This window comes from Embleya sp. NPDC005575 (assembly GCF_040605455.1).
GTDB lineage: Bacteria > Actinomycetota > Actinomycetes > Streptomycetales > Streptomycetaceae > Embleya.
In genome coordinates, this window is record NZ_JBEXCV010000009.1 from 1 (window position 1) to 57232 (window position 57232).

Genomic DNA, 57232 nt, shown 5'->3' on the forward strand with positions numbered 1-57232 from the left:
CTTCCGATCTGAAACCTCGGCCCGACCGGCGTTCGGGCTTCCCGAGATCTCGGGTCGTAGGCTCGGGGCGGAGAACCCGCAACGATCTGCGCGGCCGATCGGCCGTGAACCTTGGAGTATGTATGAGTTCGCCTCGCTTCGACCGGAGTCACACCGACGACCTGATCGAGTTCGTCGGCGCCAGTCCCTCCCCCTACCACGCGGCCGCGAATGTGGCCGGGCGACTGGAGGCGGCGGGCTTTCGGCGACTCGTGGAGACGGCCGCGTGGGACGGCGAGGCGGGCGGCCGGTACGTGCTGCGTGGGGGCGCGATCGTGGCCTGGTACGTGCCGGAGGGCGCCGAGAGCACGCGCGGCTTCCGGATCATGGGAGCGCACACCGACTCGCCGACGCTGCGGGTCAAGCCGCTTCCGGACACCGGGGCCGCGGGGTGGCGCCAGGTCGCCGTCGAGGTCTACGGCGGCCCGCTGTTGAACTCCTGGCTCGACCGCGACCTCGGCCTGTCCGGCCGGATCGTGCTGCGCGACGGGAGCGAGCACCTGGTGTTCGTGGACCGGCCGGTGCTGCGTGTGCCGCAGTTGGCGATCCACCTCGACCGCTCGGTCAACGAGGCGGGACTGCAGTTGGACAAGCAGCAGCACATGACCCCGATCTGGGGACTGGGCGCGGTGGACGAGGGCGCGCTGATCCGGTTCGTGGCCGAGGAGGCCGGCGTGGCCGCCGGCGACGTCACCGGGTGGGACCTGATGGTGCACGACGTGCAGAAGCCCAGCTACCTGGGCCGCGATCGCGAACTGGTGGCCTCGCCGCGCCTGGACAACCTGCTGTCCGTACACGCGGGCCTGGCCGCGCTGCTCGCGGCCGCGCACGACAAGGTGGCGCACATCCCGGTGTTCGGCGCGTTCGATCACGAGGAGACCGGCAGCGAGTCCACCACGGGCGCGGCCGGTCCGCTCCTGGAGACGGTGCTGACCCGGATCGTCAGCGCCCGCGGCGGATCGCTGGAGGACCGCGCCCGCGCGTTCGCCGACTCCTTCCACCTCTCCAGCGACGTGGGCCACGCGGTGCACCCGAACTACGTCGGCCGGCACGAGCCGGGCCACCACCCGGTGCCCAACGGCGGCCCGATCCTGAAGGTCAACACCAACCAGCGCTACGCGACGGACGCACGCGGCCGGGCCGTGTGGAACGCGGCGTGCGAACGCGCGGGGGTGCCGGCGCAGATCTTCGTCGGGAACAACTCCATCCCCTGCGGCTCCACCATCGGCCCGATCACCGCGACGCGCCTGGGCATCGAGACGGTGGACGTCGGCACCGCCTGCCTGTCCATGCACTCCTCCCGCGAACTGTGCGGCGCCGACGACCCGTTCCTGCTCGCCTCGGCCGCCGCCGCGTTCCTGGAGGGCTGAAGGGCCGCCGCGAATCCGCGGGCATGGGTTCGAGGACTCCGGGTAGGCGCGAGCCGACAGTCAATCGGCGCAGCGTAATCCCGCCGCACGTCAGCGGATCGGAGTGAACGGACTCATGGGCATCGGAGCGGGCATCCTGTTGATCGCGGTGGGCGCGATTCTGACCTTCGCCACCGACTGGAGCGTGTCCGGCATCAACGTCGACGTGGTCGGCGTCGTGCTGATGATTGCCGGAGTCGTGGGCATCGCGCTGTTCCTGATGGTGTGGGGGCCGCGACGCCGCGACGCGTCGCTGAACCCGCCGCCGGCCGGCTATGTGCAACCGCCGGTCACGGGAGGCTACGTCGAGCAGCCCGTCGAACGGATCGTCGAGGAGCGGCCGACGCGCCGCTACTACCGACGCTGAAGACCATCTCGGCACCACCCCCTGACGACCGCGGCTCCGGAGTTCCTCCCCCTCCCGCTCCGGAGCCCCGGTCGTCTCCGTTGCGGGGTGGTCGCGGGCCATGCCCGGGCGGCGGGGTCCGCGTGGGCGAAGCAGGACACGAGCCCGGCCTCATCGCCACCTTCGCGGCCTCACGTGTGCGGCATGCGGAGCTTGCGGACCCGATGGGCCGCGGACTCGACCACGGTCAGGTAGACGTCCTCGTCCAGGTCGGCGGCCACCGCCACGGCGGCCGGTTCGGCGAGGTCGCCCAGGAGGGTGGACACGAAGCCGTCCGTGGGGTCGTAGCGGCGCAGCGCGCCGTTGTAGGTGTCCGCGACCACCACCGAGCCGTCCGGCAACGTGTCCACGCCCAAGGGGTGCTGGAACAGCGCGTGTTCGGCCGGTCCGTCCCGCAGCCCGAAGTCGAACAGCCCGCGGCCGACCACCGTTTCGATCCGGCCGTCCACCAGGCGACGCAGCGCCGAACTCTCCGCGTCCACCACCCACAACGTGTGCCGATCCGGTGACACGGCCAGGCCGGACGGCTGGGCGAAGTTGGCGGTGTCGACCGGCCCGTCCTCCATCCCCTCGTCGGTGGTGCCGGCCAGCACCCCCATGCCCTCGCCGACCGGGTCGAACTCCCACAGCTGGTGTACGCCCGCCATCGCCACGATGATCCGGCCGCCGAACCACGCGACGTCCCACGGGCTGGAAAGGTCGATCGTGCGGGCCGCGCCGTGCTCGTCCGCGCCGCGCCGGCGCTGTCGTCCGGTGCCCGCGACCGTACGGATCGATCCGGTGGCCAGCGAAACGCCGCGCAACGCGTGATTGGCGGTGTCCGCGACCACGACGTCGTACCGCACGTGCGCGGCCACCTCAGGCGGCAGCAGAGCCATCCCGTGCGGCTCGGCCAGCATCGCGTGCCGGGGCCCGCCGTCGAGCAGCCCGCGCCGCCCGGTACCGATCCGGCGCAGCACCGTACGGCCGTCGTCGGAGAGTTCGGCCAGGGAATGGTGCCCGGTGTCCGCGACCAGCAGCGCGCCGGAGGGCAACCGCAGCAGTTGGCCCGGGAAGCGCAGGTCGGTGCGCGGCGCGTCGGGTCGCTCGAAGTCCTCCGCGGCCCGGCGCAGCGTGCCCTTGCCCTCGTGCTCGACCACCAGATCGGCGATCATCGCCTCGATCTCGCTCGCGTGGCCCTCGCCGGACAGTTGCGCGACCACGTAGCCCTCGGGGTCGACGACGACCAGGGTCGGCCACGCGTGCACCGCGTACTGCTTCCACGTGCTCAGCTCGGGGTCGTCCAGGACCGGGTGCCGCAACTCGTGCCGCTGCACCGCGCAGACCACCGTGCCGTGTTCCGCCTCGTGCTCGAACTTGGGCGAGTGCACGCCGATCACGGTCAGCACGTCGCGGTGGCGCTCCTCGATCGGGCGCAGTTCGGCCAGCACGTGGTGGCAGTTCACGCACGCCGAGGTCCAGAAGTCCAGCAGCACGATCCGCCCGCGCAGCCCGGCCAGCGTCGGTCCGGGTCCGTCGGTGTTGATCCAGCCGCCGGAACCGGACAACTCGGGGGCCCGGATCCGGGCTCGGCGCGCGGTGCTGCTCATGATCCGAAGTGAACCATCCGGGTCGGCCGGCGACCCCCGGCCGGCGCGTGTACCGACCGCGCCCCACCCAACCGGGCGTATCCGGGTGCCGCACACGCGCGCGTCCGCACGACTGAACGCCGGCATTTCGGGCAGTCTGCCCGACAAAGGCGTAGTCATCGTGGAGGCAGCAGTGTTCGGGGACGAGTACGACGGAGCCCAGCTCTATCCGGGAGTCGCTCCCGGCCGCTACCTCGTGCGCGAGAAGATGTTCGCGATCGGCGACGACTTCTGGGTCACGACGGAATCCGGCGAGAAGGTCTATCTGGTCGACGGCAAGGCGCTGACGCTGCACGACCGGCTGGAGCTAAAGGACGCGGCCGGCACGGTGCTGGCCACCGTGAAGAAGAAGATCATGAGCATCCACCACTCGATGAAGATCGAGGACGCGACCGGCGAAACGGTCGCCACGGTGCGCAAGAAGATGTTCACGCCGCTGCACGAGGCATTCGAGGTCGATCTCGCGGTCGGCATCGAACTCTCGGTGCGGGGCGACATGTTCAACCACGAGTACGGCATCACCGGGCCGAACGGACCGGTCGCGCAGATCACCCGCAAGTGGCTGCGGGTGCGCGACACCTACGGCGTCGACATCGCGCCCGGGTGGGATCATGCGCTGATCATCGCGATCGCGGTGTGCGTGGACCGGTTGAGTTCCGAGGGCGACGACTGAGTCGGCCGAGCCCAGGACGATCCGTCGACGATCGCGGCCGACAGGCATAGAACGGCTGCCTTCCACACGTCTGTTCGGGTGGAAGGGGGCACGGTTGAGATCCCATGGGGAAGACGAGTTCCGGGCCTTCGTCGAGGAGCGTCGCACAGCGCTGGTACGCACCGCGTACCTGCTGTGCGGCGATCGCGACGAGGCCGAGGACCTGGCTCAGGTCACGCTGACCAAGACGTATACGTCGTGGGCACGCGTATCCGGGGTGGAGAATCCGGACGCCTACGTGCGCCGGATTCTGGTGAACACCAATCTGTCCCGGGTTCGCCGACGGCGGGTGACGCACTTTCTCACCGACCGGCTGCCGGACCGAGCCGGACCCGACTCGACCGGCGGGGTGGCCCAACGCAGCGTGTTGTTGGCCGCGTTGGCCCGGTTGCCGGCGGGCCGGCGGGCGGCGGTGGTGTTGCGCCACTGGGAGGACCGTGCGGAGTCCGAGGTCGCGCAGATCCTCGGTTGCACGGTGGGTACGGTGCGCAGTCAGACTTTCCGGGGGCTCGCCCAACTCCGCAAGGATCCCCAACTGGCCGATCTGATCCCACATCAGACGGACACCCCCTCTACTTCGGATACGGAGGTGCGGCCATGGCCGACGACGGCACCGCACTGAGGGAGGCCTTCATGGCGGAAATCGAGGCGGCCGGTCTGACCGCGCCGACGGCGGACGCGGCGATCGAGCGAGCGCGCAAACGCCGGTGGCGCGGGGCGACCGTGGCATCCGTCCTGGCGGGCGCGCTGGCGCTCGGCGGGGGCGGTGCGGTGATCGCCGACTCGCTACTGGACGAGGAGGGCAACTCCACGGACATCGTTCAGGTGACCGCAGGTACCCGACCGCCCGGGGCGAGCCCGGACATCATCGGCGAGGGCATGGTGAACGGCAGGCCCTGGAAGTACCGGGCGTGGAGCGACGGCCCGGAGCGGACGTGCTTCCGCAACGTCGAGAAGGGCGATAGTCCCCCGACCGAGCCCGGCGAGTGCAGCCTCGTCCCGGGGCGCACCGCTGCGGCCAAGGCCGCGGAGAAGGACCGCTTCCGCGGTGGTGGATCGCTGGGCAAGGTGGAGGGAAGCAAGGATTTGTACGCCGCGTTCTTCACCGCCGAGGTGTCTCCCAACATCGATCATTTGGAGGTCACCTGGAAGGGCGCGGCGAAGCCGGTGATCATCAATCCGGTGCAGATCGACCCCACCACGCGTGTCTACGCACTGGTGGTGGTGGCCCGCTCGGCCGTACCCGCCTACACCTTGAAGGCGTACGACGCCGAGGGCCGGGTGCGCAAGCAGTTCCGGCAGTAGCCCGGCTCGGCGAGCACGCTCACAGGATCCGGTTCTGCAGGACCGGGAAGTCCTCGCGGGTCTTGGCCACCAGCGCCGGGTCGATCTCGGCGGTGAGTACGGTCTGTTCGGTGCCGGCCTCGGCGACGATCTCGCCCCACGGGTCGATCACCATGCTGTGTCCGCCCATCGCCTCGCCACCCTGGGTGCCGGTCGTATTGCACGCGAGCACGAACATCTGATTCTCGATCGCGCGGGCGCGGGACAACACGCGCCAGTGCTCGACCCGTCGCGCAGGCCACGCGGCGGGCAGCACCAGCACCTCCGCGCCCGCGTCCAGGATCCGCCGGAACAGTTCCGGGAAGCGCAGGTCGTAGCAGGTCGCCAGGCCCACCTCGGCCCATGGCATGCGCACCTGCGCAAGCTCGGTGCCGCGTGAGATCAGCGCGGCCTCGCCGCCGGTGAAGCCGAAGCGGTGGATCTTGCGGTAGGTGCCGCGCAGCGCGCCGTCCGGGTCGAAGACCAGCGACGTGTTGTAGAGGTTTTGATCGGCACCGCGCTCGATGATGCTGCCGGCGTGCAGCCAGACCCCGGCGTCGCGAGCCGCGCGGGCCATTGCCTGGGCGACCGGTCCGCGCACGCCTTCGGCGTCCGACTCCCAGGCGTCGTAGACCCAGCCGGTGTGCAACCACAGCTCGGGCAGGACCACCAGGTGGTCGCCGCGCCGGCTGCGCACCAGCGCGGAGACCTCGGCCAGGCGTTCTTGAGCCGGTACCGCCGGGTCGACGTCGAGTTGTACGAGCGAAACGCGCACTTTCCCCTCACCTACACCGCTTGCTTCCCGCGAACGGGCTGACCGCGGGATCTTTTGCAGCGTAACGTGCCTGCCAGGATCCGGGACCACGTCAAAGCAACGGTCGCCCCCTCCACCCGACCGGTGACGCAGCGACAAGAGGTAGTTCGTGACCAACGACCTGAAAACGCACGCCGACGCCTGGGAGCACTCGATTCGCTCCCTCAAAGATCTGGTCTCCACCCTGACCGAGGGCCGGTGGAGCAGCGCGACCGAATGTCCGGGCTGGTCGGTCCGCGACATCGTGTCGCACGTGATCGGGATCGAGCTGGAACTGCTCGGCGATCCCCGACCGATCCACACGCTGCCGCGTGATCTGCGGCACGTGCACGACGAATTCAGCCGCTACACCGAGATACCCGTGGACGTGCGGCGCTGCCACACCTCACCGGAGATGACCGGCGAGTTGGAGTACGTGATCCTGCGCCGGCGTCGAATGCTCGACGAGTCCGACCGGGCACCGGACGACGAGGTGCGCGGCATCATGGGCCGCAGCGTCCCGTACCGGTTCCTGCTCACCCAGCGGGTGTTCGACGTGTGGGTGCACGAGCAGGACGTGCGGCGCGCGATCGGGGTGCCCGGCAACCTGGACTCGCCCGCCGCGCTGATCACCCGCGACTTCCTGCTGACCGGGTTGGCCCGGGTGGTGGCCAAGGACGCCAAGGCGCCCGCCGGCGCGTCGGTGGTGTTCGACGTGAGCGGGCCGGTGGATTTCATGCGCACGGTCACCGTCGACGAGAACGGTCGGGGCCGGCTGGACGGGCGGGTTCCGCTGGGACCGCTCGTGATGATCTCCACCGACTGGGAGACGTTCGTGCGACTGATGTGCGGCCGGGTCGCCGCAGCCCGGGCCGACGTCAAGGTCGAGGGCGACCCCGATCTGGCGCGACGGATCCTGGGCACCATGGCCGTCACGCCCTGACCCCGAAGGCACCTCGGGCGGGGCGTCAGCCGGCGCCGGGAACGCTCTCCCGCTCCGGCACGCGCCCCGCCGCCACCACGCACACCGGCTCGGCCCGGCGGCTTCCCGCGACCTTGCGGGCGTAGCGCAGCACCTGGACGACGCCGAGCAGCAGCGGTACGGCCTGAACGGCCATCGCGACGCGGTACGCGTTCAGGCCGTGCGCGCCGCCGCCCGGCTCGACCAGGTCCAGGACCAGGCCGATCGCGAACAGGCACAGGGTCGCGGCGGCGAACCCGCCGACGTTGACGATGCCCGAAACCGTGCCCAGGCGTTGCGACGGATTGCCGTCCCGGGCGAACTCCATGCCGACCAGGGACAGCGCACCGCCGGGGCCGATCACCAGCGCGAGCACGACCAACAGCCACAGCGGCGAGGGCTCGGCCGGGATCAGCACGGCCGCCCACAACACCAGGGCCAGGATCGGCTGACCCACGCACAGCGCCAACCTGCTGCCCGGCCGGCGGGTCACCAGCGGGCCGACCACCAGGCACGCGAGCATGTTGATCACGATCGCGACGGTCAGCAGCGCACTCGCGGTGCCCTTGGCCAGCCCCTGTCCCTCGACCAGGAACGGGAAGCCCCACAACATCAGGAAGACCTGCGGCAGGCAGCCGCAGGCCCAGTGCGCCCACAGACCGAGCCGGGTGCCCGGTTCGGCCCACGCCGCGCGCACCTGGGACCACATGCCCGGGCCGCCGACCGGGCGCACCCGGGTCCTCGCACCGGGGTTGTCGCGCAGCACGATCAGCACCGCGACCAGGACCGCCACACCCACCCCGGCGGAGACCGCGAAGGTCCGGCTCCAGCCGAACGCGTGCAGCGCGCCGGCCAGCGGCGTGGCGCCGGCGAGGTTGCCGGCCATCCCGAGCAGCGCGGTCAACTGGGTCAACACGGCGACCCGGTTCGCCGGGAACCACACCGACACCACCCGCAGCACACTGACGAACGTCATCGCGTCGCCCATGCCAACCAGCACCCGGGCGAACGCGGCGCCGGCGAACCCGTGCGCGAACGCGAAGGTGAACTGACCCGCCGTCATCAGCACCAGCCCGCAACTGAGCACCCGCTTGGCGCCGAAACGGTCGGTGAGCGCGCCGACGGGTATCTGTAGGCCCGCGTAGACGAGCAGTTGCAGCATCGGGAACAGCGAGAGCTGCGATGCGGAGACGCCGAATCGCTCCTGCGCGTCGATCCCGGCCACGCCGAGACTGCTGCGGTGGAACACCGCGACGACGTATACCGAAGCCGCGACCGCCCACATCATCCAGGCGATGCTGCCGCCGAGCCGGGAGGGGGCTGTGTCCGCAGATGGTTTCACAGTACATACACATTAGGGGACGCCTTCGGACATACATACGGCCGGGCCCCGAAAAAGGGCCCGGCCGTACTCATGTGGGCGGTCCGCCGTCCGCGGGCGATCCGCGCCGAACGCGTCAGCCGCGGACGAAGAGCAGCTTCGGCCGCTCCAGCATCTGGGCCACGTCGGCCAGCACGCGCGAGCCCAACTCGCCGTCCACCATGCGGTGGTCGAAGGACAGCGAGAGGGTGGTCACCTGCCGGGGCTTGATCTTGCCCTTGTGCACCCACGGTTGCTCACGGATCGCGCCCACCGCCAGGATCGCGGCCTCGCCCGGGTTGAGGATCGGCGTACCGCCGTCCACCCCGAACACGCCCACGTTGGTGATGGTCACCGTGCCGCCGGCCATGTCGGCGGGCGAGGTGCGCCCGTCCCGAGCGGTGGCCACCAACTCGGTGAGCGCGCCGGCCAGCGCGGTCAGGCTCTTGCCCCCCGCGTCCTTGATGTTCGGCACGATCAACCCGCGCGGCGTCGCCGCGGCGATGCCCAGGTTGATGCGATCGCGGACGACGATCTCCTGGTTCGGCTCGTCCCAGGACGCGTTGATCTCCGGGTGCCGGGCGATCGCCACGAGCAGCGCCCGGGCGACCAGGAGCAGCGGACTCACCTTGGTGTCCGCGAAGTCGGGCAGCTCGCGCAGCTTGCGCACGAGCTTGACCGTGCGGGTCACGTCCACCGTCACCCACTCGGTGACGTGCGGCGCGGAGAACGCGCTCGCCACCATGGCCTGCGCGGTCGCCTTGCGCACCCCCTTGACCGGGATGCGCCGCTCGCCCGCGACGCTCTCACCGGGCCCGGTCGCCGAGAAGGCGGCCGGGGCGGCGGCCGGCGCGGGACGCGCGGCGGCGTGTACGTCCTCGCGTGTGACCGTGCCGCCGGGGCCCGAGGGGAGCACCGACGCGAGGTCCACGCCCAGATCCCGGGCCAGCTTGCGGACCGGCGGCTTGGCGAGCGCGATCGAACCGTTGGCGGACGAGCCCGACGTCGGCGCTCCGGCGTGCCCCGAGCCGTTGGCCGCGCGAAGCACCGGCGCGGGGGTGTCCGTCTTGCGGGCCCGCCGCCGGCCGGACGTGGTGCGCACGCCGTAGCCGACCAGCACCGCCGTACGGGTGTCCTTCTTCTCCGGCTCGGCGGCCGCGACGGGCTCGGGCGCCGGGGGTTCGGGCACGAGATCCGCCGCGAGGGCCTCGCCCCGGCTGTCGGCCGGTTCGGCCGCGGCGGTGCCGGTGGGCATCTGCGTACCGCTCGGCGCCACAGCGATGATCGGGGCGCCGACCGCGACCGTGTCGCCCTCGGCGGCCAGGAGTTCGGTCACCACCCCGTCGAACGGACACGGCAGCTCGACCAGGGCCTTGGCCGTCTCCACCTCGACCATGACCTGGCCATCGCTCACCTCGTCGCCGACCTTGACGTGCCATACGACGATGTCGGCCTCTTCGAGCCCCTCGCCGACATCGGGCATCAGGAACTTCTTCACCTCGGACACGGGATCCTCACCAGGCCAGGGAGCGGTCGACGGCATCGAGAACACGGTCGAGGTCGGGGAGGTAGTCCTCCTCGACCCGGGACGGCGGATACGGCGTGTGATAGCCGCCGACCCGGAGCACCGGCGCCTCCAGGTGATAAAAGCAGCGCTCGGTAATCGTCGCCGCGACCTCCGCGCCGATGCCCAGGAACGACGGGGCCTCGTGCACGACGACTAGGTGCCCGGTGCGCTTGACCGACTCCTCGACCGCGTCGAAGTCCAGCGGGGACAACGAGCGCAGGTCGATCACCTCCAACTCGCGCCCCTCCTCGGCGGCCGCCGCGGCGGCCTCCAGACAGGTCGCCACCATCGGCCCGTAGGCGACCACCGTGCAGGCGCCGCCCGGGCGCACCACACGGGAGCCGTACAGCGGTTCCGGCGTCGCGGCGGTGTCCACCTCGGCCTTGGTCCAGTAGCGCCGCTTGGGCTCCAGGAAGATCACCGGGTCGTCGGAGGCGATCGCCTGCTGGATCATCCAGTAGGCGTCCACCGGGTTCGAGCACGACACCACGCGCAGGCCCGCGGTGTGCGCGAAGTACGCCTCGGGCGACTCGCTGTGGTGCTCGACCGCGCCGATCCCGCCGCCGAACGGGATGCGGATGACGATCGGCAGCTTGACGTAGCCGAGCGAACGGGCGTGCATCTTGGCCAGTTGGGTGACGATCTGGTCGTACGCGGGGAAGACGAAGCCGTCGAACTGGATCTCCACGACCGGCCGGTAGCCCGCCAGTGCCAGACCGATCGCGGTCCCGACGATGCCGGACTCGGCCAGCGGGGTGTCCACGACCCGGTCCTCGCCGAAGTCCTTCTGCAAACCGTCGGTGACCCGGAAGACACCGCCGAGCTTGCCGATGTCCTCGCCCATGATCAAAACCTTGGGGTCGCTCTCCAGGGACTTGCGCAGCCCCGTGTTGAGCGCCTGCACCATCGACATCTGACGGGACGTGCCCGTCGACTGTGCGGGAGCCATCAGTGCCCGTCCTCCCCGGCGTCGACGAAGGACGCGTGGTAAGCCTCGAACTCGGCCCGTTCCCGGTCCACGAGGGTGTGCGGGTCGGCGTACACGTGCGCGAACATCGACGCCGGATCCGGGTCCGGCATCGTGCGCACGCCGTTGCGTACCCGCTTGCCCAATTCCTCGCTCTCGGCCTCCAGGTCCGCGAAGAACTCGGGAGTCCCGATGCCCTGCTTGTGCAGGTAGGCCTTGAGCCGCTCGATCGGGTCCTTGAGCCGCCATTCCTCCAGTTCCGCGTTCAACCGATAGCGGGTCGGGTCGTCGGACGTGGTGTGCGCGCCCATTCGGTAGGTGAACGCCTCGATCAGCATCGGGCCCTCGCCGCGCCGGGCCCGGGCCAACGCCGCCCTGGTCACCGCGAGACACGCGAGCACGTCGTTTCCGTCCACTCGAACTCCGGGAAAGCCGAATCCGGCGGCGCGCCGATACAGCGGCACCTTCATCTGCCGTTCGGTGGGTTCGGAGATGGCCCACTGATTGTTCTGGCAGAAGAACACCACGGGCGCGTTGAACACCGCCGCGAAGGTGAATGCCTCGTTGACATCGCCCTGGCTGGAGGCCCCGTCACCGAAATACGTGACGACCGCGCCATCGCTTCCGTCGCGTTGCACACCCATCGCGTATCCGACGCCGTGCAGGGTCTGCGCGCCGATGACGATCGTGTAGAGATGGAAATTGTTCTCGCGCGGATCCCAACCGCCGTGGTTGACGCCGCGGAACATACCGAGCAGATTCAACGGGTCCACGCCGCGACACCACGCGACACCGTGTTCACGGTAGGTGGGAAACACATAGTCGTCCGGACTCAGCGCCCGTCCGGACCCGATCTGCGCGGCTTCCTGGCCGAGCAGCGAGGCCCACAAGCCCAGTTCGCCCTGCCGTTGCAGCGCGGTGGCCTCGGCGTCGAAGCGACGCACCAGCACCAGGTCGCGATACAGACTCAGGTATTCGTCATCGGACAGGTCGATCGCGTAATCGGGATGCTCGACCCGCTCGCCCTCGGGGGTGAGCAACTGAATCAGTTCTGGACCGGCTCCGGAATCGGGCGGAAACAATGTTCCGTCCGTACTGTCCACTGCCACGTTCTCTCCTCCGTCTGTCCGGTCCGCGGGGTCGCCGTGGACCGGGTCCGGATCGCCGGGCCCGGTTCCGCGCGGGGTGTGCGCGGCTACCTTGATGTGCAGACACGGCGATTGGTGGCTGTACTTCCTAGGATTTCCTAGGAATTCCCGGGTGAATCCGGGAGGCACCTGCGCACAGGCATGCGGTTCGGAAACCGCACACCGCCACGTTACCCACCAGTCCCGCCGGCACGTAGTGGCGACCGGCCCGAACGTGGCGGCACTGTTTGTCGCTCCTCGACGAATGGCCGCGTGGCGGGCCCGTCCCGACCCTTCCGGAGGCATCAACCGGGCACCCGGACGGTGTACATGCGAACCTGTACAAGTGAGCGATCAGGGAAGTATCCGGGTATTCCTCCTCGATGATCACGAAGTGGTCCGCCGTGGCGTGCACGAGTTGTTGTCGATCGAGGACGACATCGACGTGGTCGGCGAGGCCGGCACCGCCGAGGAGGCGCTGGTACGGATCCCGGCGACTCGGCCGCAGGTCGCGGTGCTCGACGTGCGGCTCCCGGACGGCAGCGGGGTCGAGGTGTGTCGCGAGATCCGGGCCCGACTGCCCGACGTGCGCTGCCTGATGCTCACCTCCTTCTCCGACGACGAGGCGCTGTTCGACGCGATCATGGCGGGCGCCTCCGGCTACGTGCTCAAGGACATCCGCGGCTCCGACCTGGTCGGCGCGGTCCGCGACGTCGCCGCCGGCAAATCCCTGCTCGACCCGGCGGCCACCGCCCGCGTCCTGGAACGCCTGCGCGGCGGCACCCGCGGCGACGAACGCCTGGCGGCCCTGAGCGACCAGGAGCGCCGCATCCTCGACCTGATCGGCGAGGGCATGACCAACCGCCGGATCGGCACCGAGATGCACCTGGCCGAGAAGACCATCAAGAACTACGTCTCCAGCCTGCTCGCAAAGCTGGGCATGGAACGCCGCACCCAGGCTGCGGCATATGTGGCCCGCCAGAAGGCGGAGAAGAGGCGGTAGTCGGCAGTGCGCGACTCGGCCGCGGAGCGCGCGGCGAGCGTGCGTCGGGCAGTGGCCCGGGACGCCGAGCGGACCTACGCGCAGGCCTCCCCGCGTTCGGGAGCTCCGGCCGCCCCCGAAGGGATGTCCCGGACCTTCGTCCACTGCGCCGCGGGTGAGGGGGTTGTCCCGGTGATCACGGGCGAGTTCGGGGCCGCGTCGATGGCATGAGGCCGGCTCGGGGCGGGTGCGGAGGTGTCGGCGGCCGGGGCGAGTCGAGGCGCCTTGAGCCCAAGGCAAAGGCCGTCATCAGGGCCGTACTTGCCCAGTGTGATGGGTTGGTGAGGGAGCTGTTCAGGTGCACGGCGGGGTCCCTTGCCTGGTCGAGGTGGCGGCGGTGACGGCGCGTCAGAGTGCGTCGGGGACCAGCACGACCTTTCCGGTGACCGTGCCCGACTCGGCCAGTGCGAGTGCGTCGGCGGCTCGGCTCAGCGGAATGCGGGCCGCGACCTGGGCGGTGATGGCGCCGGTACCGAGCAGCGCGAAGACCTCGGACAGGTCAGTGCGCAGTCGGGCCCGGAAGGTCGCCGGGCGACGCTTGCCCGCCCAGATGTTGTAGAAGTGCGTGCGCCGCCCGTTGGGCAGCAGGTGCCACCACAGGAGGCGGGCCACCAGCTTGAGCACGGGCAGTCGGGACGAGCCGGGCGCGTTCTTGGTGGCCGCCGTCCCGTACGAGACGAGGGTGCCGCCACGGGCGAGCAGCCCGAACGAGTCGACGATCCCCCCGCCGCCGACGTGGTCGAAGACGGCGTCGACGCCGTGCGGGGCGTGCGCGCGCACCAGCGCGGGCAGGTCGGCGGCCCGGTAGTCCAGCGGGATCGCGCCCAGCGCGCGCACCGCGTCGTGGTGGCGCGGCGAGGCGGTGCCGATGACGCGAACGCCGGCCTGCGTGGCCAATTGCACCAGGGTCGATCCCACGCCGCCGTTGGCGCCGTGCACCAGGATGGTCTGCCCGCGGCGGATCCCGGCCCGACGGTGCAACATCTGCCACGCGGTGATCCCGTTGACGACCACGGTCTCCGCCTCGGCCGGGTCGATGCCCTCGGGCACCTCGACCAGGTCGGCGGCCGGGAGCACCGCCAGGCTCGCCCACCCGCCCACCTTGGTCAGCGCCGCGAATCGGCGGCCGACCAGCGCCGCATCGCCGCCGGGCCCGACCCGCAGGACCGTGCCGACCAGGTCGTAGCCGGGGACGAACGGGAAGGCCGGCTGGTCGTAGTACTTGCCGCGGCGCATCTGCTGCTCGGCGAAGGAGACCCCCGACGCCTCGACCGCCAGCAGGACCTCCCCGGCGGCCGGCTCCGGCGTCGGGCGCACCCGAACCTCCAGGCCGGCGGGCTCGACGACGCCCGGCAGCACGATTTCGGTGACCGGGCCGGCAGCGGTCTCGGTTGCGATGGCATTCATTACGACTCCCGGTGATTATCAGTAATTTTTGTTATGCCATCTAACTTAAGTGCAGGCCATTAGCGTGTCAAGCATCGACTCGAGAACTTCCGGTCAGGGCGTACGCCTAGAGCGGCACCGACCAGGTCACCGTGGTGCCGCGGCCCTCCGGCCCCGGTCCGAACTCCGCCCGGCCGCCCAACTCCGTCGCGCGACCGGCCAGATTGGCCAGACCGCTGCGCCGACCACCGGGCGCGATGCCCACGCCGTCGTCGGTGACCGTCAGGTCGACCGTGTCGCCGGCCACCACCAGGCTCACCTCGACCCGGGACGCGTGCGCGTGGCGGGACGTGTTGGAGAGGACCTCGCGCAGTGCGGCGAGGAGTTGCTCGGCGACCTCGTCCGAGACGGTCGAGTCGACCGGGCCCGCGAAGGTGACCGTCGGCTCGAAGCCGAGCGTGGCGGCCGACACGCTCGCCTCGCGCAGCACCCGGCCCCGGACCCCGATCGGCCCCTCTCGCGGCGGGTTCTGCAACGCGAAGATGGTGCTGCGTACCTCGCGGATCGTCGCGTCGAGTTCGTCCACGGCCTGGTTGATCCGCACGGTCACGGCCGGCATCCTCGCCAATCGGGCCGCGCCCTGGAGCATCATCCCGGTCGCGAACAGCCGCTGGATGACCAGGTCGTGCAGGTCCCGGGCGATCCGGTCGCGATCCTCGAACACGGCCAGCCGTTCCCGGTCGCGCTGCGCGCTCGCCAGCATCAGCGCGATCGCCGCCTGACCGCCGAACGCCTGGGCCATCGAGCGCTCGGTCCGATTGAACGGGACCGCGCCGATCCGCTTGTCCAGCTCGAGTGCGCCCAGGATCCGGTCGTTGGCGATCAGCGGCACGAACAGGCCCGGTCCGAAGCAGCGGGACTGGTCCAGCACCACGTTCGGATCGGTGCTCATGTCCGCGATGAAGATGCTGCGACCGGTGTTGATGGTCTCAGCGATCGGGCTGCCCTGTGCGACCACCGTGCCGCCCAGGCCCGCGAGGTCCTCGCCGGAGGTGACCTCGATCTGGTAGGAGCCGTCCGGCTGGGGCAGGTAGATCGCGGCGAAGTCCGCCTCGGCCAGGCTGCGCGCCCGCTCGGCCACCACGGCGAGTGCCTCGTCCGGGTCCTGCGTGGTCAGCAGCGCCGTGGTGACGTCCGCCGAGCCCATGATCCACTTCTCCCGGCGGACCGCGCTCTCGAACAGGCGCGCGTTCTCGATGGCCACCCCGGCCGCCGCCGCGAGCGCCCGGACCACCTGCTTGTCCTCGACGCTGAAGTCCGCCGTGCCGCGCTTCTCGGTCAGGTACAGATTGCCGAACACCTCGTCGCGCACCCGGATCGGCACGCCCAGGAACGAGTGCATCGCGGGGTGGTTCGGCGGGAAGCCGTAGGACGCCGGATGCCGGGTCAGATCGTCCAGGAGCAGCGGCTCGGGGTGGTCGATCAAAAGGCCCAGGATCCCCCGTCCGTGCGGGAGTTCGCCGATCCGCTCGCGGTCCTCCCCGGAGATGCCGACGGTGATGAAATCGGACAGGTTGTGCTCGCTGCCGATCACCCCGAGCGCGGCATAGCGTGCGTCCGCCAGGTCGGCCGCGGCCTCGACGATCCGGCGCAGCGTGGTGTGCAGGTCCAGGTCGGCGCCGACCGCGATCACCGCTTCGAGGAGCCCCTGGAGTCGATCCCCTGCCGCCGCCGCCGAACCGAGCCGCTCGACCACCTCGGCCACCTCGGCCACCTCGGCCACCAGATCGTTCAGGCCGAGCGAGTCCCGCGCCGCCGCGGCCGGTTCGGGCGTGTGGTCGGACCGATCCGTCCCGTCGGGCTCGTCGGCGCCGTCGGCGCCGTTGCCGGTCGCGTTCTCCATGAATGCAGCCTACGTGGGCAAATACGGATGAAAGCAGCTAAACAACCCGGACACGCGTGCGGATCCCACGCCCACGGATCACGAGTACCGGTCCGCATACGCGGATGCACGCGCATCGGACGCCCGCACCCGAAGCACACGCGCCCGAATACGGACACGTACCCGTACACGTACGTAGGATCCGCGCGGCCGACCCGCCTCACGCCTGCGCCGCGACCGCCCCCGCCGCGTACTCCCGGTCGAGCAATGCCCGAAACGCCCCGGGGGTGGTGCTCAACTGCCCCCACGTCCCGCGTTGCCGTACCCGCCCCTCGGCCAGCACCACGATCTCGTCCACCGCGTGCAGTCCGGTGAGCCGATGGGTGACCAGCAGTGTGGTCCGCCCCCGGGTCGCGTCCAACAGGTCGGCCGTCAGGGCGTCGGCCGTGGGCAGGTCGAGGTGTTCGGCGGGTTCGTCCAGCAGCAGGATCTCGAAGTCGGCGAGCAGCGCGCGGGCCAGTGCGAGCCGTTGCCGCTGGCCGCCGGACAGCCGTGCGCCGTGCTCGCCGACCATCGTGTCCAGCCCCTGGGGCAGCGTGTCCACCCAGTCCAGCAGCCGAGCCCGGGCCAGCGCCGCGCGCATCGCGTCCTCGTCGCAATCCGGGCGGGCCAGCCGCAGGTTCTCCCGCAGCGAACTGTCGAAGACGTGCGCGTCCTGCGCGCACAACCCGATCACGCGCCGTACGTCGTCACCGGCGAGGTCGGTGATCGGTACGCCGGCCAGCGTCACCGCCCCGGCCGCCGGGTCCAGGAAGCGCAGCAGCACGTTGGCCAGCGTGGTCTTGCCCGACCCGCTCGCCCCCACCACCGCGAGCCGCTTGCCCGGGGTGAGTTCGAGGTCGACGCCGGCCAGCGCGGGCAGGCCGTCCGGGGTCCAGCGCGCGTGCAGGTCGCGCACCAGCAACGGCAGCGGCGCGGCCGGCAGTGCGCGCGGCGCGGCCGGCTCGTGGACCGGCTCGGGCGCGTCGATCACCTCGAACACCCGTGCCGCGGCCCGGCGCGAGCTCTCCAGGTGCCGGCCGGCGGCGGGCAATACGACGGTGGCCTCGAACGCGGCGAGCGGGGTGAGCACCACCAGCGCGAGCAGCACACCGCTCAACCGGTCGGCGTGCACCGCCGCGACGCCCACCAGGGCGGACGCCCATACGGTCGCGCCGGACACGAGCGCGGCCAGGCCGGCCCCGACGCCCGCACCCCGGGCCTGCCCCGCCTCGGTCGCGCGCAGCCGCGCGTCCACCGCGTCCACCTCGGCCAGCCGGGCGGGCGCGCGGCCCGCCGCGATCAGTTCGGGCGTGCCGCGCAGCAGGTCGACCACGGCGCCGGCGAGTTCGCCGCGGACCGCGGCGACCCGGCGTTCGGCCCGCCGGGCGACCCGGCCGGCCAGCCACGGCACCAGCACGCCGGCGGCCAGCAGACCGAGCAGCAACACCGCGCCGGCCTCGGGCAGCACCAGCGCGACGGCGAGCACCGCACCCGCGCCGACCACAGCCGCCACACACGCGGGCAACAACGCGCGCAGGAAGAAGTCCTGGACCGCGTCCACGTCGGCGACCAGCCGGGAGAGCAAGTCACCGCGACGGAAGGCGGGCAGCCCCGCCGGCGCCAGCCGCTCCAGGCGTTCGTACACCCGCACCCGCAACCGGGCCAGGATCCGAAACGCCGCGTCGTGCCCGATCAGCCGCTCGGCATAGCGAAACACCGCGCGGGAGACGCCGAAGGCCCGCACACCGGTGACCGCGACCATCAGCGTGAGTACCGGCGGATGCTCCGACGCGCGCGAGATCAGCCACGCCGACGTGGCCATCAGGGCGACCGAGCTGCCCAGCGCGAGTGCCCCGCACAACACCGCGAGCGCGAGTCGCCCGCGCAACGGCCGGGCCAGCGCGAGCAGTCGGCGGCCGGGCCCGGCCCCGGCGGCTACCGGCGAGTCCGCGAGGGGAGGCTCGAAGGGCTGCTCGACGGCCGGGACGTCATCCGCCGCCCGTGCGGCCTCGACCTCGGCCGGGAGCACCTGCGCCGCGCCGGCCACGTGTGCACCCTCCGAGGCCTGCGCCAGGTCCGCTTCGTGTGCGCCCTCCGGGCCGTGCGCCGCGGCCCCCCCGCTCACGGCGACCACCCGGTCGGCCAACGGCAGCAGCGCCGGCCGATGTGCGACCAGCACGACCGTGCGGCCGACGGCGAGCCGGTGGACCGCCTCGACGATGTCCGCCTCGCTGTCCCCGTCCAGGTTCGAGGTCGGCTCGTCCAGCAGCAGGATCGGCCGATCGGCCAGGAACGCGCGAGCCAGCGCGAGGCGTTGCCGCTGGCCGGCGGACAGGCCCGCGCCGTCCTCGCCGAGCGGCGCGTCCAGGCCGCCCGAGGCCGCCACGAAGTCCGCCGCGCCGGCCGCGACCAACGCGTCGTGTACCTCGGCGTCGCCGGCATCCGGGCGGGCCAGGCGCACGTTGGCGCCGATCGTGCCCGCGAACAGGTAGGGCCGCTGCGGGACCCACGCGATCCGGGCCCGCCACGCGTCGGGGTCCAGCTCGGCCAGGTCCACGCCACCCACGGTCACCCGGCCCCCCGTCGGCCGGGTGAAGCCGAGCAGCACCGCGAGCACGGTGGACTTGCCGCACCCGCTCGGCCCGATCAGCGCGATCGTCTCGCCCGGTCGTACGGTCAGGTCCAGCTCGGCGGGCGCCGCATCGGCCCGCCCCTCGTGCCGCACGGTCAGGCCGGTCAACACCAACTCGGCCGAGCGCGGGTCGGGCACCGGCGCGGTTGCGGCGGGGGCGTCCGGTGTGGTCTCCAGGACCGCGAACACCCGGTCCGCGGCGCTCACTCCCTCGACGCTGGCGTGGTACTCGGCGCCGACCTGACGCAGCGGCAGGTATGCCTCGGGCGCCAGGATCAGCACCACCAGCGCGGTCTCCAGGCTCAGATCGCCGTCGACCAGGCGCAGGCCGACACCGACCGCGACCAGCGCGACCGAGATGGTGGCGAGCAGTTCGAGCGCGAACGAGGACAGGAACGCGATCCGCAGCGTCTTCAGGGTGGCCCGGCGGTAGTCGTCGGTGATCGTGCGGATCGACGTGGCCTGGGCCTTGGCCCGGCCGAACACCTTGAGGGTGGGCAGTCCGGCGACCACGTCCAGGAAGTGCCCGGCCAGGCGGTTCAGCACCGTCCACTGCCGGTCCATGTACTTCTGTGTGGCCATTCCGATCAATGCCATGAACAGCGGGATCAGCGGGAGCGTGACCACGATCGTCACCGCCGAGATCCAGTCGCCGAACACCACACGCGCGAGCACCGCGACCGGCACGGTGACGGACAGGATCAGCTGCGGCAGGTAGCGGGCGAAGTAGCCGTCGAGCGCGTCCACGCCGCGGGTGGCGAGCGTGGTCAGCTCGCCGGAGCGCTCGTTGTTCAGCCACGCCGGGCCGAGCCGGACCACGTGTGCGAGCAGCCGCGAACGTAGTTGCGACTTCACCGCTGCCGAGGTGCGGTGCGCGATCACCTCGGTGAGCCAGGAGATCGCCGAGCGGGCCGCGATCACGCCGGCGAGCAGGCCCAGCTCCGGCCACAGGTCGCCGACCGCGGCCTCCTCCTCGAAGGCCGCCACGATCACCCGGGCGAGCAGGCCCGCCTGGACGAGCACGAGACCCGCGCCCGCCGTGCCCAGCACCACGGTCAGGGCCAGAAAGCCCCGGGTGGCACGGGCGTGGGTCAGCAGGCGCGGGTCTACAGGCTTCACGAGCCGCTCTTTCGTCGGTGCGTCTTCGGTGCGGTCCTACGCGGTTCTCCGATCCGCTACTTGCCGACCAGGTCGGCGGCAGCGGCACCGAAGGCCGGCTTGGTCGGGATGCTCTTGGTGCTGATCCGCTTGCGGAACACCCAGTACGTCCAGGCCTGGTAGCACAGCACGATCGGGGTCATGAAGCCGGCGACCCAGGTCATGATTTCGAGCGTGTACGGCGTCGAGGACGCGTTGTGGATGGTCAGGTTCCACGCCGAGTCCAGGCTGGAGGGCATCACGTTCGGGAACAGCGACAGGAACAGCATCGCCACCGCGGCGATCACTGTCACGCCGGAGAGTGCGAACGCCCAGCCCTCGCGGCCGATCCGGTTCATCGCCAGCGCGGCCACCAGGGCGAGCACCGCGACGATCAGCGCGGCCAGGGTGCGGCCGTTGCCGTGCTGTGCCTGGGTCCAGATCAGGAACGCCGCGGCGAGCACGGCGGTGGCGATGCCGACCTTCCCGGCCAGCGCGTTGGCCCGGGCCCGGATGTCGCCGTTGGTCTTGAGCGCGACGAAGACCGCGCCGTGGAAGGTGAACAGCACCGTGGTGACCACGCCGCCGAGCAGTGCGTACGGGTTGAGCAGGTCGAGCAGGTTGCCGACGTACTCCTTGTTCGCGTCGATCTTCACCCCGCGGGTGATGTTCGCGAACGCGACGCCCCACAGGAACGCGGGCACCAAGGAGCCCCAGAAGATCGCCTGTTCCCAGCCGCGCTTCCAGCGCTCCTCGTCACGTTTGGCCCGGTACTCGAACGCGACCCCGCGCAGGATCAGCGCGACCAGGATCAGCAGCAGCGGCAGGTAGAAGCCACTGAACAAGGTGGCGTACCACTCGGGAAAGGCCGCGAAGGTGGCCCCACCCGCGGTGATCAGCCAGACCTCGTTGCCGTCCCACACCGGGCCGATGGTGTTGATCAGCACCCGGCGCTCGGTCTCGTTCCGGGCCAGCACCTTGGTCAGGATGCCGACGCCGAAGTCGAAGCCCTCGAGGAAGAAGTAGCCGATCCACAGGACGGCGATCAGCAGGAACCAGAATTCGTTGAGTCCCATGACACTCTCCCCTTAGTACGCGAAGGCGAGCGGACGGTCGGCGTCCCCGCCGTCGCCCGACGGATCGTCGGGGTCCTTGCTCACGGGCGGTTTGATCGGCTCGGGACCGGCCTTGACGTAGCGCCGGATCAGGCCCAGTTCGACCACCGCGAGCGCGCCGTACAGCAGCGTGAACACGATCAGCGAGGTCAGCACCTCACCGGTGGACACACTCGGCGACACCCCGGCCTCGGTCTTGAGCACGCCGAACACCAGCCACGGCTGGCGGCCCATCTCGGTGAAGATCCAGCCGAACGAGTTGGCCGCGAACGGGAACGCGATGGTCCACAGGCCGATCCGGTACACCCACGGATTGGTCGGCAGCTCGCGCTTGCGCCGGGTCAGCCACAGGCCGACCAGGCCGATGCCCGCGGTGACCATGCCGACGCCGATCATCAGCCGGAACGACCAGTAGGTGACGAAGATGTTGGGCCGGTAGTCGCCGGGGCCGAACTTGACCACCGACTGCTTCTGGAGGTCGTTGATCCCGGGCAGCTCGGCGTCGAAGTCGTTCTTGGCCAGGAAGGACAGCGCGCCCGGGACCTCTATGGCGACCCTGTTGTGGCCCTTGTTGACGTCGCCGTAGGAGAAGATCGAGAACGGCGCCGGCTTCGAGGTCTCCCACAGCGCCTCGGCCGAGGCCATCTTCATCGGCTGCTGCTCGTACATCAGCTTGCCCTGCATGTCACCGGTGAGTGCGAGGCCCACACCCGCCAGCACCGAGACCCACAGGCCCAGCCGCAGCGACGGGCGGAACACCGCGACCTCGTTGCGCTTGCGCAGGTGCCAGCAGCTGATCCCGATCAGGAAGCCGCCGGCGACCAGGAACGCTGCCGGGAGGATGTGCAGGAACGCGGCGATCGCGGTGTTGTTGGTGAGCACCGCGACGAAGTCGGTCAGCTCGGCGCGGCCGGTCTCCGGGTTGATCCGGTATCCGACCGGGTGCTGCATCCACGAGTTCGCGGCCAGGATGAAGTAGGCCGACAGGATCGTGCCGATCGCGGCGGCCCAGATGGTGGCCAGGTGGATCTTCTTCGGCAGCCGCTCCCAGCCGAAGATCCACAACCCCAGGAAGGTCGACTCCAGGAAGAACGCGACCAGTGCCTCGATGGCGAGCGGGGCGCCGAAGATGTCACCGACGAAGCGCGAGTAGTCGGACCAGTTCATCCCGAACTGGAACTCCTGCACGATGCCGGTGACCAGGCCGAGCGCGAAGTTGATCAGGAAGAGCTTGCCCCAGAACTTGGTGGCCCGGAGGTAGTGCTCCTTGCCGGTGCGCACCCACGCGGTCTGCAGACATGCCACCAGGATGGACAAACCCATTGTGAGCGGGACGAAGAGGAAGTGGTAGACGGTCGTGATGCCGAACTGCCACCGGGCTACGTCGAGTGTTTCGACGGCGAGGTCCATGGGCCCCTCATTCCTCCTGATCGCCGGTCGTGTCTCGCTCGCGAGCGCACGTTTGGTTCACGATGCACACGGCGCTTCCGCGCATCCCACCCGACACTCCGTCGAACAAATCCGGAGGAACCGGGAGGGGCCTGCGGCTTCACCTGGCAAAACTTTGTGAATGGGTTCACAAAGTAGAGCTTGTGCATCCGTTCACAAACTCTAGCGAGCCCTCTCGGGCACCCCTTGAGGGGGGTACCCGAGAGGGCTCGAAGTGGTCCGAACGGACCCAAACGCCGATGGGCGACCACACCCGCGCGCCCGCCGACGACCGGCCGCGCGTTCCCGCCCGGCGGCGACCGCCTACGCCTCCATGAACCGCGCGGCCTGCTCCAGGAAGATCGTGTTGGCCTCGGTCTCGCCGATGGTGATCCGGCAGCCCTCGCCCGCGAACGGCCGTACGGTGACCCCGGCCGCCTCGCACAGCTCGGCGAACTCGTTCGTGCGCTCGCCCAGCCGCAGCCAGACGAAGTTGGCCTGCGAGTCGAAGATCGTCCAGCCCTGGCCGATCAGCGTCTCCAGCACCCGCTCCCGCTCGGCGACCAACGCGTCGACCCGCTCCAGGAGTTCGTTCTCGGCGCCGATCGAGGCGATCGCGGCCACCTGGGCCAACCGGTTCACCGCGAACGGCATCCCGGTCTTGCGCAGCTCGTCGGCGACCGGCTCGTGCGCGATCGCGAAGCCCACCCGCAAACCGGCCAGACCGTACGCCTTCGAGAACGTGCGCAGCACCACCACGTTGGGCCGGTCGCGGTATATGTCCACGCCGTCCGGTACCTGCTCGTCACGGATGAACTCGCGGTACGCCTCGTCCAGCACGACCAGCACGTCGCGCGGAACCCGGTCCAGGAAGCGCTCCAGCTCGGCGCGGTGGATCACCGCGCCGGTCGGGTTGTTCGGGTTGCATACGAGGATCAGCCGGGTCCGCTCGGTGACGGCGGCCGCCATCGCGTCCAGGTCGTGGCTCTCGTCGGCGAGCAGCGGGATCGGCACCGGCGTCGCGCCCGCGAGCAGCACCAGGAGCGGGTACGCCTCGAACGAGCGCCACGCGAACACGACCTCGTCGCCCTCGCCGGCCGTCGCGTTCACCAGTTGCTGCGCCACCGTGACCGAGCCCGCGCCCGCCACGACGTGCGACGCGGGCACCGCGAGCCGCTCGGCGAGCGTCTGCGCCAACTCCGTGTACGCCGGGTCCGGGTAGCGGTTCATCTCGCCGACGGCGTCGGCCACCACCTTGTGCACGCTGGGCAGCGGCGGGTACGGGTTCTCGTTCGAGGAGAGCTTGTACGCGGGTACGCCCTCCGCCGCCACCGGCGGCCGGCCCGCCTTGTAGATGGGCACCTCGGCCAGGACCGGCCGGAACCTCGGAATGCCGCTGTCGTCCGTGCCTGGGGCGTTGTGCTGGGTCACGCCCGTCCTCCTCGCATACTGGTCGGGGTGCCTGGGCGCACGTCCCGGTCGTCTCAACTCTATGGTCCGTCGGCTCGGGGGTGGACGGTCGGGCGGATCACGACCTTCGCCGAACGTTCAGGGGCAGGTATGGGGGGATACGTTTCTTCGTAAAGCAATGACATGAACCCGGCCAGGGCGGCGCATTCGGCCTACTGTCGGGACGATGACAGCGCCAGATGTACCGCGTGTGGGGCGGCGGATCCGGGTGGGCATCCGGGATGTCGCAGCGGCCGCCGGGGTGTCGATCACGACCGTCTCCGACGCACTCAACGGCAAGGGCCGACTGCCCGACACGACGCGGTTGCACGTACGCGAGGTGGCGGACCGACTGGGCTACCGGCCCTCGGCCGCGGCACGCACGCTGCGCACCGGTCGGTCCGGGCTGCTCGGGCTGACCACGACCATGCGCTCGACCGAGCCGTTCGCCCTCACCGAGTTCGCCTGGTTCGCCGAGCTGGTCCGCTCCGCCACCGCCACCGCCCTGGACCTGGGCTACGCGTTGGTGGTGTTGCCCGCCTCCTCACCGCACGACGTGTGGGGCAACGTGGCGCTCGACGGCACGATCGTGGTCGACCCGGTGGACGACGATCCGCTCGTGCACGAGCTGCTGCGTCGGGGTGTGCCGGTGGTCAGTGGCGGTCATCCCGGCTCGACCCCGGTCTACGGCTGGGTGGACAACGATCATGTGGCCGCCGTGCGTTGTGTGCTCGACCATCTCGCCCAGGCCGGCGCCGGCCGGATCGGCCTGCTCGCCGCCTCCGACGGGCCGGGCGCGGGCAAGGGCGTCGCGGGCTACCGGGCGTGGTGCGCGGATCGGGGTGTGCCGCCGATCACCGAGGAGTACGAGGCGCGCACCCCCGGTGCCGGTCGGGCCGCCGCGTCCCGGCTGCTGGACCGGGAGCCGGACGCGGTGTTCGGGCTGCACGAGGGTTGTGCGGCCGAATTGCTCGCCGCCGCCCGGGCGCGCGAGCTGCGGGTGCCCGACGACCTGCTCCTGGCCTGTTGCGGCGAAGGGACCGACCCGTCGGTGACCTCGCTGAGCCTGCAACCGGCGCTGGCCGGTGCGTGGGCGGTGGAACTGCTGGTGGGCGTGATCGAGGACGCCGGGGCGGGGCCGCTGCTGCCCGCACAGCGCACCGTGCCCACCCGGTTGTCGGTGCGCGACTCCACCACCCGACGCTGACCCGCGTGCGCCCGCCCGGCCCGGCCGATCGGGGCCGGGGCCGCCGGGTGGGACCGGCACGGCTGCACGCACAATTGAGCGTGGTCCGTTCCGCCGTGCCCGCACGAGAGATACGGTCCAGGAATCATCCGAATCGGACCGGGTGAGCCGCAGCCGAACCCGGCTGTTGTGCGTCCTGGTTCACAACGGGTGTCGGCATCGCCGCCGTACGGTGGTGCGGATCGTGAAGAAAGGACCCTTCTGGTGAGCAACGTCTCGGCTACACCGGCCCCGATGGGCGCCGCAGCGGAGCAGGACGCCCCGCTGTACGTGGTCGGCGACGTCCACGGTCATCTGGAGGAACTCAAGGCCGCCCTGCGTGCCCGGGGCCTGATCGACGCGGACGCGCACTGGTGCGGCGGCCGGGCCCGGCTGTGGTTCCTGGGCGACTTCACCGATCGTGGTCCGGACGGCATCGGCGTGGTCGAGCTGGCGATGGCGCTGGCCCGCGAGTCGGCCGAGGTCGGCGGCAGCACCCGGATGCTGCTGGGCAACCACGAGATCCTGCTGCTCGGCGTGTTCCGCTTCGGCGACCACCCCGTGCCGGTGGCCGGCGGTTCGACCACCTTCCGGGAGATCTGGCTGCGCAACGGCGGCATGCAGTCCGACCTGGACCGCTTCACCGACGAACAGGCCGGCTGGCTGGCCGCACAGCCGGTCGCGGCCGTGGTCGACGGACACCTGCTGATCCACTCCGACAGCAACGCCTACCTCGAATACGGCGACACCATCGAGGAGGTGGACGGCGCGGTCGCGGACATACTGCGCGAGCCGGAGCCGCTCGCGTGGTGGGACCTGTTCCGCAACCTGACCCGACGCGGCGCCTTCATGGGCGAGGTCGGCCCGTACGCGGCGGCCGACCTGCTCAGCGAGTTGGGCGGCCGACGGATCGTGCACGGCCACACCCCCATCCCGTACCAGACGGGCGAGGACCCCTCGACGATCGTCGAGCCGCGCGTGTACGCGGACGGGCAGGTGGTCAACCTGGATGGTGGGATCTACCTGGGCGGCCCGTGCCTGGTCGCGCGCCTGCCGCTGAGCACCGCCCAACCGAGCGCGCTGCCCAGCGCGTTGGAGGAGACGCAGGGTCGCGAATACGACCTGGGCGATCTCGGCGAAGAGTCGCAGTCGTAGGGAACTCCCTGCCCAAAAGCCGGGGACGCACCTTATCATCATTGGTATCCGCCTCGACACCGTCAGGTGCTTTTGCGGGTCGTTGATCCACCGACAGCTTGCACGGGTCCCCTGACGGGCCCGGCGGACGCGGGATACGCCCGCGCGGCCTCATTCGGGGGATCCGATGCAACACTGGTTTGGAAGTGACGAGCACCGCCGTCAGTACGAGCAGTTCGTCGATGACGCGCTGCACCTGGAGGAGACCCTCTCCGGTCTTGCGGCGGTACCCAACCTGAACGTCGAGCAGTTGCGGACGGCCACGTTGGACGCGACCCCGTCGATCGCGGACGCGGCACGCGACGAGTACGACCGCTACGAACGTACAGAGCAGCGTTTCGAGTCGGGGATCCGTCAGGACTTCGGCGCATCGATGATCGAGGCCGGCGAGAGCTTCGGCTGGTTCGCGCTCGCCACCGCGATGGCGGTGATCGTGGCCGGCATCTCGGCGGTCGTCTTCCTGATCGTGGGCTACGTGCTGTTGCCGCTCACGGTGGACGACTCGTCCATGCAGCACACGATGCAGCTCGCCTCGCTCGCGGCCGTGGGCATCTCGCTCGGGGCCGCGGCGATCGGGGGACTCGCGATGTTGGCGGTGGCCGCGCGCAATCGGGCCCGGCCGACCGGTGAGGTCGAGGTGTACCTGGCACGCGAGGAATGGCGCCGGGCGATCCTGCACCGGGGCATCCTGCCGTTCATGCGCTCGCGCCTGCGTGAGGCATCCGACGAGGGCACCCCCCTCCTCGGCTGACCGACGATCGGCGCCGGCTCTCCCACCCACCGGGGGCGGGAGGGCCGGATCACGCCGTCGGGATCCGGTTGGGCCACACAATGGGCGACATGATCGGCAAACGCGGGAAGGTCACCGGGGGAATCGGACCCGGGCTGGTGGGCGAGGTCATGATCGAGGTGCGCGGTGGGGTGGAGGCGTTCCTCGCGTACTCGGCCTTGCCGGGTGAGGAGCATGCGGTGGGGTCGTTGGTGGTGGTCGTGGAGTACCTGCCGCCGCGCACGGTGTACGTGGCGGGGGCCTTCGGCTGAGGTCGAGCGGGGCGGGCGACGGTGGACGGGGGCCGGCGCGGGACGGGCGGGCCGGTCGACGCGGTCCCGATGCGGGGGCAACCACCCCTGGGGAGCTCCCTCTTGGCGTCCACACCGGTGGCGAGGACACTCCGCAACAGGCCAAAGGGGGAATGCTCCGTGCTCTACACCGTGCTCGCCGTGCTCGGTCTGCTCGTAATCCTGATCGTGGTCTTCAAACTCATGTGGCGCGTCGCCGAGCCCAACGAGGCGCTCGTCATCTCCGGCTCCCGGCACCACACCGAGGGCCTGGGCGAGGGCATGGGATTTCGCATCGTCACCGGGCGCGGCACACTCGTCCTGCCGTTCGTCCAGGCGGTGCGCAAGCTCTCGCTCGATCTGAACGAAGCGGAACTCTCGGTCGAATGTGTCACGACCCAGGGCATCCCGCTGCGGGTGCAGAGCGTGGTGATCTTCAAGATCGGCGACGACTACGTCTCGATCGCCAACGCGGCCCGCCGCTTCCTGGACCAGCAGAAGCAGATGGAGTCCCGGGTCCGCAAGGTGCTGGCCGGTCATCTGCGCTCGATCGTCGGCGGGTTGACCGTCGAGGACATGATCCGCGACCGGGAGAAGCTCACCGCGCATGTGCGCGCGGCGTCCGGGTCGGACATGGAGAAGCTCGGGCTGATCGTGGACAGCCTGCAGATCCAGGAGATCGACGACCCGACCGGCTACATCAAGAACATGGCCGCGCCGCACACCGCGGCGGTGATCCGGGACGCGCGGATCGCCGAGGCACTGGCCACCCGCAAGGCCACCGAGGCCGAGCAGGACGCCAAGGCCCGGATGGCCCAGGCCACCCGGGACAGCGAGATCCAGCAGGCCGGTTACCAGGCCGAGCGGGACGAGGCCACCGCGCGCTCGCGCCAGGCGGGTCCGCTGGCGGATGCCGCCGCCAAGCAGGAGGTGGTGGTCCAGGAGACCAGGGTCGCCGAACTGGAGGCCATGCGGCGCGAGCAGCAGCTCCAGGCGGACGTCCGCAAGCCGGCCGACGCGAAGGCGTACGAGACCCGGACCCGGGCCCAGGCCGAGCGCGACGCGCGGATCTCGGCGGCCGAGGCGAGTGCCCGGGAGACCGAACTGGCCGCGATCGCCGATGCGGAGGCGACCAAGGTGCGCGGGCTGGCCGCCGCCGAGGCCACGCTGGCGACCGGCAAGGCACAGGCCGAGGCGGCCAAGGCCAAGGGCCTCGCCGAGGCGGCCGCGATCGCCGCCCGGGCGGCGGCCCTGGCGGAGAACCAAGAAGCGGTCGTCGCCCAGCAACTCGCGGAGAACTGGCCGGAGATCGTTCGGGCCGGCGCCGAGGCGTTCGGCAACGTGGACCACATGGTCCTGCTCAACGGCGGCGACGGCATGGGCGACCTGTTCGCCAAGGCTCTGACGATGGGCGGTACTGGCCTGGGCATCGCCCGCCAACTGCTCGCGGGCGGCAACGGCAGCGGCGCCAAGCCCACGACGGACGCCGTACCCAAGGAGTCCGTGCGCATCGAGGTGGAGGTCGAGCCGACCCCGGAACCTGAGCTGCTGCTCGTGAAGGACCCGGAGAACTGACCGCGACACCACCTCCGCAGCCGGACCCGCGGACACGGGTCCGGCTGCGGCTTCGGGTGCGGTCGGGACGCGACGCTTTCGGTCAGCCCGCCCGGGGGACGGGCCACGACGGGCCGCCCGGCGCTCCGCACCGCACCGTCCGAGTGCCGTCCGGATCGATGTCGAGGCCGAACGTGTCGAAGGCCGGGCATCCGACGCAGTTCCACCAGGGCGCCTCGTCCGTCAGCTCCAGCAGATTCCAATCCGCCATGGCCGCCCACGTCAATGCCCGCACTTCCCGCACAGCCCCCGGATGCGAAACCCGCTGCCGAACCCACACCGGCTCCCACCCCGGCCCCCGAAGCACCGCCCCCAACCACCGCTCACCCGGGCTGACCCGCCCATCCGCCTCCGACCACGCCTCCGAGACGACGTCTCGTTCTTCTTTCTGCGGCGGCTCCCGCCTGATCACATGCCGCAGACCCGTCCTCTTTGCCTGATGTTGTTCCCATGAGACAAGCCTTGGGCGGACGCTTGTTCTCGGGCGCTACGCCCTGACGCACACTCGCGAGATGGCTCTCTACCTGTCCTGGCTCGCCGAGGCATACACCCACGCCAATGAGCCCGAGCAGGCTGTCGCCGCGGCGGAACGAATGATCGACATCTCCCGAGACATCGCAAGTCAGCGCACGTCGAGCCGAGTTCGAGTGGTCCTGAACCTCCTCCGACCACTCGGGAATGTCCCGGAGGTCAACCGACTGCTGGACACACACGGACACCTGCTCGCGACCTGAAGGCCGAAGAGCACCTTTGCTCCCAGCCGCCCGAAACCGGAGTGTCGGCCCTGACAGCCGACCAACCTTGCGACCGGCTACGCCGGAATGTCGCGGACGTTGCGATGCAGGACATCGGGCAGGATGGCGGCCGCAGTGACGAAGTCGTTGTCGTCGTGCAGCACGATCAGGCCATGATGAGCCGCAGTCGCGCAAACCATCAGGTCAACCGTGGACAGTGCACGAATGGCGCCTCCAGCCTGTGCGAGTTGGAACTGCGCGGACTCGATCCAGCCCCACATGTTCTTCGACAGCGGCACGTCCGGGTATAGGTCGGCGAACATCTCAGCCATCTGCCCGTAGTGCACGAGATTGCGGGCGGAGCGGCGAAACTCGGTGCGCTGAGGGGCACACGACCCGATGACACGCAGATCGACATCCTCGCCCCACGCGTCGTTCAGGGTCGGCTCCCGCAACAGTTGCCACACGGCGGTGGAGTCCACGAGGTACCGGATCACTCCTCGCCCCGCTTCTCGGCATCGTGGAGTTGCTGCCATCCCTCGTAGTCCCACTCCTGGGCGGCCTGTATGTGACGGGCACGCCGGGCGGCCCGCTCGTGGCGGTCGGCGTACTCGCGGAGGGCGGTGTTCACCACTTCCTTTTTGGTCGCGCCACCGGAGACCCGCAGTGCCTTCGCGAGGGCGTCGTCGTCCAGGTCGATTGTCGTAACGCCACACCTGTTTTCGGAGCCAGACCTGCTCGGCGCGGCGCTGGGGTCTGCCGTTCGCTCCTCGGCTCACGGCTCCCCCGGAAGTGGCAACTCGGGTTTGGTCCTTTGGTTGAAGACCGGGAGATCGGGGGCGTCGATGCTGTCCGCATGACATCGGCGCCATCACACACCGCAGCGATAGCGGTCCACGAGCTGACCAAGCGTTACGGGCGGACGACCGTGGTCGACGACCTCTCCTTCACCGTGCGGGCGGGCGTGGTGACCGGGTTCTTCGGCCCCAACGGCGCGGGCAAGACAACCGTGTTGAAGATGATCGTCGGGTTGGCCCGGCCGACCGCCGGTCACGTGTCCTTCCAGGGCGGGCCGGTCCCCTCCGACGCCCGGGCGCTGGGTGTGCACATCGAGCCGTGTGGGGCCCATCCCGGCCGGACCGCCCGCGCCCACCTCCGGGCGTTGGCGCTCCTGGCCGGGCTGCCGGCCACCCGGGTCGACGAGGTGCTGGAGATCGTCGGACTGGAGCAGGCCGCCGGACGGCGGGTCGGCAAGTACTCGTTGGGCATGCGACAACGACTCGGGCTGGCCACCGCGCTGCTCGGTGATCCGGAGATCCTGGTCCTGGACGAACCGGTGAACGGCCTGGACCCCCAGGCCATCCGCCGCCTGCGCACGCTCCTGCGCGAGCGTGCCGCGCACGGCCGCACCACCCTGCTGTCCAGCCACATGCTCGGCGAGGCCGCACAAACGGTCGACGACGTCGTCGTCATCGACCAGGGGCGGCTGGTCCACACCGGCCCGATCGGCGATCTCGAACAGGACGCCCTCTCGGTACGGACCCCCGAACCCGATCGGCTCTCGGCACTGGTGGCCGAAGCCGGCGGACACGTTCGACCCGCAGCCGACGGCGGACTGTGGATCGAGGGACTCCCGGCCGCCGAGATCGCTCGCCTGGCCCTGCGCGAACACATCCCGCTGGAGGAGATCACCTCGCGAACCGCGTCCCTGGAGGACGTGTTCCTCGACCTGACGAAAGGCCGAAGCGCATGAACCGGCTACTGCGAGGCGAGTTGCTCAAGACCCGCACCACCCGCTCGATCCACGCCTTCGTCGCCGGCGGAGTCGCATACACCGTGCTCAATGTGGTGATCGTCGCCGTCGCATCGGGCCGCCTGGACGAGGTGGGCGAGAAGGAGGAGGCCCTGTCCGGGCTACCGGTCCTGCTGATGTTGTGGGGCATCGTCGGCGCGGCCGGCGAGTACCGCCACCGCACCGCCGCACCGGCCGCACTGGTGGCCCGGCGCGACCGCGGCGCACTCCTGCTCGCCAGGATCGGCGCCTACGCGGTAACCGGCCTGCTGATCGGCGCGCTGCTGGTCGCCGTCTCGGTCGGGCTCGGCCTGCCGCTGCTCGCCGACCACCCGGGAGCCGACCTCACCCCCGGCGAGGTCACCTCGGTCGCCGCGAGCAATCTGACGGCCTTCGTGCTCTCTGCGATCATGGGTGCCGCCGTCGGCGCGATGGTGCGCAGTCCGGTCGTGGGGGTGGTCGTGGTGTTGCTGGTGAACTTCGCGGTGCTTCCACTGGTCGCCGGCGTCGCCGAATCCACGGCCAACTACACGCCGTTCGGGGCCGCCGAGGTGCTGGTCCGCTCGACGCACAACACGACGTTGTCGCCGGGTGCCGCCGCGGTGGTGCTGAGCGCCTGGGCGATCGTGCTGGTCGTCGCCGCCGTCGCCGGCGAACGTCGGCGTGACCTGGCGTGAACGCGATAGCCCGATCCGCACGAGCGGCGCGCCAATGGATCCGGGCGCGCCGCTCCGCGGTACTGGACGCCGTCGTCGCGGTGGTGGCCACCATCGTCGAACTCAGTCTGACCTTCAACGACGCGACACCCGTTCGGCCGCACCTCGTCGTACTCGTCGTGTGCACCGGTGCCCTCCTGCTCGCCCGACGGCGCGCGACGCTCACCGTGCTGCCGGCCGTCTGCGCGGTCGAGGCGCTGCTCGTGGCCACCGGCGGCAATCCCGGTGGGGCACCGGCGTTGGTGGCCCTGTTCACCGTCGCCGAACTGCGCGAGCGACGAGTGTCGGTGGCCGCCCTCGTGCCGACGGCGCTGTTCCTGATGGTGGCGGACATCGTCTCGTTCCCCGTCACCATCGGCGCGTGGGCTGTGGGCACCTACGCACAGACCCGGCGCCGCTACACCGCGGCCCTGGAGGAACGCGCGGCCCACCTGGAGCGCGAGCGCGAACAACTCTCGGTGATCGCAGCCCAGCGCGAGCGCGCCGCGATCGCCCGCGAACTGCACGACATCATCGCCCACTCGGTCACCGTGACGCTCGTGGGCGTACGCGGCGCGCGACGTGCTGCGCACCGCGCCCGACGTGGCCGACGACACGCTGGAGCGGGTCGAGACCAACGCCGAGCAGAGCCTGGTCGAGTTGCGCCGGATGTTGCTGCTGCTGCGTGAGCCGGACCAGGGGGTCCGAATGCGCCCGCAGCCCTCGCTGGCCCAACTGCCCACGCTGGTCGCCTCGTACGGCGAGGCCGGGCTGCCGGCGCGCCTTGAGGTCACCGGCGCGTCCCGACCGCTAGCCGGGGGCGTCGAGTTGTCGGTGTACCGCATCGTCGAGGAGGCGCTGACCAACGTGCTCAAGCACGCCCGACCCGCCCACGTCGCGGTGACCCTCGACTTCGGCCGTACACACCTGCACGTCGCGGTCGTCAACGACGGCGAGCAGGTGCCCGAACCCTCCTCGGGTGGACACGGTATCGCCGGCATGCGCGAGCGGATCGGCCTCCTCGGCGGCGAACTGGAGGCCCACCCCGGCCCGGACGGCGGATTCCGGGTCTCGGCCCGGCTTCCCCTGGGAGATGCGACATGAGCGCCCGGAGCATCCGCCTGCTGATCGTCGACGACCAGGAGCTGATCCGAACCGGCCTGCGCCTGTTCCTCCAGACCCAGGACGACCTGGTCGTCGTCGGCGAGGCCGAGGACGGCGACGAGGCGATCGAACTGGCCGCCGCCCTGCGCCCGGACGTGATCCTCATGGACATCCGGATGCCACGCGTGGACGGCGTCGAGGCCACCGCCCGATTGCACGCCGAGGGCATCTCGCCGCCCCCGCGCGTACTCATCCTCACCACCTTCGATCTGGACGAGTACGTCTTCGGCGCGTTGCGGGCGGGCGCTGCGGGATTCCTGCTCAAGGACGCCTCCCGAGCCCGGCTGCTGGAGGCGATCCATGTCATCCACGACGGCGAGGCGTTGCTCTCGCCCTCGATCACCCGGCGCCTCATCGAGAACTTCGCCGCCCGTACCGAACCGCTCCGGTCGCCGCCGCGCTCCTGGCAGCCCTGACCCCGCGCGAACGAGAGGCCCTGCTGCTGGTCGCCCGCGGCCTCTCCAACAGCGAGATCGCCGCCCACCTGGTGGTCACCGAGGCGACCGTGAAGAGCCACGTGGGCAGCATGTTCGCCAAACTGGGCCTGCGCGATCGGGCACAGGCGGTGGTGTTCGCCTACGAGCACGGCGTCATCGTCGCCGGCGAGGGCGGCCCGCCCGGACCGGCCTGACGACGTCCCGGGAACCACCGTGCCCCCGAGACGTCGTCCGGCACGCGAAGGTCAGTCGGCCAGCGGCAGATAAACCCGGTTGCCCGCGGCCGCGAACTCCGCCGACTTGGCCCGCATCCCGGCCTCGGCATCCACCTCGGTCGTCCCGACGGCAGCCCCGGCCCCGTCGCCGTGCTCGGCACGGATGCCGTGCGAAATCCGCATCGAACAAAACTTCGGCCCACACATCGAGCAGAAGTGGGCCGTCTTGGCCGGCTCCGCCGGAAGCGTGGCGTCGTGGTAGGCCCGCGCGGTGTCCGGGTCCATCGCCAGGTCGAACTGATCCTGCCAACGGAACTCGAAGCGGGCATCGGAGAGCGCGTCGTCCCACGCCTGCGCACCCGGGTGGCCCTTGGCGAGGTCCGCCGCGTGGGCCGCGATCCGGTAGGCGATCACGCCCGCCTTGACGTCGTCCCGGTCGGGCAGGCCCAGATGCTCCTTCGGCGTCACGTAGCACAGCATCGCGGTGCCCCACATGCCGATCATCGCCGCGCCGATCGCCGACGTGATGTGGTCGTATCCGGGGGCGACGTCCGTGGTCAACGGGCCGAGCGTATAGAACGGCGCCTCGTCGCAGATGCGTTGCTGGAGGTCGACGTTCTCCTTGATCTTGTGCATGGGCACATGGCCCGGGCCCTCGATCATCACCTGCACGTCCATCGACCGGGAGATCCGGCCCAGTTCGCCCAGCGTCTCCAACTCGGCGAACTGCGCCGCGTCGTTGGCGTCCGCGATGGATCCCGGACGCAGCCCGTCGCCGAGCGAGTAGGTCACGTCGTACGCGCGCAGGATCTCGGTCAGTTCGGCGAAGTGCGTGTAGAGGAAGTTCTCTTGATGGTGGGCCAGGCACCACGCCGCCATGATCGAGCCGCCCCGCGAGACGATCCCGGTCTTGCGCCGCGCGGTCAGCGGCACGTAGCGCAGCAACACGCCGGCATGCACCGTCATGTAGTCCACGCCCTGCTCGCACTGCTCGATCACGGTGTCCCGGTACAGCTCCCAGGTGAGTTCCTCGGGCTTGCCGTTCACCTTCTCCAGCGCCTGGTAGAGCGGCACCGTACCGATCGGGACCGGCGAGTTGCGCACGATCCACTCGCGTGTGGTGTGGATGTCCTTGCCGGTGGACAGGTCCATCACGGTGTCCGCACCCCACCGGATCGCCCACACCAGCTTGTCGGTCTCCTCCTCGATCGAGGAGGTCACCGCCGAGTTGCCGATGTTCGCGTTGACCTTGACCAGGAAGTTCTTGCCGATCACCATCGGCTCGATCTCGGGGTGGTTGATGTTCGCGGGCAACACCGCACGACCGGCGGCAATCTCGTCCCGGACCAGCTCGGGCGCCAAGCCCTCGCGGATCGCCACGAACTCCATCTCCGGGGTGACCAGCCCGCGTCGCGCGTAGGCGAGTTGGGTCACCGCCTCGGAACCGGACGCGCGCCTGGGTCGGGCCCCGGCACCCGGCACCGCGAATCCGGCCGGCGTCAGCGCGCCGATCCGGCCGTCGTAGCGGGCGGTGTCGCCGCGCTCCTCGATCCAGGCCTCCCGCAGCGCGGGCAGGCCGCGCCGCACATCCACCTCGAAGGCGGGGTCGGTGTACGGGCCCGAGGTGTCGTACAGGCGAACCGTCTCGCCGTTGGTCAGATGCACCGTGCGTACCGGAACGCGCAGGTCCTCGCGCGATCCGGCGACATAGCCGCGGTGGTGGGCGGGGGCAATCGGTCCGCTGGTGACCGTCCGTGCGGCGGCCGGGTCGGCCGTCGGGGCAGCGGGCAGCGAAGTGTTTTGCGAGGTCATGGAAAGGCTCCCTACGCCGGCATTACCCGGTCAGGTTCTGCGGTCGGCGCGGCCTCAGCGCCCTCTCAGCCCGGTGCCCCGAGCTCCCGTGTATCTCCGCGTGGTGCGCCCCCCACCCTGGCACACCGACCGCCGCACGACCAGCACCGGTTCAGCCGAGCGGGTCGCGCGGCCCGCGGCCGACCACCGCGGTGCGCGCGAGCACGACCATCCCGATCGTGACGCACAGCCCGACGACGCCTTTGACGATGAGCATCAGGAAGGCCGAGAACAGCCAGATCAGCAACCAGCACAGCAGGACCAGCACGAGCACCGGTCCGCCGATGCGTGCCCAGCGCGGCCATGTCTCCATCGTCCAACCCCCAGTCACGCGAACCCGCGAGACGTGCACACCCGGGAAGCACATTCCCCGGGAGGACACGCCGTACCCGGGTGGACCGGTTCCGGTCCGTCCGGGAACGATCCGGTCCGCCCGGACCCGCTCAGACCGGCCAGCGCTCGCCGCGCCACGCGGCGTCCCAGAACATCCACTCGTAGCGCGCCGTCGTGGTGAAGTGCTCAATCATCCGAGCCCGTTCGGTCGCCGAGAGGTCCTCGCCGATCCGGTCCACCAGGTCGAGCACCGCGCGCACCGTCGCCTGGAACTCCTCGGCGCCGTAGGTGGCGATCCAGCGCCCGTACAGCTCGTCGGGCGAGCCCTTGGCCAGCAGTGCGTCGCCCACTCGGGCGTAGATCCAGTAGCAGGGCAGCACCGCCGCCACACCCTCGGCGAACGAGCCGTTGTGCACCGTGGCGAGCAGATAGCTGACGTACGCCCGAGTGCTCGGCAACACCGGCTCGGTCGCGGTGGCGTCGGCCACCGAGCTGCCGAAGTCGACCATGAAGCCCTCGTGCAGCGAACGCTCGGCGGCGATCGCGCCGGCCGCGTCGCCCGCGAACTGCACGGTCGTTGCCTCGTCCGGCGCCTTGGCCGCACACACCGCCAGCGCCTTCGCGTAGTCGCGTAGGTAGTGCGAGTCCTGCACGACATAGTGCCGGAACGCCTCGCGCGGCAACGTGCCGTCGGTCAGTCCGTGGATGAACGGGTGGTCGAGGATCGCCGCGTAGACGTCCTCGATGGCAGCCCAGAGTTCGTCGCGCAGCGTCATCGGATGTACTCCCCGTCGTCGGATCCCGAGATCCGATCGCTGGATCCCCAGGTGCGATTGTCGTACATGCGTGCGGGCCGCCCACAGGTGTGCCCACCGCCGGCCGCCCCTCGCGCCCGGCCCTCGCCCTCAGCCCTCCGGTGGCGAGAAGAACACCAGGACCCGCAGCGCTTCGGTGATCCGGTGGAAGCGGTGTGGCACCTGCGCCGGTACGTACACGATGCTGCCGCGCGCCACGGCCGTGGACTCGTCGCCGACGGTGAGCGTGGCCCGGCCGCTGATCACCACATACGCCTCGTCCTGGTTGTGCGGCTTCTGGGTGTCGCTCTCGCCCGGCTCAAGCGCGTACAGGCCCATCGAGAAGTTCCGTTCGCTGAGAAATTTCAGGTACGCACCCTGCTCGAACGCGCGCTCCGCGTCCAGATCATCGAGCCGAAAGACCTTCATGTGACCAACTCCTTACCGACACGTGCACACTTTCTGCCGGGGCTCAAGCGGGAGGGTCCCGCCGGATGCCAGCATCAAGACATGAAAAGCCTGATCATCAAACTGGTTGCCAACGCCCTGGCCATCTGGTTCGCCAGCTGGTTCGTGTCCGGAATCGATCTCGCCGACGGTGCCTCGGCCGGCAGCAAGGCCAAGACGATAATTTTCGTGGCCCTCATCTTCGGGGTCGTCAACGCCATCATCAAGCCGGTGGTGAAGCTGTTCTCGCTGCCACTCTTCGTGCTGACCCTGGGCCTGATCACGTTCGTGATCAACGCGCTGATGTTGTGGCTGACCGAGGCCATCTCCAACAAGCTGGATCTGGACTTCCACATCGACGGCTTCTGGCCCGCCCTGCTCGGCGCCCTGGTCATCGGTCTGGTCAGCTGGTTCCTGAGCATGATCCTGGACCGCGACTGACGGCCGGGCATGGCGATGGGCCCGGACGAGGTTTCACGTGAAACAGGCAGTGAAGGAGTCGAGATTTGTCCACCGCATGGAGCGACGGGACTCGGGCGGTCCGGGCCGGCAGTCCGGGCCGCGCGCCGGGTGACCCCTTCCTGCCCGGACCGGTGTTCGCCGGCACGTACCACATGCCGGGCGAGGTGAACGGGCCCTACCAATACGGGCGCTACGCGAACCCGACCTGGGTCGGCCTGGAGGAGGCGGTCGGCGCGCTGGAGGGGGCCGCCGACACCGTCACGTTCGCGTCCGGGATGGCCGCCGTCTCGGCCGTCCTGCTCGCACTCACCGAGCCGGGCGATGTGGTCGTACTGCCGTCCGACGGCTACCCGGCCACCCGCGCGGTCGGTGAGCACCTCGCCGCGCGCGGGATCACCGTACGGCTGGTGCCGACCACCGGCGCCGAGATCGAAGCGGCCCTGGTCGGCGCCCGCCTGGTGTGGTTGGAGACCCCGAGCAACCCGGGCCTGGACGTGTGCGACATCGAGCGGATCGCGGCGCTCGCCCACGCGCAGGGTGCCCTGGTGGCCGTCGACAACACCCTGGCCACTCCGCTGGGCCAGCTCCCGCTCGCGCTCGGCGCCGACATCTCGGCGGCGAGCGGCACCAAGGCGCTGACCGGGCACAGCGACGTGCTGCTCGGCTACGTCGCCTGCGCAAGCGCCGAACTCGCCGCCCGGGTGCGTTCCTGGCGCTCGCTCACCGGTGCCGTGCCCGGGCCGATGGAGGCATGGTTGGCGCATCGTTCGCTGTCCACCCTCCAGTTGCGGGTGGACCGACAGGCGGTCAACGCACTGGCCGTCGCCCGGGCACTGAGCGAACGCTCCGGCGTCGCGGACGTGCGCCACCCCGCACTCGCGGGCGATCCGGCCTACGATGTGGCCACCCGTCGGATGCGGCGGTTCGGCTGCGTCGTGGGCTTCACGCTCGCCGACGCGGACACCGCTCGTCGGTTCCTGAGCGCGCTCGAACTGGTCTTCGACGCCACCAGCTTCGGCGGTGTGCACAGCATGGCCGAACGACGCGCACGCTGGGCCGGCAACGATGTGCCCGAGGGATTCGTCAGGTTCTCGGCCGGATGCGAGGACACCGCGGATCTCGTCGCGGACATCCTGCGCGCCCTGGACCTCGCCTCCCCGGGCTGACCTGGCACTTCGGGCAAGATCACGTGATGTCCCCGACTCTCGGGAGTGGTCGGGGGACACGAGACGGGGGACCCGTGGACCTGACGCTGTTGCGCACTTTCCTGGCCGTACACCGCGCGGGTTCGTTCACCCGGGCCTCTGCATCGCTCGGGCTCTCACAGCCGGCGATAACCGCGCAGATGCGCACCCTGGAGAAGCAGGTCGGCAAGCAGTTGTTCGAGCGGCTGCCGCGCGGTGTGGCACCCACCGGACCCGCCGACGAACTCGCCCGCCGACTCGCACCACACCTGGACGCGATCGAGGAGATCGCGGCCCGCGAGGTGCGCGGCGTGGACTCGCTGCGGCGCACCGTGCACCTGGGCGGCCCGACCGAACTGACCGCGCTGCGCGTGCTGCCGTCGCTGTCCGACCTGGTCCGGCGCGGCCTGCGGTTACGGGTGACGCTGGGCCCCGGCGACGTTCTGCTCGCGGGCCTGGCGGCGGCCCGGCACGACCTGGTGATCTCGGATGTGCGCCCGCGCACCCGCGGGATAGTGGGCACACCGCTCACCGACGAGGAGTACGTCCTGATCGGCGCGCCGCACTGGGCCGCACGGCTGCCGCAGAGCCGGATCCTGGCCCAGGGTCCGGCCGCGCTGGAGGGGGTGCCGCTGGTCGGCGAGGCCGAAGAGCAGCCGCTGATCCGGCGCTACTGGTCGACCGTGTTCGACACCAAGCCCACGGCCCCGGCCGCGGTGACGGTGCCCGACCTGCGTGCCGTGTTGGAGTGCGTACGCTCCGGGCACGGCATCGCGGTGCTGCCGCGCTACCTGTGCGCCGAGGCGCTGGACCGGCGCGCGGTGGTCGCCCTCCTGGAGCCCGAACTGCCGCCGCTGCACACGGTGTTCCTGGCGGTGCGAGAGGGCACTTTGAGCCAACCGCACATCGCGCATCTGCACGGCGAGCTGATCGCGCGCGCCGCGCGCTGGGCGTGATCCCGAACGTGGCGCCGCGCAGGCATAAACCACCCGTCCGGCCGGAAAGGGAGACTTCAGACGGGGGAAACGCCTGGCAAGAAAGCAGAGGGCACCGACGATGCGTTCAGTGGTGAAGCGGACGGCACGCGCGATCCTGCTCGACGACGAGGACCGGATGGTGCTGATCAAACGTACGAAGCCGGGCAGCACCCCGTATTGGATCACCCCCGGCGGCGGCGTCGAACCCGAAGACACCACGGTGACCGAGGCGTTGCGACGCGAGGTGTTCGAGGAACTCGGCGGCAAGATCGGCCGGCCGGTGCCCGCGTTCGTGGACACCGTGCCCGAGCCCGGCGGGGTCAAGATCCAGCACTTCTTCGCGTGCCGGCTCGAATCGATGGATCCGGCGCTGCGGCACGGCCCCGAGGTGGACGAGCCGAACGGCGAGTACGACATCGTGCGGGTGCCCTTCACGCCCGCGGGGCTGGCCTCGGTGGGCCTGGTGCCGGCGAGCCTGGCCGCCTATCTGCGGACCAACGTCGAGGGCATCCACACCCTGCTTGCGAACGACCTCGGCTAGGGCCTGTGCGGCGCGGCAGGGCCCCGGAGCGCTCCGGGGCGCGGAGCGCTCCGGGGCGCGATGCGCAGATCCGGCGCGCCGGACCGCGGCGCGCAAGGGGGCGCGGCGCTCAGCCGCGTCCCGGCCGGACCATCCCCGACTCGTAGGCGATCACCACGAGCTGCGCCCGATCGCGTGCGCCGAGTTTGACCATCGCGCGACTGACGTGGGTCTTCGCGGTCAGCGGCGAGACGAACAGATGCTCGGCGATCTCGTCGTTGCTCATCCCGGCCGCGACCAGCGAGAGCACCTCGCGCTCGCGGTCGGTGAGCGCCTCCAGCCGATCCGGCGCGGCCACCTTGGGCTCGGGCTGGGACAGGAAGCGGGCCACCAGCGCGCGCGTGGCCCCCGGCGAGAGCAGCGCGTCGCCGGTGGCGACGGTCTTGATCGCCTTGAGCAGGTCCTCGGGGTCGGTGTCCTTGACCAGGAAGCCGCTGGCCCCGGCGCGCAGCGCCTCGAAGACGTACTCGTCGACCTCGAACGTGGTCAGCACGAGCACCCGGACGCCCGCGAGGTCGTCGTCGCCGACGATCCGGCGGGTGGCCTCCAGGCCGTCCATGCCGGGCATCCGGATGTCCATCAGGACCACGTCCGGGTGGCTCTCCCTGGCCAGGGCCAGTGCCTCGGCGCCGTTCGCGGCCTCGCCGACCACCTCCAGCTCGGGGTCGCTGCCGACCAGCACCTTGAAGCCCGACCGGACCAGCAGCTGGTCGTCCGCGATCAGCACGCGCACCGTCATGAGGAATCTCCGTCCCGACGCGCGACGAGCGCGCCCTTGTGGTGCGGCAGCACCGCGTGTACCGAAAAACCGCCGTTGGGGCCGGGTCCCACCGCGAGCGAGCCGCCCACGGCGACCGCCCTTTCCCGCATGCCGAGCAACCCGTGTCCGGTGCCGTCGGCGCGCTTGCCCTGTTTCGCCTTGGGATTGCCCCGGCCGTCGTCGAGCACGTCGACCTCCACCGCGTGCTCGCCGTACACGACCCGCACGATCGCCGACGCGCCGTCGCCGCCGTGCTTCATCGCGTTGGTGAGCGACTCCTGGACGATCCGGTACAGCGCGAGGCCGACCGGCGCGGACGGGTTCCGGGCCTCGCCGGACTCCTCCAGGAGCACCGGCAGGCCCGCGTTGCGATAGGACGCCACCAGGGCGTCCACGTCCTCCACCCCCGGGGTCGGCTCGGTGGGCAGGTCGCTGTCGCCGTCCTGGCGCAGCACGCCCAGCGTGGTGCGCAGTTCGGCCAGCGCGTCCCGGCTGGCCACCTTGATGTGCACGAGCGCCTCCTTGGCCTGCGGCACGTCCCGGTCGATCACGTGCGCGGCCACGCCCGCCTGGATGTTGATCATCGCGATGCTGTGCGCGACCACGTCGTGCAGCTCGCGGGCGATCCGCATGCGTTCGGCGGTGACCCGGCGCCGGGCCTCGTCCTCGCGCTCGTGCTCGGCGCGGGCCAGCCGGGCCTGTACCTCCGCCCAGTAGGCCCGCTTGGCGCGAACCGCCTCACCGATCGCCACCGGCAGGTACATCCAGATGCCAGAGAGGTACTTCTCCGGGGACAGGAACCCGTCCGGGGTCAGCCCTATCCGCATCCCGGTGTGCACCACCGCGACCGCCGAGGCGATCAGCACCGAGCGGCGCAGTTGCCCGCTGGCGGCCACGGTGTACAGCGCGACCATGGTCGGAATCAGGATCGGACCGTCCAGACCGTCGGCCGCCAGGTAGAACACCTGGCCCGCCTCGGTCAGCGCCAGCACCGTGAGCGGCCATCGCAGCCGGCCGAGCAGCACCAGGCAGGTGATCCCGGCGATGATCAGGTTGAACGCGTTCGGGTGGCCGGGGTTGTGATCCCTGGTGGACCCGCCGAGCGAGCCGCCGATCACACAGAGCAGCACGAGCGCGACCAGAAGCAGCTCGCCCACCCACGTCCGGCAGGGCAGCCACCGCGCGAGCGGCTTGGGCACCGGCAGCAGCCAGGGCTCGACCGTGTCGCTCGGGCGCGAACCGTTCGCGGACGCGGGAAGGCCCCGCACGGCGACTCGCGCGGGGCCTTCCACGGACATCCGTACTCCTCGGGTACTACCTGATCAGCGGTCCCCGGCCAGTACCGGCTCTCGATCCTGCCCGCCTGGGCCGACCGACCCCGGCGCACGATCGGCATGTCCGGGCCACCACGCGGCATGCCCGATCAGCGCGGTCACGGACGGGACCAGGAACATCGACATCACGAAAGCCGAGATGCAGATGCCGACCGAAACGGCGAAGCCCATCTGGGTCATCATGTCGATGCCCGCCATCATGAGCGACGCGAACGTCCCTGCCAGGATGACACCCGCGGCGGCAATCGAGGGACCCGCATGCTCGACGGCCAGGGCAGCAGCCTTCCGCGGCTCGTTGCCCTCCTTCGCCTCCTCGCGCAATCGGGCAACCATGAGAATGTTGTAGTCGGTCCCGATGGCCACCACGAACATGTAGATCATCACCGGCAGCATGAACATCACGCCGGAGTTGCCCATCAACGTCTGGAAGACGAAGACGGTCGCACCGATGGTCGCGATGAAGCCCAGGACCACCGCCAACATCAGGTACCACGGGGCCACAACGCTGCGCAGCAGCAGGCCCAGCACCAGCGCGATCAGCAGGCCGGCGACCGGGAAGATCACCGACAGGTCGCGGTTGGTGGCCTTGCGGATGTCGGTGAAGGAGGCGGTCTGGCCGCCGACCATCGCCTTGGTGCCGTCGGGCTGGTGCTCGTGTACGAAGTCGCGCAGCGGGTCGATGGTGTCCAGCGCCTTGTTCGCGAACGGGCTCTCCTTGAGCACGATCGCAATCTCCGCGGACATCCGGTCGTCGCTGACCTTGACGTGTGAGTTCTCGTCGGGACCGCCGGCGCCGTTCACGTCGCCGATGCCCTCGACGTCCTTGAGCGAGCGCGCGAACTGCTCGGCCGCGCCCTTGTCGATCGGCTGACCGTTCTTGCTCTCGAGGTAGACCTGCGTCGGGTTGAGCGTGCCCGCCGCGAAGTCCAGCTGCATGTCCTTCATCGACTTGGCGGACTCGGTGTCCCCAGGGAGCTGGCCGAACTGGTCGTAGTCGGCCTTGAAATTCAGCGCACCGGCGGCGAAGGCGAGCATGATCACGCCGGAGACCACGGCCACCGCGAGCGGCTTGCGACCGACCACACCGCCGATCTTGTTGAACGCGGTGCCCTTGGGCTGCTTCTGCCAGGTCTTGGACGGCCAGAACACCTTCGGGCCGACCAGCGAGACCACCGCGGGCACCAGGGTCAGCGCGGCGACCGCCATCACGATCACCGCGATGGCCAGACCCGGACCCATCGACTTGAACGCGCCGAAGGTGGCGAGCAACATCGCGCCGAAGGCGATCACGACGGCGCCGGCGGCCGAGGCGATGGCCTCGCCCACCCGCTCGACCGAGACGATCATCGCCTGCTTCTTGTCGTCGCCCGCACGCAGCCGTTCCCGATAGCGGAAGAGCAGGAAGAGGATGTAGTCGGTACCGATGCCGAACAGCACCACGATCAGGATCGTGTTGAGCGACTGGTCCACCTGCAGGTCGGTGGCCTTGCCGACGATCGCGATCACCGGCGACGCGACCTGGGACACCAGCGCAACCATGATCACCGGCAGCAGGGCCGCGATCGGACTCCGGTAGATCACCAGGAGCAACACGATGATCAGCACGATCGTGACGATGCCGACGATCGCCTCGGCCTTCTTGAAGGCGTCCTCGTTGTCGACGTTGATCGCCACGCCGCCGGTGAAGCCGAGCTTGAGGTCGGTTCCCTCGACCAGGGGCTTGGCCTTGTCGCGCAGTTCCTTGAGCGCCTCGTTGACGAACTTGTCCTGCTGGTCGCCCTTGATGTAGGCGGTGGCCAGGGCGATTTTGTCCTTGGCGTCACCCGCCTCGACCTTGCTCACATGCTCGACGCCCGCCGCACCGAGCTTGCCGCTGATCTCCTTGACCTTGTCCTTGTCGGCCCCGGTGAGGTTCTTGCCGTCACCGCGCTTGAAGACCAGCAGCGCGGTCTGCTCGGTGGACTGCGGGAAGGCCTTTTCCGCGAGTTTTTGAGCCTGCACGGACTCGTACTTGTTGGGCAGGAAGCTCGCCTGGTCCTGGTTGGTCAGATCGCTCAGCTTCGGCGCGAACATGATCAGGGCCACCGCGGCTATCAGCCAGGCCGCGATGACCTTCCAGGGGTTGTGGACGACGAGCCTGCCGAGTCGTCCGAACATCGATGTCTCCTCGGTTGCGTGTGCGATCCCGCGGTGTGACCGACCCCCGAATACCGCTTGTGATCTAATTCACAAGGCATCGATCGCCGCACGCGCCGAGAGAACGTCGGTGGTGTCCGCTTCGAAGGTAGGCAGGGCCGAACAGGCACTTCAATCGAAATCGGGGCTCGGAACGCAAGTTCCGCCCCCGGGACTACGAGGCCGCACCGCCCTCGCAGACGCGGGTATCGCGGCGTACTACAGGGGGAGTATCGAAAGCTCGTGCCCGGGGATGATCGGCGCGAGTCGGGGCCGGGACGAAGAGCGTGACAGCGGGCGCCAAGCGCGCGCCCAACGAATCCCAAGTGGGGCCCACCATGATCGAAGCCATGCGGCGGGCCCGAACAACCCCGTGATCGGGTCCGCCGCACCGGGAGCGGTTCGGAGCCTTCCGAGGGGGGAGGGGCTCCGGACCGGACTCTCCCACCCTCGCCGCCCGCCGGAACCCCGCCACGCGCGCCGCCACCGGGACGGGGCGTCCGGTGGGCGGCGCGGGTGCTCCGGCGGCGGCGCGGGTGCTCCGGCCGAGAAACCGAGGAACCGAGGAACCAGGCCCCGTCCCGCGTCCTGCCACGCGACCCCCTCGGCCCTGCATCGACGAGTCCGCCGGTGCGCCGTACCGGAAACGTCGCGCCGAACCCCCGGCCCGGGGTGGGCCCAGGCCACCCCGAACCCCGCCTCGGCGCACCCTCCACCCACGGCCCGGTCAATATCGTGAGCCCATGGCGCAGATCGCGATGCACCCGAGAAGTCCCGAGCCGGTCCACCGCCTGGTCGCCGCCAAACTGCGCCCACCCCGACCGCTGACCCCGCTGGTGCCCCGGCCCCGCGTGCACGCGCTGCTCGGTGCCGCGGCACATCGCTCGTTCGTGGTCGTCCTCGCCGGCCCCAGCGGCATCGGCAAGACCGTCGCCCTCACCCAGTGGGCCGCCACCCAGGCCCGTCCCGTCGCATGGGTCACCGTCGACGCCCGGGACAACGACCCGCGACGGCTGTGGCCGCACCTGGCCGCCGCCCTCGCGGGGGCGACCGGCGACCCCGACCTGGAGCGGTCCGCAGCCGGCCCCGAGCCCGGCAGCGCCGAGTACGTCGCGGCGCTGGCCAACCGCGTCGTCGCACACCACGCTCGTCCGATCCTGATCCTGGACGAGTACGAACACATCGTCGAACGCGACATCCATGACCGGCTCGAACTGCTCACCCGCGTCTGCGCCGACCGGCTGACCCTCGTGGTCGCCGCACGCAACCGCCCAGCCCTCCCGGTGGAGCGGCTCGAACCGGCCGGCCGACTGGCCCGGGTGTCCTGGACCGAGCTGCGCTTCGACGCCGACGAGGCCCGCGACCTGCTCACCACCGGCTATGGACTGCCCACCGCACTCGCCCCGACCGCGATCGACACCGAGACGATCGTCCGCGAACTGCGCGATCGCGAGGAGATCCTGGACGCGCTGTTGCGCTTCGCCCTCGGCTTCGACCTGAAGGACCGCGAGCTGTTCCGCACCGCGTTCACCCCGGACGCCGAGTTCGACTTCCGCCCGGTCGCCGCCGAACTCGGCCTGGAGGTACCGGTGATGGTCGGTGTGGCGGCGATCGAGGCGGTGCACTTCAACCCGGACGTCCGGCTCGACACCACCCACGCGGTGAGCAACGCGCGGATCGGGTTCATCGGCGACCGAGCCCGGCTCACCGCCCTGGTCGAGGCTCAGCACCTGCCCACCGGCGACCACACCCGGCACCTGCTGCTGAAGAACCGCTACGCCGTGGACCTGGTCCGCACCGGCGCCGGATGGGCGATGAGCCGTCTGTACGTCGAGAACGTCTGGCGCACCGGCGACCCGAAGGTGCTGATCGGCGCCTGACCCGCCGCCCACGGCACGCGGCGGGCAGCACGCGGCGGGTCGGACCCGGGCCCGTTTCCGCATCCGTATCCGTGTCGAAAGTCCCGGGTGGGGTCTATCGAGCGAGCGACGCCACACCCCGCGTCGGACTCCTGGCTTCAGAAATTCATTCACCCGAGCGAGTGGCGGATCTGACCAGCGATGTCCTGTCTCCGCAGCTCAGCTCTGCGCCATGTCCACGAAGCGCGAGTAGTGGCCCTGGAACGCCACGGTGATCGTCGCCGTCGGCCCGTTACGGTGCTTGGCCACGATCAGGTCCGCCTCACCCGCTCGCGGCGACTCCTTCTCGTAGGCATCCTCACGATGCAACAAAATGACCATGTCGGCATCTTGTTCGATAGAACCCGATTCGCGAAGATCGGAAACCATCGGCTTCTTGTCCGTGCGCTGCTCCGGCCCACGGTTCAGCTGGGACATCGCGACGACCGGGACCTCGAGTTCCTTGGCCAGCAGCTTGAGGTTTCGCGACATCTCGGAGACCTCCTGCTGGCGGTTCTCCGCCCGACGCGAGCCGCCCGACTGCATCAGCTGGAGGTAGTCGATGATCACCAGCCGCAGGTCGTGCTTCTGCTTGAGCCGGCGGCACTTGGCCCGGATCTCCATCATCGACAGGTTCGGCGAGTCGTCGATGTACATCGGCGCCGCGGTGACCTCACCCATCTTGCGAGAGAGCCGCGTCCAGTCGTCGTCGGTCATGCTCCCCGACCGCATGTGATGCAGCGCGACCCGAGCCTCCGCCGACAACAGACGCATCATGATCTCGTTGCGGCCCATCTCCAGCGAGAAGATCACACTGGCAAGACCGTTCTTGATCGAACACGCACGCGCGATGTCCAGACCGAGGGTCGAATTGTGGGTGGGGATCCACGAGCGGCCGGCCAGGTACAGATGGTCCTCGTTGTCCACTTCCACACAGCGCACCGGCACCGAGTCGATGCGCCGCACCGCGCTGATGTAGCGCAGCCGGGTGGTCGGGTAGGCCAGGGTGCTCTGCCGGGCGATCTTGCGCGGCAGCCGGAAGACCTTGTCCGCCGGCGTGAAGTTCACCTGGTAGCAGATCGACGACCCGGCGCCGCGGCCCTTGACCGGCTTCGTGCGCATCGTCGCGCGATAGCCCAGGCTCAGCACGAGTTCGAGGGCGCCCTCGGCGAGCCTGCGATTGGTCGCCGCGAACTGCACGGTGCCGCTCGGGCTCACGTATCCGTCGGTGTCGAGCAGTCCGGCGAGCAGATCGCGCCGCTGCCGTTCGGACGCGCGCAGGTACGCCTCGGGAATGTGCTTGTCGTTCAGGACACCGAGCGTGCGCAGAATCGCGGGAACCGTGCCGTGCCGGTCGCGACAGGCCTGGCACTGCACCAACCCGCTCGACGGTCCGCCACAGTCGGGGCACGTCGGCTCGCCGACCGGCGCCGAAACCGCCTTCGCCTTGCCATCACAGGACTTGCCACACGAGCGCACCTGCGAGGTGCGCGGCACGAACGGCTTCCCGCAGACGACACACGCGCGTTCCACGACGGCCGCCGGTTCCGGAAGCCGGAGGTTGTACGACATAGGACTCGAACTCGGGACGGCGCGAATGCCCTCGCGCTCGATGTTGTCGATCATCTCGGGATCGACCGTGGTGAACCGGCTCCCCGCGCTGTGTCCATCGCCCAGCCAGGCCCCCAGCACGTAGGGCGGCAAAAGCAGGTCTCGCTCGGGGAATCGCGCAGGCGCAGCCACGCGGACGGCGTGGTTCAACCGCCGGTCGGCCGTCGCACAAAGCACCGTGGCCGCGATCTCCTCGGTGGTGCGCACCGTGCCGACGACCGGGCTCCCGTCGCGCACCGCTCGGCGCTCGGCGCGGGTCTCGGTCACCCACTGGTGGCCACCGTCCGCGACGATCACCGTGCCGTCCGAGAATTCGACCTCGTAGCAGGGTCGATCGGTCAACACCTCGGTCGCCGCCACCACGCGCGTGGGTGTCCCGTCGGCGCCGACGAGCAGATCGCCGACACGCACCTCGGCCATGGTGGTCCAGCCGGTCGGCGTCGGCAGCGGCGTGTCCAGCGCCAACGCCTTGCCCATCGCCGGGCGGGCCGCGATCACGATCATCTGGCCGGAGTGCAGGCCGTTGGTGAGGGAGTCGAGGTCGGTGAAGCCGGTGGGGATGCCTGACATCTGGCCGCCGCGGGAGCCGATCGCCTCGATCTCGTCGAGAGCGCCCTCCATGATGTCGGCCAGCGGCGCGTAGTCCTCGGTGGTGCGCTGCTCGGTGACCTTGTAGACCTCGGCCTGGGCGTTGTTGACGATGTCATCGACCTCGCCGTCGGCCGCGTAGCCCATCTGCACGATGCGGGTGCCCGCCTCGACCAGGCGGCGCAGCACCGCCTGTTCGCGCACGATCCGGGCGTAGTACTCGGCGTTGGCGGCGGTGGGCACCGACGAGATCAGGGTGTGCAGGTACGGGGCGCCGCCCACCCGGCCGATCTCGGTGCGCTTGGTCAGCTCGGCGGCGACCGTGACCGCGTCGGCCGGTTCACCCCGCGCGTACAGGTCCAGGATCGCGTTGTAGACGAGTTCGTGGGCGGGCCGATAGAAGTCGATCGGCTTGAGGTTCTCCACGACGTCGGCGATCGCGTCCTTGGACAACATCATGCCGCCGAGCACCGATTGCTCGGCCGCGATGTCCTGGGGCGGGGTCCGCTCGAATCCTTCGCGGGCCGGCTCGGGCCTGGCCTCTTCGAACTCGGAGACGCTCATGCCCGGGGTCTCCTTTCACAAAGGCTCGCGCGAGATCGCACCGCAGTACACCGTGTCCTTCTTACGCCACACGGCCGACAGATCCGCCGCATGACGCGGCGTGCGGCCCTTCACCGTACGGGTGGACCCTGGGACGGCCAAGACGGTCATACACAGGCCCTGTGGATAACTGTGGACAACCTGTGGAGAGAGGTGGGTCCAGCTGTGCACAAGCTGTGCGCAGTCAGCCGCGAACGCTTCGCAATCATGTACACAAACCCAATCTGACCTGCGGTTTCTCTATCCACCGGCTGTGTATGTGAAAAACTGTTGGGCGAATCATGCGGCTATCGCCCCACGTGTGCACCCGCGTACGCCCCGCGCTCGCCGGTAATGACCAGGAGCGCATTGTGACCCTTACCTGTGGATGACTACGGTGGACGAGTGCCGTCCACGGTCCCGTCCCCACCTCCGGAACAGCCCGCCACCGAGCAACCCGCCCCACCGCCCGCCGGCCGCCCCGGGCGCCGCGCCCACGACCGCGACATCCTGCGCCTGGCGATCCCGGCCTTCTTCGCGCTCGTCGCCGAGCCGCTGTTCGTGCTCGTCGACTCGGCGATCATCGGCCGGCTCGGCACACCCCAGTTGGCGGGACTCGGCGTCGCGGGCACGATGCTGACCACCCTGGTCAACCTGTGCGTGTTCCTCGCCTACGCGACCACCGCCGCGGTCGCCCGACTCATGGGCGCGGGCGACCCGCGCGCCGCGATCCGCCAGGGCCTGGACGGCGTCTGGCTGGCCGCGCTGCTGGGCATCGGGCTGCTTGTGGTCGGCCTCGTCGGCGCCCCGTGGATCGTCGCCGCGTTCGGCGCCTCGGACAGCGCGACGCCGCACGCGGTGACCTACCTGCGGATCGGCTCGCTGGGCATCCCGGCAATGCTGGTCGTGCTCGCCGCCACCGGCGTGCTGCGCGGGCTCCAGGACACCCGGACCCCGCTCGTGGTCGCGGTCCTCGGCTTCGGCGCCAACCTGTTGCTCAACGTCGGGTTCGTGTACGGCCTGCACTGGGGCATCGCCGGGTCCGCGTGGGGCACCGTGCTCGCGCAGACCGCGATGGCCGTGGTCTACCTGGTCACCGTCGTCCGCGGCGCCCGCCGGCACGGCGCGTCGCTGCGCCCGGACACGGCCGGTATCCGGGCCTGCGCCGCAGCCGGCGCGCCGCTGTTCGTCCGCACGGTCAGCCTGCGGGCCATCCTGGTCGTGGCCACCGTGGCGGCCACCCACATGGGTGACACCTCGATCGCCACCCACCAGGTCGCCTGGCAGATCTGGACGTTCCTGGCCTTCGCGATGGACGCCCTGGCCATCGCGGCGCAGGCGATCGTGGGGCGGGCCCTGGGCTCGGGGGACGCGAGCGGCGCCCGCGCGGCGACCCGCCGAATGCTGGTGTGGGGGGTGTGGACGGGCGTGCTGTTCGCGATCGTGGTGGTCGCCGCGCGCCCGCTGTACATCCCGCTGTTCACCGCCGACCCGGCGGTGCGGGACCTGTTGGCCGGCACCCTGCTCGCGGTCGCCGCGCTCCAGCCGTTGGCCGGTGCGGTGTTCGTGCTGGACGGGGTGCTGATCGGCGCGGGCGACGGCCGCTACCTCGCCCTCACCATGCCCCTCGTACTGGCCGCCTTCTGCGCGGCGCTGGGCACCGTATCGGCCCTCGGCGGCGGTCTGATCGCGGTGTGGTGGTGGGCGATCGGCACCTTCATGATCGCCCGCGTGCTCCTGCTCGGCCGGCGAGCGTACGGCGATGCCTGGCTGGTGACCGGCAAGCGCTGAAGTGCCGGCGCTCCGCCGACCGAAGACCGCGCCCCGCCGACCAAAAGCCGCAGCACGGCCGGGTCGCCACCCTGCGGGCGGTCGAGAGCCGTCCCGTCGACCGAGTCGACGGGACGGCGACGACTCACGCCCCGACGACCTGGTAGCCCGCCTCCACGACGGCCGCGCGCACCGCGTCCGCGTCCACGGGCTGCTCGGACGTCACGGTCACCAGACCCGAGGCCAGCTCGACCTTGACGTCGGTCACGCCCGACACCTCGGAGACCTCCTCGGTGACGGACGAGACGCAGTGGCCGCAGGTCATCCCGGTGACGGTGAAGGTGGCGGTGGCGGTGCTCATGACGGTGATCCTTTCGTCGACACGAGGACCATGATCGGCCCCACGACGGCCAATCTATACCCCACCGGGGTATGCATCCAAGCCGACTCACCCACTCGTTCGAGCGGATTCACCCGCCGGACACCCGACCCGAAGCCACACCTCCGAACTCGGACCCGGACTCGAAATCGGGCCGGGGCCGAGGCCGGCCCCGAAGCCACACCCACATGCACCACCGGCCCGAGCCACGACGGCCCGAGTCCCGACCACGCTCAGTCCGTCCACCGCGCGGAACGCACCGGTTCGGCCACCGGCCGCCCGACCCGGAACACCGCGAGCGCCGTGGCCCCCACCATGCCCTCCAACTCCCCGGCGGTCCGCGCGCAGTCGATCACCTGGCTGAGCGGATGCGTCGCGTAGCCGTGCCCAGCCAGCGTCAGCCAACAGCGCAACAGCCCCCGCCCCGACTCCAGCAGGTCCATCGGCCGCATCGGCCCATTCGGCGCGGTCACCACCAACACACTCCCGTCGTACCGCAGCAACCCCCGCGACGCCGCCGCCAACCCCCGAGCCAGCCCGACCCGCCGCAACACCCGATACGCGGTCGGGCGCAGCACCGCGTGCAGCGCCCGCTCCTCGAACCGGGACAGCGCCAACGCCCGCCCGGTCAGCCCGTCCCGCGCGTGGGGACGACCGGCCGGCACCGGTCGCAACCGCAACCACCGGCGCAACTCGGCAACCAGCGCCGGATCACCGAACAGCCGGCGATCCGCCTCCTCCAGCAACGGCGCCAGCGCCCGGGTCCCGCCCCGCCACAGACCCGCCGACCCGGCGAACGCCTGCGTCGCCTCGGCGAACAGCGAGTCCGGCAGCGTCCCCGGCACGTACGCTCCGCGCGCACTGCGCCGCCCCGCCAGATCCGCGGCGGTGAACGGGGTCGGGTGACACTCGTCCGCCCGCACGAACCGGGCCACCGCACCCCGCTCCGGCGCGGCGTCCCACTCCACCCGCAGCGGCACCTCCAGCGCCGCGGACGCGATCAGGAACGCCTCGGTGAACGCGCCGAGCGCCAGGAACAGGTCCCGCCGCGTGGGATCGCCGACCGGCAGCTCGCGCTCGGCGTCCCAGGACAACGCGTAACCCAGGGCCCCGCTCGGCGTCACCGTCCAGGGCTGCGTGTTGTGCGCGCTGGGCGCCCGCCCGGCCGACCGCAACAGTTCCGCCAGTTGCGCACTCACCCGTCGATCCCCACTGTTCGCTGGTAGAACGTGTGCCCGTGCAGCTCCCGGCCGCCGATCCGGCGATACTGCGCGGCCGACGCCTTGTTGTCGTCCTCGACCCACGTGCTGCGCAACGCGTCGTAGCCGCCCGCCCGCAGCGCCCGATACTGCTCGCGCGCCAACAGCGTCAGATAGCCGCACCCCTGGGCTGCCGGCACCGTGCCCTTGATGATCAGCACCGCCTCCCGGCGATAGCGCCCACGCGTGGCCAACAGCCGCAGCTGGTTGCCCAGGTGCAGATCTCCGCCGATGCGCATCAGGAACTCCGAGATGTCCGGCACCGCGAGGGTGAACGCGATCGGCTCGCCCGCCCGCTCCAGCCACAGGAGCAGCGACTCATCCAAAAGATGGGCCAACCCCTCGGTCTGCGCCCGCAGTTCGTCGAGCTCGATCGGCGTGTAGTAGCCCAGCTGCCCGAAGCTCGCGTTCAACATCCGATGCAGGATCGGTAGTTGCTCGGCCAACCGGCGGCGCGACCCGCGCCGGATCACCAACTTCTCCGCGGCGATCCGCGCGTCGTCGAACATGTACGTCGTGTCCGGATCGTCGGTGCGCTCGCGCAGACCCGGGCAGATCCAGGTGGACGCGGAGAACCGCCGGACGAACCCGACCCGTTCGTAGGTCTCCGGGTACCGTGCCGGGTTCCACGCCGAGTCCACGAAACCGCGTTCGGTGAACCCGGAGGTGATCACCCCACCGGTTTGATTCGGCAGTAGCGCGACCGGCCCGAACAGGGTCCCGCGGCCGGCCCGCGCGGCCCGCCGCTCCATCAGCTCCACCAGGGTCGCGAACACCGCCGGGTCGTCGGCGAAGTCGGTGAGCCCGAACAACTGGTGCCGGCCGCGCAGCTTGGCGTCGAAGCGCCCGTCGGTGTGCAGACAGGTCCGGCCCACCGTCCGCCCGGCCCGGTCGCGCACCACGTACAGCTCGATCCCGGCCCGTTGCCACTGCCGCACCTGCCCGTGCAGCACCGGCACGTAGCGGTCCTTCGGGTGCAGCCGCAGCGGAAGTTCGCAGAAGTCTCGCAACGCGCGACGGGAGGCGACCCGCTCCACGGTGAGCGTCACGACTTCGCCTTCCGGTGCACCGGCGCGCCGCTCTTCTCGGACCCGATCGGGGTGAACTCCTGGATGTGCGCCATCTCGTTGCCTTCGGCCCGCCACGCGCCATTGCTGTAGCCGGCCGGCTGCGCGTCGAAGAGCCGGATGAACCCGGCTGTGCCGTTGCGGTCGCCGTGATCGGTCATCCAGCACATCAGGTCGCGGTGCGCCTTGGAGCGGGCGAACCGCAACAGCGCGTCCCGATCCGCGAACACCGCGATCGTGCCGAGCGTGAACGGCCCCTGTCGGTACACCTTGTGCCAGCGGTAGCCGTCCATCCGCTTCATCGTGCGCACCATCCGCAGATACGGCCGGACCAGCGAGAGCAGCGCGCGCGGGCCCCGGTAGTGCGTGGCCCCGATGAACAACGCCTCGCCCTGCGCCTGCGGCGGCGCCGCCGAGAAGTCGGTGGTCCTCATCGCTGCTCCCCCTCCACGAGGTAGACGTTCTTGATTTTGGTGGTGCCGCGCAGGAACGGCCCGGTCCCGAAGTCGTGTACGAGCACCCGCACATCGGCCGCCGTCGGATCCTCGGCGAGTGACTGGGCGAAGTCCCGGCTGACTCGGGCCAGGTGGCGCACCACACCCTCGCGGCACACTCGGGCGAGCTTGTCCCGATCCACATCGTCCTGCGAAGTCCCGTCCCGCAGTTGGAGATTGACCACGGGCCTGCTCTCCAGGTCGGCGTACTCGTCGACGGTCAGGCAAAAGCCCTCCAGGTGCGCCGCCATCGGGTTGTCCCGATACAGCCCGTACTCGACGTCCTGCGGATAGATGTTGGCGCCCATGTACGAGATCGTGCTGTCCTTGCGCCCGAACAGCAGCAGCAGCGGCAGCCGCATGCCCTCGGCCCGGGCCGCGCGCTCCCAGTCGACCCACGCCCGGGCATCCGGCCGGATCATCTCCTCGACCTGGGCGAAGGTCAGCAACCGACCCTCGTCGCCGATGTTGTAGCGCACCTTCGGACTCATCACCGCGGTCGAGTTGATCGTGCAGATCACCTCGTCCCGGGCGTTGGTCTCCAGGTACGTCTCCAGCGGGTTGTACTGGAACACCATCGGCACCCGGCCCTCGTCGGGACCCAGCAGTCGCATCCGCAGCCGCTCGTCGGTCAGCAGCCGCTTGCGCAGCCACACCGTCGCGTCACTCTCGCCGGCCATCCCGATGGTCAGGTCCGAGGCGCCGTAGCCGGAGCGCACCTTGACGAAGCCCTCCTCCAGGTAGTCGCGCAGCGCCTCGGTCATGCCCTCGCCGCCGACGAAGCCGTACATCGCGTGTCGGCGCCAGTCGAAGCCCTCGGCGTCCAGCCGGTCACGCAGGTGCTTGAAGAACGGCGGGTACGCGGTGACCAGGTAGGTGAAACGCGGCCCGAAGTGGCGCAGCGTGTCCACGATCTTGTCGATGTCCGGGCCGGTGTTCTTGACCATCGCCACCCGGGCCATCGCGATCCCGGTGTTGGTCCCGGTGGCCCACGCGCCCATCGAGTACGCGTTGATCACGAACAACTTCCGCCGGGGAAAGACGAGCGAGGTGTAGCCGGCCACGTTGCGGTGCACCGACTTGAGTTCGCGCCGCGAACGCAGCCAGTTGTGCGGCGTCCCGGAGGACCCGGACGACTCGTCCACGACCGTCCCGGCCACCTCCAGCGTGCCCAGCCAGCAGCGGGTGTCCTCGGGGTACGCCTTGACGTAGTTCTCCTTGGACGTCTCCGGGTACGAGGCGAGGTCGAACCAGCGGAAGCGCCAACGGTGCCGGCGCAGGAAGTCGCGGTAGGCGGGGACGTCGAGAGCGGCGAACTGGCAGGTCATCCACGCGTGCCGACGCGCGAACCCCTGCATCCACGGCTGATAGTTGCGCGCGGTCCAGCGCCAGACGACGGGATGGACGCGGTAGAGCTGATACAGACCGGTCAGCGCGAAGCTGACCACACGCAGCAACCACTGTCGGATGAACCTGGCCATGACCGTCCGCCCCTTTGCCCCCGCCGGCCCACCCGGCGTGTGTCTCCAGCCTGCGGCGGCGGGGGTGTTCGGGACATGAGTACCGCTACTCAGTCGGCTACTCGGAAACGCCGAACGGCCCGACCCCCGGAAGGGGTCGGGCCGTTCGGGTGTCTCAGGTCAGGCAGGCACGACGTCGAGGTCGAGCGCGGCCGAAACCTCCTGGTGGAGGCGGACCGTGATGCGGTGCGACCCGACGGTCTTGATCGGCGTACCGATCTCGACGCGACGCTTGTCGATGTCCGGACCGCCGGCGGCCTTGATGGCCGACACGACGTCCGCGACGGTGACCGAGCCGAAGAGTCGACCCGTCTCGCCGGCGCGCGTCTGGAGCGTCACCTTGAGACCCGCGAGCTGACCCTTGACCTCGGCGGCCTGGTCGAGCGTGCGGATCTCGCGGACCTTGCGGGCGCGACGGATGGCCGCCACGTCCTTCTCGCCGCCACGGCTCCAGCGAATCGCGTAGCCGCGCGGGATGAGGTAGTTGCGGCCGTAGCCGTCCTTGACCTCGATGATGTCGCCGGGCTCACCGAGACCGGTCACCTCGTGGGTGAGGATGAGCTTCATGACAAGATCACCCTTTCTCAGCGAGCAGTGCTGGTGTACGGCAGCAGCGCCATCTCGCGGCTGTTC

General features: G+C 70.4%; 51 protein-coding genes, 3 pseudogenes and 1 riboswitch (1 of these 55 cut by a window edge). Of the genes and pseudogenes, 24 read left to right on the forward strand and 30 right to left on the reverse strand.

Annotation, left to right across the window (positions count from 1 at the left end):
* Positions 1–122 precede the first annotated feature (122 nt).
* Both ABZS54_RS04830 and ABZS54_RS04835 read left to right on the forward strand, forming a co-directional pair.
* Positions 123–1409 carry a M18 family aminopeptidase gene (locus ABZS54_RS04830; protein WP_355531093.1) on the forward strand — a complete coding sequence of 429 codons (1287 nt, stop codon included), beginning with the start codon at positions 123–125 and terminating at the stop codon, positions 1407–1409.
* A 115-nt stretch (positions 1410–1524) separates the two neighbouring features.
* On the forward strand, positions 1525–1815 hold the full coding sequence (locus ABZS54_RS04835; RefSeq protein ID WP_355531095.1) for a DUF6458 family protein: 291 nt from the start codon (positions 1525–1527) through the stop codon (positions 1813–1815).
* A gap of 179 nt (positions 1816–1994) precedes the next feature.
* Here the strand turns inward: ABZS54_RS04835 and ABZS54_RS04840 are convergent.
* Positions 1995–3443: pseudogene (locus ABZS54_RS04840) on the reverse strand (thioredoxin-like domain-containing protein); the annotation flags it as partial.
* 160 nt (positions 3444–3603) lie between these two features.
* Here ABZS54_RS04840 and ABZS54_RS04845 point away from each other — a divergent pair.
* The 3 genes from ABZS54_RS04845 (at position 3604) to ABZS54_RS04855 (ending at position 5499) form a co-directional block, all read left to right on the forward strand.
* Positions 3604–4155: an LURP-one-related family protein gene (locus tag ABZS54_RS04845; protein WP_355531097.1), complete on the forward strand. Its 552-nt coding sequence runs from the start codon at positions 3604–3606 to the stop codon at positions 4153–4155.
* A gap of 94 nt (positions 4156–4249) precedes the next feature.
* Positions 4250–4816 carry a SigE family RNA polymerase sigma factor gene (locus ABZS54_RS04850; protein WP_355531099.1) on the forward strand — a complete coding sequence of 189 codons (567 nt, stop codon included), beginning with the start codon at positions 4250–4252 and terminating at the stop codon, positions 4814–4816.
* On the forward strand, positions 4792–5499 hold the full coding sequence (locus ABZS54_RS04855) for a hypothetical protein (protein WP_355531101.1): 708 nt from the start codon (positions 4792–4794) through the stop codon (positions 5497–5499). Before ABZS54_RS04850 ends, ABZS54_RS04855 begins: the two co-directional genes overlap by 25 nt.
* 19 nt (positions 5500–5518) lie before the next feature.
* Here ABZS54_RS04855 and ABZS54_RS04860 read toward each other — a convergent pair whose 3' ends face one another.
* Positions 5519–6292, reverse strand: coding sequence for a carbon-nitrogen family hydrolase (locus ABZS54_RS04860; protein WP_355531103.1), 774 nt, complete (start codon positions 6290–6292; stop codon positions 5519–5521).
* Between the two features lie 148 nt (positions 6293–6440).
* On the opposite strand from ABZS54_RS04860, the gene ABZS54_RS04865 reads away from it, so the two are divergent.
* Complete coding sequence (locus ABZS54_RS04865) at positions 6441–7253, forward strand: maleylpyruvate isomerase family mycothiol-dependent enzyme (RefSeq protein ID WP_355531105.1); 813 nt, start codon at positions 6441–6443, stop codon at positions 7251–7253.
* A 25-nt stretch (positions 7254–7278) separates the two neighbouring features.
* Here the strand turns inward: ABZS54_RS04865 and ABZS54_RS04870 are convergent, their stop codons facing one another.
* The 4 genes from ABZS54_RS04870 to pdhA all read right to left on the reverse strand — a co-directional run bounded on the left by ABZS54_RS04870 (position 7279) and on the right by pdhA (position 12274).
* Positions 7279–8613 (reverse strand): MFS transporter, encoded by a 1335-nt coding sequence (locus tag ABZS54_RS04870; protein ID WP_355531107.1) that lies wholly within the window; start codon positions 8611–8613, stop codon positions 7279–7281.
* 115 nt (positions 8614–8728) lie between these two features.
* On the reverse strand, positions 8729–10114 hold the full coding sequence (locus ABZS54_RS04875; RefSeq protein ID WP_355531257.1) for a dihydrolipoamide acetyltransferase family protein: 1386 nt from the start codon (positions 10112–10114) through the stop codon (positions 8729–8731).
* A gap of 31 nt (positions 10115–10145) precedes the next feature.
* The gene (locus tag ABZS54_RS04880) at positions 10146–11147 is read right to left on the reverse strand and encodes an alpha-ketoacid dehydrogenase subunit beta (RefSeq protein ID WP_355531109.1); all 1002 of its coding nucleotides are present in this window, start codon (positions 11145–11147) and stop codon (positions 10146–10148) included.
* A complete protein-coding gene (gene pdhA, locus ABZS54_RS04885; protein WP_355531111.1) occupies positions 11147–12274 on the reverse strand; it encodes a pyruvate dehydrogenase (acetyl-transferring) E1 component subunit alpha in 1128 nt (375 codons plus the stop codon). The genes ABZS54_RS04880 and pdhA overlap by 1 nt, the downstream gene beginning before the upstream one ends.
* Before the next feature lie 364 nt (positions 12275–12638).
* Here pdhA and ABZS54_RS04890 point away from each other — a divergent pair, with 364 nt between their 5' ends.
* Positions 12639–13295, forward strand: coding sequence for a response regulator transcription factor (locus tag ABZS54_RS04890; protein ID WP_355531113.1), 657 nt, complete (start codon positions 12639–12641; stop codon positions 13293–13295).
* 387 nt (positions 13296–13682) lie between these two features.
* On the opposite strand, the gene ABZS54_RS04895 is transcribed toward ABZS54_RS04890, so the two are convergent.
* From ABZS54_RS04895 to hisC, 6 genes are all read right to left on the reverse strand, one after another.
* Positions 13683–14741: a medium chain dehydrogenase/reductase family protein gene (locus tag ABZS54_RS04895; RefSeq protein ID WP_355531115.1), complete on the reverse strand. Its 1059-nt coding sequence runs from the start codon at positions 14739–14741 to the stop codon at positions 13683–13685.
* 106 nt (positions 14742–14847) lie between these two features.
* Entirely contained in the window at positions 14848–16623 is a 1776-nt protein-coding gene (locus ABZS54_RS04900; protein WP_355531117.1) for a GAF domain-containing protein, read from the reverse strand.
* A gap of 199 nt (positions 16624–16822) precedes the next feature.
* The gene (gene cydD, locus ABZS54_RS04905) at positions 16823–20395 is read right to left on the reverse strand and encodes a thiol reductant ABC exporter subunit CydD (protein WP_355531119.1); all 3573 of its coding nucleotides are present in this window, start codon (positions 20393–20395) and stop codon (positions 16823–16825) included.
* 56 nt (positions 20396–20451) lie between these two features.
* The gene (cydB, locus tag ABZS54_RS04910; protein ID WP_355531121.1) at positions 20452–21489 is read right to left on the reverse strand and encodes a cytochrome d ubiquinol oxidase subunit II; all 1038 of its coding nucleotides are present in this window, start codon (positions 21487–21489) and stop codon (positions 20452–20454) included.
* A gap of 12 nt (positions 21490–21501) precedes the next feature.
* A complete protein-coding gene (locus ABZS54_RS04915) occupies positions 21502–22938 on the reverse strand; it encodes a cytochrome ubiquinol oxidase subunit I (protein WP_355531123.1) in 1437 nt (478 codons plus the stop codon).
* Positions 22939–23280: 342 nt separating this feature from the next.
* Positions 23281–24348: a histidinol-phosphate transaminase gene (gene hisC, locus ABZS54_RS04920; protein ID WP_355531259.1), complete on the reverse strand. Its 1068-nt coding sequence runs from the start codon at positions 24346–24348 to the stop codon at positions 23281–23283.
* Between the two features lie 244 nt (positions 24349–24592).
* On the opposite strand from hisC, the gene ABZS54_RS04925 reads away from it, so the two are divergent.
* The 5 genes from ABZS54_RS04925 to ABZS54_RS04945 all read left to right on the forward strand — a co-directional run bounded on the left by ABZS54_RS04925 (position 24593) and on the right by ABZS54_RS04945 (position 29458).
* On the forward strand, positions 24593–25612 hold the full coding sequence (locus ABZS54_RS04925) for a LacI family DNA-binding transcriptional regulator (protein WP_355531125.1): 1020 nt from the start codon (positions 24593–24595) through the stop codon (positions 25610–25612).
* A 243-nt stretch (positions 25613–25855) separates the two neighbouring features.
* Positions 25856–26785 carry a metallophosphoesterase family protein gene (locus tag ABZS54_RS04930; RefSeq protein ID WP_355531126.1) on the forward strand — a complete coding sequence of 310 codons (930 nt, stop codon included), beginning with the start codon at positions 25856–25858 and terminating at the stop codon, positions 26783–26785.
* Positions 26786–26951: 166 nt separating this feature from the next.
* The gene (locus ABZS54_RS04935; protein ID WP_355531128.1) at positions 26952–27575 is read left to right on the forward strand and encodes a hypothetical protein; all 624 of its coding nucleotides are present in this window, start codon (positions 26952–26954) and stop codon (positions 27573–27575) included.
* A gap of 80 nt (positions 27576–27655) precedes the next feature.
* Positions 27656–27865, forward strand: a complete 210-nt coding sequence (locus ABZS54_RS04940) for a hypothetical protein (protein ID WP_355531261.1) — start codon at positions 27656–27658, stop codon at positions 27863–27865.
* Positions 27866–28024: 159 nt separating this feature from the next.
* Entirely contained in the window at positions 28025–29458 is a 1434-nt protein-coding gene (locus ABZS54_RS04945; RefSeq protein WP_355531130.1) for an SPFH domain-containing protein, read from the forward strand.
* 82 nt (positions 29459–29540) lie between these two features.
* Here ABZS54_RS04945 and ABZS54_RS04950 read toward each other — a convergent pair whose 3' ends face one another.
* Positions 29541–29708, reverse strand: a complete 168-nt coding sequence (locus tag ABZS54_RS04950; RefSeq protein ID WP_355531132.1) for a hypothetical protein — start codon at positions 29706–29708, stop codon at positions 29541–29543.
* Positions 29709–30009: 301 nt separating this feature from the next.
* Here ABZS54_RS04950 and ABZS54_RS04955 point away from each other — a divergent pair, with 301 nt between their 5' ends.
* Positions 30010–30231: a hypothetical protein gene (locus ABZS54_RS04955; RefSeq protein WP_355531134.1), complete on the forward strand. Its 222-nt coding sequence runs from the start codon at positions 30010–30012 to the stop codon at positions 30229–30231.
* 77 nt (positions 30232–30308) lie between these two features.
* On the opposite strand, the gene ABZS54_RS04960 is transcribed toward ABZS54_RS04955, so the two are convergent.
* Entirely contained in the window at positions 30309–30728 is a 420-nt protein-coding gene (locus ABZS54_RS04960; protein WP_355531136.1) for a PIN domain-containing protein, read from the reverse strand.
* Entirely contained in the window at positions 30725–30931 is a 207-nt protein-coding gene (locus ABZS54_RS04965) for a type II toxin-antitoxin system VapB family antitoxin (protein ID WP_355531263.1), read from the reverse strand. Before ABZS54_RS04965 ends, ABZS54_RS04960 begins: the two co-directional genes overlap by 4 nt.
* Positions 30932–31087: 156 nt before the next feature.
* On the opposite strand from ABZS54_RS04965, the gene ABZS54_RS04970 reads away from it, so the two are divergent.
* The 5 genes and pseudogenes from ABZS54_RS04970 to ABZS54_RS04990 all read left to right on the forward strand — a co-directional run bounded on the left by ABZS54_RS04970 (position 31088) and on the right by ABZS54_RS04990 (position 34513).
* Positions 31088–31984 carry an ATP-binding cassette domain-containing protein gene (locus ABZS54_RS04970; RefSeq protein ID WP_355531138.1) on the forward strand — a complete coding sequence of 299 codons (897 nt, stop codon included), beginning with the start codon at positions 31088–31090 and terminating at the stop codon, positions 31982–31984.
* Positions 31981–32700 (forward strand): ABC transporter permease, encoded by a 720-nt coding sequence (locus tag ABZS54_RS04975; protein ID WP_355531140.1) that lies wholly within the window; start codon positions 31981–31983, stop codon positions 32698–32700. Before ABZS54_RS04970 ends, ABZS54_RS04975 begins: the two co-directional genes overlap by 4 nt.
* A 359-nt stretch (positions 32701–33059) precedes the next feature.
* Positions 33060–33354 (forward strand): annotated as a pseudogene (locus tag ABZS54_RS04980) (histidine kinase); the annotation flags it as partial.
* A 72-nt stretch (positions 33355–33426) separates the two neighbouring features.
* On the forward strand, positions 33427–33822 hold the full coding sequence (locus ABZS54_RS04985) for an ATP-binding protein (protein ID WP_355531265.1): 396 nt from the start codon (positions 33427–33429) through the stop codon (positions 33820–33822).
* Positions 33819–34513 (forward strand): annotated as a pseudogene (locus ABZS54_RS04990) (response regulator transcription factor). Before ABZS54_RS04985 ends, ABZS54_RS04990 begins: the two are co-directional and overlap by 4 nt.
* A 51-nt stretch (positions 34514–34564) precedes the next feature.
* Here the strand turns inward: ABZS54_RS04990 and thiC are convergent.
* The 4 genes from thiC to ABZS54_RS05010 form a co-directional block, all read right to left on the reverse strand.
* Complete coding sequence (thiC, locus tag ABZS54_RS04995) at positions 34565–36346, reverse strand: phosphomethylpyrimidine synthase ThiC (RefSeq protein WP_355531142.1); 1782 nt, start codon at positions 36344–36346, stop codon at positions 34565–34567.
* A riboswitch (TPP riboswitch) is annotated at positions 36338–36446 on the reverse strand. (Overlaps the previous gene by 9 nt.)
* 51 nt (positions 36447–36497) lie before the next feature.
* Positions 36498–36698, reverse strand: coding sequence for a hypothetical protein (locus tag ABZS54_RS05000; RefSeq protein ID WP_355531144.1), 201 nt, complete (start codon positions 36696–36698; stop codon positions 36498–36500).
* A gap of 130 nt (positions 36699–36828) precedes the next feature.
* Positions 36829–37494: a thiaminase II gene (gene tenA, locus ABZS54_RS05005; RefSeq protein ID WP_355531146.1), complete on the reverse strand. Its 666-nt coding sequence runs from the start codon at positions 37492–37494 to the stop codon at positions 36829–36831.
* A 129-nt stretch (positions 37495–37623) separates the two neighbouring features.
* Positions 37624–37941: a cupin domain-containing protein gene (locus ABZS54_RS05010; protein WP_355531148.1), complete on the reverse strand. Its 318-nt coding sequence runs from the start codon at positions 37939–37941 to the stop codon at positions 37624–37626.
* A gap of 81 nt (positions 37942–38022) precedes the next feature.
* On the opposite strand from ABZS54_RS05010, the gene ABZS54_RS05015 reads away from it, so the two are divergent.
* From ABZS54_RS05015 to ABZS54_RS05030, 4 genes are all read left to right on the forward strand, one after another.
* Positions 38023–38400 (forward strand): phage holin family protein, encoded by a 378-nt coding sequence (locus ABZS54_RS05015; protein ID WP_355531150.1) that lies wholly within the window; start codon positions 38023–38025, stop codon positions 38398–38400.
* 65 nt (positions 38401–38465) lie between these two features.
* Entirely contained in the window at positions 38466–39587 is a 1122-nt protein-coding gene (locus ABZS54_RS05020) for a cystathionine gamma-lyase (RefSeq protein ID WP_355531152.1), read from the forward strand.
* Positions 39588–39661: 74 nt separating this feature from the next.
* Positions 39662–40561, forward strand: coding sequence for a LysR family transcriptional regulator (locus tag ABZS54_RS05025; protein WP_355531154.1), 900 nt, complete (start codon positions 39662–39664; stop codon positions 40559–40561).
* A 100-nt stretch (positions 40562–40661) separates the two neighbouring features.
* On the forward strand, positions 40662–41123 hold the full coding sequence (locus ABZS54_RS05030; RefSeq protein ID WP_355531156.1) for an NUDIX hydrolase: 462 nt from the start codon (positions 40662–40664) through the stop codon (positions 41121–41123).
* A 109-nt stretch (positions 41124–41232) separates the two neighbouring features.
* On the opposite strand, the gene ABZS54_RS05035 is transcribed toward ABZS54_RS05030, so the two are convergent.
* The 3 genes from ABZS54_RS05035 to ABZS54_RS05045 are packed head-to-tail and all read right to left on the reverse strand — an operon-like array spanning position 41233 to position 45413.
* Complete coding sequence (locus tag ABZS54_RS05035) at positions 41233–41901, reverse strand: response regulator transcription factor (protein ID WP_355531158.1); 669 nt, start codon at positions 41899–41901, stop codon at positions 41233–41235.
* Positions 41898–43220, reverse strand: coding sequence for a sensor histidine kinase (locus ABZS54_RS05040; protein WP_355531160.1), 1323 nt, complete (start codon positions 43218–43220; stop codon positions 41898–41900). The genes ABZS54_RS05035 and ABZS54_RS05040 overlap by 4 nt, the downstream gene beginning before the upstream one ends.
* Before the next feature lie 24 nt (positions 43221–43244).
* A complete protein-coding gene (locus ABZS54_RS05045) occupies positions 43245–45413 on the reverse strand; it encodes an MMPL family transporter (protein WP_355531162.1) in 2169 nt (722 codons plus the stop codon).
* A gap of 761 nt (positions 45414–46174) precedes the next feature.
* On the opposite strand from ABZS54_RS05045, the gene ABZS54_RS05050 reads away from it, so the two are divergent.
* The gene (locus tag ABZS54_RS05050; RefSeq protein WP_355531164.1) at positions 46175–47311 is read left to right on the forward strand and encodes a nuclear transport factor 2 family protein; all 1137 of its coding nucleotides are present in this window, start codon (positions 46175–46177) and stop codon (positions 47309–47311) included.
* Positions 47312–47509: 198 nt separating this feature from the next.
* Here ABZS54_RS05050 and dnaB read toward each other — a convergent pair whose 3' ends face one another.
* Positions 47510–50092 (reverse strand): replicative DNA helicase, encoded by a 2583-nt coding sequence (gene dnaB / locus ABZS54_RS05055; protein WP_355531166.1) that lies wholly within the window; start codon positions 50090–50092, stop codon positions 47510–47512.
* Positions 50093–50617: 525 nt separating this feature from the next.
* Between dnaB and ABZS54_RS05060 the strand changes: the two genes are divergently transcribed.
* Complete coding sequence (locus ABZS54_RS05060; protein ID WP_355531267.1) at positions 50618–51901, forward strand: MATE family efflux transporter; 1284 nt, start codon at positions 50618–50620, stop codon at positions 51899–51901.
* 124 nt (positions 51902–52025) lie between these two features.
* On the opposite strand, the gene ABZS54_RS05065 is transcribed toward ABZS54_RS05060, so the two are convergent.
* From ABZS54_RS05065 to rpsR, 7 genes are all read right to left on the reverse strand, one after another.
* Entirely contained in the window at positions 52026–52241 is a 216-nt protein-coding gene (locus ABZS54_RS05065) for a cation transporter (RefSeq protein ID WP_355531168.1), read from the reverse strand.
* A 251-nt stretch (positions 52242–52492) separates the two neighbouring features.
* Entirely contained in the window at positions 52493–53458 is a 966-nt protein-coding gene (locus ABZS54_RS05070; RefSeq protein ID WP_355531170.1) for a hypothetical protein, read from the reverse strand.
* Positions 53455–54567 (reverse strand): hypothetical protein, encoded by a 1113-nt coding sequence (locus tag ABZS54_RS05075; RefSeq protein ID WP_355531172.1) that lies wholly within the window; start codon positions 54565–54567, stop codon positions 53455–53457. The genes ABZS54_RS05070 and ABZS54_RS05075 overlap by 4 nt, the downstream gene beginning before the upstream one ends.
* Positions 54564–55019: a DUF4188 domain-containing protein gene (locus ABZS54_RS05080; RefSeq protein ID WP_355531174.1), complete on the reverse strand. Its 456-nt coding sequence runs from the start codon at positions 55017–55019 to the stop codon at positions 54564–54566. The genes ABZS54_RS05075 and ABZS54_RS05080 overlap by 4 nt, the downstream gene beginning before the upstream one ends.
* On the reverse strand, positions 55016–56560 hold the full coding sequence (locus ABZS54_RS05085; protein ID WP_355531176.1) for a phenylacetate--CoA ligase family protein: 1545 nt from the start codon (positions 56558–56560) through the stop codon (positions 55016–55018). Before ABZS54_RS05085 ends, ABZS54_RS05080 begins: the two co-directional genes overlap by 4 nt.
* Before the next feature lie 159 nt (positions 56561–56719).
* Positions 56720–57166, reverse strand: a complete 447-nt coding sequence (rplI, locus tag ABZS54_RS05090) for a 50S ribosomal protein L9 (RefSeq protein ID WP_020557175.1) — start codon at positions 57164–57166, stop codon at positions 56720–56722.
* A gap of 17 nt (positions 57167–57183) precedes the next feature.
* A protein-coding gene (rpsR, locus tag ABZS54_RS05095) for a 30S ribosomal protein S18 (protein ID WP_020557174.1) crosses the window boundary here: on the reverse strand, positions 57184–57232 show its 3' end. The gene runs 188 nt beyond the window's last position; the window shows 49 of its 237 coding nt (coding positions 189–237); the start codon falls outside the window, past its right edge; the stop codon is at positions 57184–57186.

Coding starts and splice junctions, on each gene's coding strand:
- ABZS54_RS04830 (WP_355531093.1), top strand. CDS start 123: ATGAGTTCGCCTCGCTTCGACCGGAGTCACACCGACGACCTGATCGAG.
- ABZS54_RS04835 (WP_355531095.1), top strand. CDS start 1,525: ATGGGCATCGGAGCGGGCATCCTGTTGATCGCGGTGGGCGCGATTCTG.
- ABZS54_RS04855 (WP_355531101.1), top strand. CDS start 4,792: ATGGCCGACGACGGCACCGCACTGAGGGAGGCCTTCATGGCGGAAATC.
- ABZS54_RS04875 (WP_355531257.1), bottom strand. CDS start 10,114: ATGCCCGATGTCGGCGAGGGGCTCGAAGAGGCCGACATCGTCGTATGG.
- ABZS54_RS04880 (WP_355531109.1), bottom strand. CDS start 11,147: ATGGCTCCCGCACAGTCGACGGGCACGTCCCGTCAGATGTCGATGGTG.
- ABZS54_RS04895 (WP_355531115.1), bottom strand. CDS start 14,741: ATGAATGCCATCGCAACCGAGACCGCTGCCGGCCCGGTCACCGAAATC.
- ABZS54_RS04900 (WP_355531117.1), bottom strand. CDS start 16,623: ATGGAGAACGCGACCGGCAACGGCGCCGACGGCGCCGACGAGCCCGAC.
- cydB (WP_355531121.1), bottom strand. CDS start 21,489: ATGGGACTCAACGAATTCTGGTTCCTGCTGATCGCCGTCCTGTGGATC.
- ABZS54_RS04915 (WP_355531123.1), bottom strand. CDS start 22,938: ATGGACCTCGCCGTCGAAACACTCGACGTAGCCCGGTGGCAGTTCGGC.
- ABZS54_RS04925 (WP_355531125.1), top strand. CDS start 24,593: ATGACAGCGCCAGATGTACCGCGTGTGGGGCGGCGGATCCGGGTGGGC.
- ABZS54_RS04935 (WP_355531128.1), top strand. CDS start 26,952: ATGCAACACTGGTTTGGAAGTGACGAGCACCGCCGTCAGTACGAGCAG.
- ABZS54_RS04940 (WP_355531261.1), top strand. CDS start 27,656: ATGGGCGACATGATCGGCAAACGCGGGAAGGTCACCGGGGGAATCGGA.
- ABZS54_RS04950 (WP_355531132.1), bottom strand. CDS start 29,708: ATGGCGGATTGGAATCTGCTGGAGCTGACGGACGAGGCGCCCTGGTGG.
- ABZS54_RS04955 (WP_355531134.1), top strand. CDS start 30,010: ATGGCTCTCTACCTGTCCTGGCTCGCCGAGGCATACACCCACGCCAAT.
- ABZS54_RS04970 (WP_355531138.1), top strand. CDS start 31,088: ATGACATCGGCGCCATCACACACCGCAGCGATAGCGGTCCACGAGCTG.
- ABZS54_RS04975 (WP_355531140.1), top strand. CDS start 31,981: ATGAACCGGCTACTGCGAGGCGAGTTGCTCAAGACCCGCACCACCCGC.
- ABZS54_RS04985 (WP_355531265.1), top strand. CDS start 33,427: ATGCGCCCGCAGCCCTCGCTGGCCCAACTGCCCACGCTGGTCGCCTCG.
- thiC (WP_355531142.1), bottom strand. CDS start 36,346: ATGACCTCGCAAAACACTTCGCTGCCCGCTGCCCCGACGGCCGACCCG.
- ABZS54_RS05000 (WP_355531144.1), bottom strand. CDS start 36,698: ATGGAGACATGGCCGCGCTGGGCACGCATCGGCGGACCGGTGCTCGTG.
- tenA (WP_355531146.1), bottom strand. CDS start 37,494: ATGACGCTGCGCGACGAACTCTGGGCTGCCATCGAGGACGTCTACGCG.
- ABZS54_RS05010 (WP_355531148.1), bottom strand. CDS start 37,941: ATGAAGGTCTTTCGGCTCGATGATCTGGACGCGGAGCGCGCGTTCGAG.
- ABZS54_RS05015 (WP_355531150.1), top strand. CDS start 38,023: ATGAAAAGCCTGATCATCAAACTGGTTGCCAACGCCCTGGCCATCTGG.
- ABZS54_RS05030 (WP_355531156.1), top strand. CDS start 40,662: ATGCGTTCAGTGGTGAAGCGGACGGCACGCGCGATCCTGCTCGACGAC.
- ABZS54_RS05035 (WP_355531158.1), bottom strand. CDS start 41,901: ATGACGGTGCGCGTGCTGATCGCGGACGACCAGCTGCTGGTCCGGTCG.
- ABZS54_RS05040 (WP_355531160.1), bottom strand. CDS start 43,220: ATGTCCGTGGAAGGCCCCGCGCGAGTCGCCGTGCGGGGCCTTCCCGCG.
- ABZS54_RS05045 (WP_355531162.1), bottom strand. CDS start 45,413: ATGTTCGGACGACTCGGCAGGCTCGTCGTCCACAACCCCTGGAAGGTC.
- ABZS54_RS05050 (WP_355531164.1), top strand. CDS start 46,175: ATGGCGCAGATCGCGATGCACCCGAGAAGTCCCGAGCCGGTCCACCGC.
- dnaB (WP_355531166.1), bottom strand. CDS start 50,092: ATGAGCGTCTCCGAGTTCGAAGAGGCCAGGCCCGAGCCGGCCCGCGAA.
- ABZS54_RS05065 (WP_355531168.1), bottom strand. CDS start 52,241: ATGAGCACCGCCACCGCCACCTTCACCGTCACCGGGATGACCTGCGGC.
- ABZS54_RS05080 (WP_355531174.1), bottom strand. CDS start 55,019: ATGAGGACCACCGACTTCTCGGCGGCGCCGCCGCAGGCGCAGGGCGAG.
- ABZS54_RS05085 (WP_355531176.1), bottom strand. CDS start 56,560: ATGGCCAGGTTCATCCGACAGTGGTTGCTGCGTGTGGTCAGCTTCGCG.
- rplI (WP_020557175.1), bottom strand. CDS start 57,166: ATGAAGCTCATCCTCACCCACGAGGTGACCGGTCTCGGTGAGCCCGGC.